Source organism: Mycobacterium yunnanensis (assembly GCF_025823185.1).
GTDB classification, from domain to species: Bacteria; Actinomycetota; Actinomycetes; order Mycobacteriales; family Mycobacteriaceae; genus Mycobacterium; species Mycobacterium yunnanensis.
Genome location: NZ_JACKVK010000001.1, coordinates 1 through 57,111, shown reverse-complemented (window position 1 = coordinate 57,111; position 57,111 = coordinate 1). Strand labels below are relative to the sequence as shown.

At 67.2% G+C, this 57,111-nt stretch carries 55 protein-coding genes (1 of these 55 only partly in view); 16 read left to right on the top strand and 39 right to left on the bottom strand.

Translation table 11 applies throughout. The features are described from left to right. The 3 genes in view from dmpG to H7K45_RS00270 are tightly spaced (at most 13 nt apart) and all read right to left on the bottom strand, a layout consistent with a single transcriptional unit that may run on beyond the window. A protein-coding gene (gene dmpG / locus H7K45_RS00280; protein WP_263993702.1) for a 4-hydroxy-2-oxovalerate aldolase crosses the window boundary here: on the bottom strand, positions 1-69 show its 5' end (the start). 978 nt of this gene lie to the left of the window's left edge; only the first 69 of its 1,047 coding nucleotides appear in the window; its start codon is at positions 67-69; its stop codon lies beyond the left edge, outside the window. Then, entirely contained in the window at positions 66-983 is a 918-nt protein-coding gene (locus tag H7K45_RS00275; RefSeq protein ID WP_263993700.1) for an acetaldehyde dehydrogenase (acetylating), read from the bottom strand. Before H7K45_RS00275 ends, dmpG begins: the two co-directional genes overlap by 4 nt. 13 nt (positions 984-996) lie before the next feature. Continuing rightward, positions 997-1,782: a 2-keto-4-pentenoate hydratase gene (locus H7K45_RS00270; protein ID WP_263993699.1), complete on the bottom strand. Its 786-nt coding sequence runs from the start codon at positions 1,780-1,782 to the stop codon at positions 997-999. Between the two features lie 71 nt (positions 1,783-1,853). Between H7K45_RS00270 and kstD the strand changes: the two genes are divergently transcribed. The 3 genes from kstD (at position 1,854) to H7K45_RS00255 (ending at position 5,436) form a co-directional block, all read left to right on the top strand. Further along, positions 1,854-3,542 carry a 3-oxosteroid 1-dehydrogenase gene (kstD, locus tag H7K45_RS00265; protein ID WP_263993697.1) on the top strand — a complete coding sequence of 563 codons (1,689 nt, stop codon included), beginning with the start codon at positions 1,854-1,856 and terminating at the stop codon, positions 3,540-3,542. Between the two features lies 1 nt (position 3,543). Then, positions 3,544-4,419 carry an enoyl-CoA hydratase ChsH3 gene (gene chsH3, locus H7K45_RS00260; RefSeq protein WP_263993695.1) on the top strand — a complete coding sequence of 292 codons (876 nt, stop codon included), beginning with the start codon at positions 3,544-3,546 and terminating at the stop codon, positions 4,417-4,419. 69 nt (positions 4,420-4,488) lie between these two features. Next, positions 4,489-5,436 (top strand): MPT63 family protein, encoded by a 948-nt coding sequence (locus H7K45_RS00255; protein WP_263993693.1) that lies wholly within the window; start codon positions 4,489-4,491, stop codon positions 5,434-5,436. Between the two features lie 5 nt (positions 5,437-5,441). Here H7K45_RS00255 and H7K45_RS00250 read toward each other — a convergent pair whose 3' ends face one another. The 29 genes from H7K45_RS00250 to H7K45_RS00110 form a co-directional block, all read right to left on the bottom strand. After that, on the bottom strand, positions 5,442-7,028 hold the full coding sequence (locus tag H7K45_RS00250; RefSeq protein WP_263993692.1) for a serine/threonine-protein kinase: 1,587 nt from the start codon (positions 7,026-7,028) through the stop codon (positions 5,442-5,444). A gap of 66 nt (positions 7,029-7,094) precedes the next feature. Then, positions 7,095-7,802, bottom strand: coding sequence for a hypothetical protein (locus H7K45_RS00245; protein WP_263993691.1), 708 nt, complete (start codon positions 7,800-7,802; stop codon positions 7,095-7,097). 21 nt (positions 7,803-7,823) lie between these two features. After that, positions 7,824-8,909 carry a hypothetical protein gene (locus tag H7K45_RS00240; protein WP_263993690.1) on the bottom strand — a complete coding sequence of 362 codons (1,086 nt, stop codon included), beginning with the start codon at positions 8,907-8,909 and terminating at the stop codon, positions 7,824-7,826. 114 nt (positions 8,910-9,023) lie between these two features. Beyond that, positions 9,024-10,553 carry a hypothetical protein gene (locus H7K45_RS00235; protein WP_263993689.1) on the bottom strand — a complete coding sequence of 510 codons (1,530 nt, stop codon included), beginning with the start codon at positions 10,551-10,553 and terminating at the stop codon, positions 9,024-9,026. 441 nt (positions 10,554-10,994) lie between these two features. Next, a complete protein-coding gene (locus H7K45_RS00230) occupies positions 10,995-11,117 on the bottom strand; it encodes a hypothetical protein (RefSeq protein WP_263993688.1) in 123 nt (40 codons plus the stop codon). 59 nt (positions 11,118-11,176) lie between these two features. Next, positions 11,177-12,025, bottom strand: a complete 849-nt coding sequence (locus H7K45_RS00225; protein ID WP_263993687.1) for a GNAT family protein — start codon at positions 12,023-12,025, stop codon at positions 11,177-11,179. Then, the gene (locus H7K45_RS00220) at positions 12,022-13,440 is read right to left on the bottom strand and encodes a KamA family radical SAM protein (protein WP_263993686.1); all 1,419 of its coding nucleotides are present in this window, start codon (positions 13,438-13,440) and stop codon (positions 12,022-12,024) included. The genes H7K45_RS00225 and H7K45_RS00220 overlap by 4 nt, the downstream gene beginning before the upstream one ends. After that, positions 13,437-14,825 carry a flavin monoamine oxidase family protein gene (locus tag H7K45_RS00215; RefSeq protein ID WP_263993685.1) on the bottom strand — a complete coding sequence of 463 codons (1,389 nt, stop codon included), beginning with the start codon at positions 14,823-14,825 and terminating at the stop codon, positions 13,437-13,439. The genes H7K45_RS00220 and H7K45_RS00215 overlap by 4 nt, the downstream gene beginning before the upstream one ends. Beyond that, positions 14,822-15,043 carry an acyl carrier protein gene (locus H7K45_RS00210; RefSeq protein ID WP_263993683.1) on the bottom strand — a complete coding sequence of 74 codons (222 nt, stop codon included), beginning with the start codon at positions 15,041-15,043 and terminating at the stop codon, positions 14,822-14,824. The genes H7K45_RS00215 and H7K45_RS00210 overlap by 4 nt, the downstream gene beginning before the upstream one ends. Beyond that, positions 15,040-16,602 carry an AMP-binding protein gene (locus H7K45_RS00205; protein ID WP_263993681.1) on the bottom strand — a complete coding sequence of 521 codons (1,563 nt, stop codon included), beginning with the start codon at positions 16,600-16,602 and terminating at the stop codon, positions 15,040-15,042. The genes H7K45_RS00210 and H7K45_RS00205 overlap by 4 nt, the downstream gene beginning before the upstream one ends. Beyond that, positions 16,599-17,405, bottom strand: a complete 807-nt coding sequence (locus H7K45_RS00200; RefSeq protein WP_263993678.1) for a glycoside hydrolase family 16 protein — start codon at positions 17,403-17,405, stop codon at positions 16,599-16,601. The genes H7K45_RS00205 and H7K45_RS00200 overlap by 4 nt, the downstream gene beginning before the upstream one ends. A gap of 57 nt (positions 17,406-17,462) precedes the next feature. Further along, positions 17,463-19,559 (bottom strand): hypothetical protein, encoded by a 2,097-nt coding sequence (locus tag H7K45_RS00195; protein WP_263993676.1) that lies wholly within the window; start codon positions 19,557-19,559, stop codon positions 17,463-17,465. Between the two features lie 21 nt (positions 19,560-19,580). Next, the gene (locus tag H7K45_RS00190) at positions 19,581-21,137 is read right to left on the bottom strand and encodes a GMC family oxidoreductase (RefSeq protein ID WP_263993675.1); all 1,557 of its coding nucleotides are present in this window, start codon (positions 21,135-21,137) and stop codon (positions 19,581-19,583) included. Then, on the bottom strand, positions 21,130-22,140 hold the full coding sequence (locus tag H7K45_RS00185) for a glycosyltransferase (protein WP_263993673.1): 1,011 nt from the start codon (positions 22,138-22,140) through the stop codon (positions 21,130-21,132). Before H7K45_RS00185 ends, H7K45_RS00190 begins: the two co-directional genes overlap by 8 nt. Next, positions 22,137-22,967 (bottom strand): polysaccharide deacetylase family protein, encoded by an 831-nt coding sequence (locus tag H7K45_RS00180; RefSeq protein ID WP_263993672.1) that lies wholly within the window; start codon positions 22,965-22,967, stop codon positions 22,137-22,139. The genes H7K45_RS00185 and H7K45_RS00180 overlap by 4 nt, the downstream gene beginning before the upstream one ends. Beyond that, the gene (locus H7K45_RS00175; protein ID WP_263993671.1) at positions 22,964-24,295 is read right to left on the bottom strand and encodes a lipopolysaccharide biosynthesis protein; all 1,332 of its coding nucleotides are present in this window, start codon (positions 24,293-24,295) and stop codon (positions 22,964-22,966) included. The genes H7K45_RS00180 and H7K45_RS00175 overlap by 4 nt, the downstream gene beginning before the upstream one ends. Then, on the bottom strand, positions 24,292-25,647 hold the full coding sequence (locus tag H7K45_RS00170; RefSeq protein ID WP_263993670.1) for a glycosyltransferase family 2 protein: 1,356 nt from the start codon (positions 25,645-25,647) through the stop codon (positions 24,292-24,294). Before H7K45_RS00170 ends, H7K45_RS00175 begins: the two co-directional genes overlap by 4 nt. Continuing rightward, entirely contained in the window at positions 25,644-26,636 is a 993-nt protein-coding gene (locus H7K45_RS00165) for an NAD-dependent epimerase/dehydratase family protein (RefSeq protein ID WP_263994217.1), read from the bottom strand. The genes H7K45_RS00170 and H7K45_RS00165 overlap by 4 nt, the downstream gene beginning before the upstream one ends. 2 nt (positions 26,637-26,638) lie before the next feature. After that, positions 26,639-27,475, bottom strand: a complete 837-nt coding sequence (locus H7K45_RS00160; protein ID WP_263993669.1) for a glycosyltransferase family 2 protein — start codon at positions 27,473-27,475, stop codon at positions 26,639-26,641. A 102-nt stretch (positions 27,476-27,577) separates the two neighbouring features. Then, positions 27,578-29,365, bottom strand: coding sequence for a glutamine--fructose-6-phosphate transaminase (isomerizing) (gene glmS / locus H7K45_RS00155; protein WP_263993668.1), 1,788 nt, complete (start codon positions 29,363-29,365; stop codon positions 27,578-27,580). A 170-nt stretch (positions 29,366-29,535) separates the two neighbouring features. Next, entirely contained in the window at positions 29,536-30,288 is a 753-nt protein-coding gene (locus H7K45_RS00150; protein ID WP_263993667.1) for a LuxR C-terminal-related transcriptional regulator, read from the bottom strand. A 42-nt stretch (positions 30,289-30,330) separates the two neighbouring features. Beyond that, positions 30,331-31,431, bottom strand: coding sequence for a hypothetical protein (locus H7K45_RS00145; protein WP_263993666.1), 1,101 nt, complete (start codon positions 31,429-31,431; stop codon positions 30,331-30,333). A 172-nt stretch (positions 31,432-31,603) separates the two neighbouring features. After that, the gene (locus H7K45_RS00140) at positions 31,604-32,383 is read right to left on the bottom strand and encodes a response regulator transcription factor (RefSeq protein ID WP_263993665.1); all 780 of its coding nucleotides are present in this window, start codon (positions 32,381-32,383) and stop codon (positions 31,604-31,606) included. A gap of 237 nt (positions 32,384-32,620) precedes the next feature. After that, positions 32,621-33,790, bottom strand: coding sequence for a 17-hydroxy-3-oxo-4-pregnene-20-carboxyl-CoA lyase (ltp2, locus tag H7K45_RS00135; RefSeq protein WP_263993664.1), 1,170 nt, complete (start codon positions 33,788-33,790; stop codon positions 32,621-32,623). Continuing rightward, a complete protein-coding gene (locus tag H7K45_RS00130; protein WP_263993663.1) occupies positions 33,790-34,203 on the bottom strand; it encodes a MaoC family dehydratase in 414 nt (137 codons plus the stop codon). The genes ltp2 and H7K45_RS00130 overlap by 1 nt, the downstream gene beginning before the upstream one ends. After that, on the bottom strand, positions 34,185-35,162 hold the full coding sequence (locus H7K45_RS00125) for a bifunctional MaoC family dehydratase N-terminal/OB-fold nucleic acid binding domain-containing protein (RefSeq protein ID WP_263994216.1): 978 nt from the start codon (positions 35,160-35,162) through the stop codon (positions 34,185-34,187). Before H7K45_RS00125 ends, H7K45_RS00130 begins: the two co-directional genes overlap by 19 nt. A 127-nt stretch (positions 35,163-35,289) precedes the next feature. After that, complete coding sequence (gene fadE29 / locus H7K45_RS00120) at positions 35,290-36,453, bottom strand: acyl-CoA dehydrogenase FadE29 (protein ID WP_263994215.1); 1,164 nt, start codon at positions 36,451-36,453, stop codon at positions 35,290-35,292. Positions 36,454-36,457: 4 nt separating this feature from the next. Continuing rightward, the gene (locus tag H7K45_RS00115) at positions 36,458-37,486 is read right to left on the bottom strand and encodes an acyl-CoA dehydrogenase family protein (protein ID WP_263993662.1); all 1,029 of its coding nucleotides are present in this window, start codon (positions 37,484-37,486) and stop codon (positions 36,458-36,460) included. Positions 37,487-37,506: 20 nt separating this feature from the next. Further along, positions 37,507-38,748, bottom strand: coding sequence for a cytochrome P450 (locus H7K45_RS00110; protein WP_263993661.1), 1,242 nt, complete (start codon positions 38,746-38,748; stop codon positions 37,507-37,509). A 120-nt stretch (positions 38,749-38,868) separates the two neighbouring features. Between H7K45_RS00110 and H7K45_RS00105 the strand changes: the two genes are divergently transcribed. From H7K45_RS00105 to H7K45_RS00090, 4 genes are read left to right on the top strand one after another with little or no spacing between them, the layout of a single operon-like run. Continuing rightward, on the top strand, positions 38,869-40,032 hold the full coding sequence (locus H7K45_RS00105) for a steroid 3-ketoacyl-CoA thiolase (RefSeq protein ID WP_263993660.1): 1,164 nt from the start codon (positions 38,869-38,871) through the stop codon (positions 40,030-40,032). Beyond that, positions 40,032-40,400, top strand: a complete 369-nt coding sequence (locus tag H7K45_RS00100) for a DUF8021 domain-containing protein (protein WP_263993659.1) — start codon at positions 40,032-40,034, stop codon at positions 40,398-40,400. Before H7K45_RS00105 ends, H7K45_RS00100 begins: the two co-directional genes overlap by 1 nt. A gap of 10 nt (positions 40,401-40,410) precedes the next feature. After that, complete coding sequence (locus tag H7K45_RS00095) at positions 40,411-40,887, top strand: nitroreductase family deazaflavin-dependent oxidoreductase (protein WP_308206376.1); 477 nt, start codon at positions 40,411-40,413, stop codon at positions 40,885-40,887. Between the two features lie 39 nt (positions 40,888-40,926). Beyond that, positions 40,927-41,391 (top strand): nitroreductase family deazaflavin-dependent oxidoreductase, encoded by a 465-nt coding sequence (locus H7K45_RS00090; protein ID WP_263993658.1) that lies wholly within the window; start codon positions 40,927-40,929, stop codon positions 41,389-41,391. On the opposite strand, the gene H7K45_RS00085 is transcribed toward H7K45_RS00090, so the two are convergent. Together H7K45_RS00085 and H7K45_RS00080 are read right to left on the bottom strand one after the other, a co-directional pair. Next, positions 41,379-42,284 (bottom strand): SDR family oxidoreductase, encoded by a 906-nt coding sequence (locus tag H7K45_RS00085; protein WP_263993657.1) that lies wholly within the window; start codon positions 42,282-42,284, stop codon positions 41,379-41,381. The genes H7K45_RS00090 and H7K45_RS00085 overlap by 13 nt on opposite strands. Positions 42,285-42,301: 17 nt before the next feature. Next, positions 42,302-43,117 (bottom strand): SDR family oxidoreductase, encoded by an 816-nt coding sequence (locus H7K45_RS00080; RefSeq protein WP_263994213.1) that lies wholly within the window; start codon positions 43,115-43,117, stop codon positions 42,302-42,304. An 8-nt stretch (positions 43,118-43,125) separates the two neighbouring features. Here H7K45_RS00080 and echA20 point away from each other — a divergent pair, with 8 nt between their 5' ends. Genes echA20 through H7K45_RS00055 form a run of 5 tightly spaced genes read left to right on the top strand, consistent with a single transcriptional unit; the run spans position 43,126 to position 47,484 of the window. After that, on the top strand, positions 43,126-43,881 hold the full coding sequence (gene echA20, locus H7K45_RS00075) for a (7aS)-7a-methyl-1,5-dioxo-2,3,5,6,7,7a-hexahydro-1H-indene-carboxyl-CoA hydrolase (protein ID WP_263993656.1): 756 nt from the start codon (positions 43,126-43,128) through the stop codon (positions 43,879-43,881). After that, complete coding sequence (gene ipdA, locus H7K45_RS00070; protein ID WP_263993654.1) at positions 43,878-44,759, top strand: cholesterol ring-cleaving hydrolase subunit IpdA; 882 nt, start codon at positions 43,878-43,880, stop codon at positions 44,757-44,759. Before echA20 ends, ipdA begins: the two co-directional genes overlap by 4 nt. Beyond that, on the top strand, positions 44,756-45,505 hold the full coding sequence (ipdB, locus tag H7K45_RS00065) for a cholesterol ring-cleaving hydrolase subunit IpdB (protein ID WP_263993653.1): 750 nt from the start codon (positions 44,756-44,758) through the stop codon (positions 45,503-45,505). The genes ipdA and ipdB overlap by 4 nt, the downstream gene beginning before the upstream one ends. After that, entirely contained in the window at positions 45,502-46,563 is a 1,062-nt protein-coding gene (gene ipdC / locus H7K45_RS00060; RefSeq protein ID WP_263993651.1) for a (3aS,4S,5R,7aS)-5-hydroxy-7a-methyl-1-oxo-octahydro-1H-indene-4-carboxyl-CoA dehydrogenase, read from the top strand. Before ipdB ends, ipdC begins: the two co-directional genes overlap by 4 nt. Before the next feature lie 42 nt (positions 46,564-46,605). Then, positions 46,606-47,484: a hypothetical protein gene (locus tag H7K45_RS00055; protein WP_263993648.1), complete on the top strand. Its 879-nt coding sequence runs from the start codon at positions 46,606-46,608 to the stop codon at positions 47,482-47,484. A 19-nt stretch (positions 47,485-47,503) separates the two neighbouring features. Here the strand turns inward: H7K45_RS00055 and H7K45_RS00050 are convergent, their stop codons facing one another. The 5 genes from H7K45_RS00050 to ipdE1 form a co-directional block, all read right to left on the bottom strand. Further along, positions 47,504-48,412, bottom strand: a complete 909-nt coding sequence (locus H7K45_RS00050; RefSeq protein ID WP_263993647.1) for an endonuclease domain-containing protein — start codon at positions 48,410-48,412, stop codon at positions 47,504-47,506. A 136-nt stretch (positions 48,413-48,548) separates the two neighbouring features. Next, positions 48,549-49,697, bottom strand: a complete 1,149-nt coding sequence (fadA6, locus tag H7K45_RS00045; RefSeq protein WP_263993645.1) for a steroid 3-ketoacyl-CoA thiolase FadA6 — start codon at positions 49,695-49,697, stop codon at positions 48,549-48,551. 3 nt (positions 49,698-49,700) lie between these two features. After that, positions 49,701-50,294: a TetR family transcriptional regulator KstR2 gene (gene kstR2, locus H7K45_RS00040; RefSeq protein WP_263993644.1), complete on the bottom strand. Its 594-nt coding sequence runs from the start codon at positions 50,292-50,294 to the stop codon at positions 49,701-49,703. Beyond that, positions 50,291-51,079, bottom strand: a complete 789-nt coding sequence (gene ipdF, locus H7K45_RS00035) for a (5R,7aS)-5-hydroxy-7a-methyl-1-oxo-2,3,5,6,7,7a-hexahydro-1H-indene-carboxyl-CoA reductase (RefSeq protein ID WP_263993643.1) — start codon at positions 51,077-51,079, stop codon at positions 50,291-50,293. Before ipdF ends, kstR2 begins: the two co-directional genes overlap by 4 nt. Beyond that, positions 51,079-52,227, bottom strand: a complete 1,149-nt coding sequence (ipdE1, locus tag H7K45_RS00030) for an acyl-CoA dehydrogenase IpdE1 (protein ID WP_263993642.1) — start codon at positions 52,225-52,227, stop codon at positions 51,079-51,081. Before ipdE1 ends, ipdF begins: the two co-directional genes overlap by 1 nt. 47 nt (positions 52,228-52,274) lie before the next feature. On the opposite strand from ipdE1, the gene fadD3 reads away from it, so the two are divergent. Genes fadD3 through ipdE2 form a run of 4 tightly spaced genes read left to right on the top strand, consistent with a single transcriptional unit; the run spans position 52,275 to position 56,846 of the window. Beyond that, the gene (fadD3, locus tag H7K45_RS00025; protein ID WP_263993641.1) at positions 52,275-53,813 is read left to right on the top strand and encodes a 3-((3aS,4S,7aS)-7a-methyl-1,5-dioxo-octahydro-1H-inden-4-yl)propanoate--CoA ligase FadD3; all 1,539 of its coding nucleotides are present in this window, start codon (positions 52,275-52,277) and stop codon (positions 53,811-53,813) included. Continuing rightward, entirely contained in the window at positions 53,813-54,943 is a 1,131-nt protein-coding gene (locus H7K45_RS00020) for an acyl-CoA dehydrogenase family protein (protein WP_263993640.1), read from the top strand. The genes fadD3 and H7K45_RS00020 overlap by 1 nt, the downstream gene beginning before the upstream one ends. Then, positions 54,940-55,908: an acyl-CoA dehydrogenase family protein gene (locus H7K45_RS00015; protein ID WP_263993639.1), complete on the top strand. Its 969-nt coding sequence runs from the start codon at positions 54,940-54,942 to the stop codon at positions 55,906-55,908. The genes H7K45_RS00020 and H7K45_RS00015 overlap by 4 nt, the downstream gene beginning before the upstream one ends. After that, positions 55,905-56,846 carry an acyl-CoA dehydrogenase IpdE2 gene (gene ipdE2 / locus H7K45_RS00010; RefSeq protein WP_263993638.1) on the top strand — a complete coding sequence of 314 codons (942 nt, stop codon included), beginning with the start codon at positions 55,905-55,907 and terminating at the stop codon, positions 56,844-56,846. The genes H7K45_RS00015 and ipdE2 overlap by 4 nt, the downstream gene beginning before the upstream one ends. Positions 56,847-57,111: the final 265 nt, after the last annotated feature.

Genomic DNA, 57,111 nt, shown 5'->3' with positions numbered 1-57,111 from the left:
GCGCAGCGACGTGTCGGTCATCCGCACATCCCACGACGCGTCGAAGTAGACGTCCTCGCTGATGCTCATGCGTGGCCCCCTGTGGTCGCGGCCAGAACTTCTTGGGCGATCTCCTCGCCGACCTTCGTCGCCGCGGCGGTCATGATGTCCAAGTTCCCGGCATACGGCGGCAGATAGTCACCAGCCCCCTCCACCTCCACGAACACCGTCACCAACGCTTGTCCACCCGAGTGCATCGAGGGCGGGTCGAACTGCGGCTCGTTGAGCAACCGGTACCCCGGCACATAGGACTGCACCTGAGCGGCGACGTCGGTGATCGACGCGGTGATCGCATCCTGATCGGCATCCTCCGGGATGGCACAGAAGATGGTGTCGCGCATGATCATCGGCGGTTCGGCCGGGTTGAGGATGATGATCGCCTTGCCCCGAGTGGCGCCGCCGATGACCTCGATGCCCCTGCTGGTGGTCTTGGTGAACTCGTCGATGTTGGCCCGGGTCCCCGGCCCCGCCGACGCACTCGACACCGACGCCACGATCTCGGCATACGGCACCTCCACGACACGGGAGACCGCATGCACCATCGGGATGGTGGCCTGCCCACCACAGGTGACCATGTTCACGTTCGGCGAGTCCAGATGCTCGCGCAGATTCGCCGGGGGGATCACCCCCGGGCCGACCGCCGCCGGGGTGAGGTCGATAGCCCGGATACCGGCCGCCTCGTACTTCGGGGCGGCGTCACGGTGCACGTAGGCACTGGTCGCCTCGAACACCAGATCCGGCTTCTCCGACTGCGCCAACAACCAGTCCACCCCCTCGGCGGAGGTCTCCAACCCCAACTTCCGCGCCCGCGCCAGGCCTTCGCTGTCGGGGTCGATGCCGATCATCCACCGCGGCTCCAACCACTGCGACCGCAGCAGCTTGTACAGCAGGTCGGTACTGATGTTGCCCGACCCCACGATCGCGACCGTTGCCTTGTTTCCCATGACGACGAACTCCTCACTCGAAGGACAAACGGACTGAACCCAGCCCCAGGAAGTCGGCGACGAAGTCGTCACCGGGGCGGGCGTCGATCGCCCGCGTACACGAACCGGGTAACACGACGTCCCCCGCCCGCAACCGCACCCCAAACGAGTCGACCTTGCGGGCCAACCACGCCACCGCGGTCACCGGATTGCCCAACACCGCATCACTGCGGCCTTCGGCGACCACCTCGCCGTTGCGCGTCAACACCGCGTCCACGTTGCGGATGTCGAGATCCTTCGGCGACACCCGGTCGGTGCCCAACACCCACCCCGCCGAGGACGCGTTGTCGGCGATCGTGTCACCCAACTTGATCTTCCAGTCGGTGATCCGGGTGTCGATCAACTCGATCGACGGCGCGAACGCCGCCGTCGCGGCCAACACGTCGTCCTCGGTGCACCCCGCACCCGGCAGGTCGTCGGCCAAGATGAAGCCGACCTCGACCTCGACCCGCGGATACAGGAACGTCCCCGCCGGGACCGGACGTTCCTCGAAGACCTCCATGTCGTCGAGCAGATGTCCATAATCGGGCTCGTCGACGCCCATCATCTGCTGCATCGCCTCCGACGACAGCCCCACCTTGTGTCCGACGACCCGCGCACCGGCGGCCACCCGCGCCCGGATGTTCAGCAGCTGAATCTCATAGGCGTCCACCACGTCCAGGTCGGGGAACCGATCGGTCAACGGCGTCAACGGCACCTTGCTGCGCTCAGCCTCAGCCAACTCCTCGGCCAACTCCGCACGCACTGCAGACGACAACATCGGTGAAGTCCCCTCGTTTCGTCGACCGGCACAGTTGTGGGTCGGCCGGGCAATTCTATAACGTGTTCTACATGACTCAAAAGGAGTACGACGTCGTCGTGGTCGGAAGCGGCGCCGCCGGCATGGTGGCCGCACTCACCGCCGCCCACCAGGGACTCTCGACGATAGTCGTCGAGAAGGCTCCGCACTATGGAGGTTCGACCGCCCGATCGGGTGGTGGCGTCTGGATTCCGAACAACGAGGTCCTGAAGCGGGACGGCGTGAAGGACACCGCGGAGGCGGCCCGCACCTACCTGCACACCATCATCGGCGACGCGGTCGAACCTCAGAAGATCGACACCTACCTGGACCGCGGGCCCGAGATGCTGTCGTTCGTGCTGAAGCATTCGCCGTTGAAGCTGTGCTGGGTGCCCGGCTACTCCGACTACTACCCCGAGGCCGCAGGCGGGAAGCCGACCGGCCGCTCGGTCGAGCCCAAGCCATTCGACGCGAAGAAACTCGGACCGGACGAGGCGGGCCTCGAGCCGCCGTACGGCAAGGTTCCGATGAACATGGTCGTCATGCAGCAGGACTACGTGCGGCTCAACCAGCTCAAGCGCCATCCGCGTGGCGTGCTCAGGAGCCTGAAGATCGGCGTTCGCGCGACGTGGGCCAAGGTGACCGGCAAGAACCTCGTCGGCATGGGGCGCGCCCTGATCGCCCCGATGCGCATCGGACTCCAAAGAGCAGGCGTGCCAGTCCAACTCAACACTGCCCTCACCGATCTCTACGTCGAGAACGGTGTCGTGCGCGGGATCTACGTGGTCGACACACGCGACGCCGCTGACGTCGAACCCCGACTGATCAAGGCGCGTCGAGGCGTCATCCTCGGCAGCGGTGGCTTCGAGCACAACGAGCAGATGCGGGTGAAGTACCAGCGCGCACCGATCACCACCGAATGGACCGTCGGCGCGGTCGCCAACACCGGCGACGGCATCATCGCCGCCGAAAAGCTCGGTGCTGCACTGGAATTGATGGAGGACGCCTGGTGGGGCCCGACCGTCCCGCTGGTGGGGGCGCCGTGGTTCGCGCTGTCCGAGCGCAACTCCCCCGGCTCGATCATCGTCAACACCAGCGGCAAACGCTTCATGAACGAGTCGATGCCCTACGTCGAAGCCTGCCACTGGATGTACGGCGGCGAGTTCGGCCAGGGCGAGGGCCCCGGCGAGAACGTGCCGTCCTGGCTCGTGTTCGACCAGCAGTACCGCGATCGCTACATCTTCGCCGGACTGCAACCGGGCCAACGTATTCCGAAGCGCTGGTTGGAGTCCGGCGTCGTCGTCAAGGCCGACACCATCGAGGAGCTGGCCGAGCGAACCGGGCTGCCGCTCGGTGAATTCAAGGACACCGTCGAGCGGTTCAACGGTTTCGCCCGCACCGGCGTCGACGAGGACTTCCACCGCGGCGAGAGCGCGTATGACCGCTACTACGGCGACCCGACCAACAAGCCCAACCCGAACCTCGGCGAGATCAGCCACGGCCCGTTCTACGCAGCCAAGCTGGTGCCCGGCGACCTCGGCACCAAGGGTGGTGTGCGCACCGACGTCAACGGTCGGGCCTTGCGCGACGACGGTTCGGTGATCGAGGGTCTCTACGCCGCAGGCAACGTCAGCTCGCCGGTGATGGGCCACACCTATCCGGGACCCGGCGGTACCATCGGGCCGGCCATGACGTTCGGCTATCTCGCCGCACTGCACCTGGCCACCTCCGAGAGGGCCTGACGTGCCGATAGACGTGGACGAGGCGATTGGCGCCGAACTGCCGCCGGTCGACTTCACCTGGAGCAGCAGCGACGTTCAGCTCTATCACCTCGGTCTCGGCGCAGGCGCCGACCCGATGGACGCTCGCGAGCTTCGCTACCTCGCAGACGACACGCCCCAGGTGCTGCCGACGTTCGGGTGCGTGGCGCAGACGTTCCATGCGACCGAGGCGCCAACGGTCAGGTTCCCGGGGGTCGACGTCGAGCTGTCGAAGGTGTTGCACGCCAGCGAGACCGTCACGGTTCCTGGGCCCATTCCACCGTCCGGGAAGGGACGGGCGACCACCCGCATCACCGACGTGTGGGACAAGGGCAAGGCCGCGGTGATCTGGTCGGAGACGACGGTGACCACGCCCGGTGGCGATCCGTTGTGGACGCAGAAGCGGTCCATCTTCGCCCGCGGCGAGGGCGGCTTCGGCGGGGAGCGTGGGGCGTCGACCTCGACGGAACCGCCCGACCGCGCCCCCGACGTGGAGCTGTCGATTCCGACACTGCCCCAGCAGGCCCTGCTGTACCGGCTCTGCGGCGACCGCAACCCGTTGCACTCCGACCCCGACTTCGCCGCGGCTGCGGGCTTTCCGAAACCAATCCTGCACGGGCTGTGCACCTTCGGCATTGGCGCCAAGGCGCTCGTCGACCACTTTCTCGACGGCGACGCATCCCGGGTCGGTTCGTACGGCGCCCGTTTCGCGGGCGTCCTGTTTCCGGGCGAGACCCTCGGTGCGCGCGTGTGGCAGGAGGACGGTCGGCTGCTCGCGGTCTTCGTGGCGCCCGGGCGTGAGGACGCCGTGGTGCTGTCCGGGGTGGAATTGGTGCCCGGAACGTCCCCGCTGACCTGATAGCTTCAGACGAACGACTGTTTCCGTAGGGGGGACGTCGCAGTTTGGACTTACGGGGAGGCACGTCACGTGAAGATCACCTGGGCCTTGGCATCGGCTGCCGCGGTCGGATCCATCGGGTTCATCGGAGTCATCGGCGCGCCGATCGCCGCCGCCGACGAGCTGACCACCACCACGATCGGAAACGAAGCCCGGTTGACCAACGGAGACGTGGTCCAGGGCTGGACGATCAGCAACCTCAAGCCCAGCACCGACACCATTCCCTACCCGGTTGCCGGCACGCTGTGGGAGGCCACGGCAACGGATCAGGCCATCGAGGGCAACGTCACCCCGATCGTCTCGAATCTCAACGCGCGCGCCAAGAGTGGCGAGACCTACCGCGTGCTGTTCGGCGTTGCGACCCCACAGGGCGTCAACCCGGCGACGATTCCCCAAGGCGAGAAGACCAGCGGCAAGGTCTACTTCGACGTCGTCGGCGACACCCCCGACAGCGTCGTCTACAACGCCGGCGGGCAAGACCTGCTGGTGTGGGTGCAGCCGCCGCCGCAGCTGCCGGCCCAGCGCAACGGGGGCAGCTACTCGTCGTCGTCGCCCGCCGCCACCGCTGCGCCGACCACGCCGGCCACGCCGGGAGCTGTCCCTGGCGCGCCGGTCGGCGCCGAGGCAGTGCCCGCGCCGGGTGCCGTCCAACCGGCAGGAAGCTCGGGTACCCCCATTCCCGCTGGCAGCCAAGGGACTCCGCTCGCACCGGGCAGCCAGGGCACGCCGGTCCCGGGTGCCACCCCGGTCACCCCGGCTCCCGCCGCGGCCGAGGGTGCGCCGCTGCCCGCCAGCGTTCAGGGTGGCCCGGCGCCCACCGGAAGTCAGGGCACGCCGCTGCCCGCGGGCGCATCGTCGCCCGCGCCATTGGCACCGGTGACCCCGGGTGCCCCGGCACCCACCGCAGCCGGGACGCCAGCACCCGCGTTGGCACCCACCGCGCCCACGACGACCCTGATCGCTCCGCCGCCGGCCTGATCGGATCAGGAGTGGCTCGACCACCACACGTAGAGCTGGTCGAGGTTGGGTCCGCTCTGCACGCCGTCGACCGACGCCAGCATCAGCTTGGCTTCGTCGGTCCAGGCAAGAGTCGGCACGTCATCGCGATACCCGCACACCAGCGTGCCGCTGACGAGCTGCGGGGTGGCGTTGCGCCGCCAGGCTCCTGGTGACTGAATGTTGCCGGGGCAGTTGACTACCCGCATGCCACCGACGACCGCGCCGAATGCCGTCTGCAATCCCGTCGCGTCGGCGAACGACGTGTACGTCGACGTCGGCGGTCCACCGGCGTCGGCGTTCTGCATGCACGCGAACTTCGCCAGGGCAGCAGGCGGCACGTCCACCGCCGTGCACGCCGCAGAGGGATAGCCCGGGGGCAGCGCACCGCGGAGGCGTTGTTGGGCAGCGGCGTCGACCGACGTGGTCGTCGTCGACGCCGACTGCGCGGCAGAAGAGGACTCGCCGCCACCGGAGGACGGCCACAACGCCCACACCGCCAGCGCGACGACAGCCACCCCCGCTACTGCGGCCGCGGCCACCGGCGCGACGGGAAACTGCTTGCGCCTTCCTCTGGGCGCCCTGGGGTCCACCGTCAACGGCTCGGTGTAGAGGTTGGCGAAGGTGTCCCCCGCGGGCGCAGGACCGTAGTTCGGGGGCGCGACCGCCGACCGCGGCCCCATTGCCTCGATCTTCTCGCTCAACGCGCGCGCGAAATCCGAGCAACGGGCAAAACGGCTTTCGGGACGTTTCGACAGTGCCACCGTCAACACGGGATCCAACGCGGTGAGTTCGGGGCGCCTGGACCCCAGGGTCGGCGGCTTGGAATTCAGGTGGTCGTGGATCACCTCGGCGGGGTCCATGCTGGGAAACAGCGGCTCGCCGGTCAGCAGTTGGTACGCCGTCGCCGCGAGGGCATACTGGTCGGCCCGCGGACCGACCTCGTCCCCGGACAATTGCTCCGGTGCGCAGTAGGCAACGGTGCCGATCGCCGATGCGGTCACGTCGTCGGCCTCGTCGACGTCGCGCGCAATACCGAAGTCGGTCAACAGGATTCGCTGCTCGCCGTCGTCGTCGAGATGAGTGAGCATGATGTTGGCCGGCTTGACGTCTCGATGCAGCAGGCCGCGCTTGTGGGCACTGTCGAGCGCGCTGGCGACGGCCGTGACGATCCGGGCGACGTCGTCGGCCGGCATGCCGGCGGGATGGCGTTCGGCAATCAGCCGCGAGGCGTCCAGACCGTCGACGTAGTCCATCGAAATCCACAACTGGCCGTCGGCTTCGCCACGGTCGTGCACGCCGACGATGTTGGGATGCCACAGCGTCGAGGCAAGATCGGCCTCACGGTTGAACCGGGCGCGGTATTCGGTGTCCGCCGACCAGGTCGACGGCAGCAGCTTGAGCGCGTCACGGCGTGGAAGTCGCGGGTGCTGGGCGAGATAGACCCGACCCATTCCGCCGGAGCCCAGCAGGCCGAGGATCTCGTAGCCCGCGAAGGTCTGACCGGGGCTCAACTCGTCGTCCGGCAGAGGCGGCGGGAGAGAAGGCCACTCGTCGGGTGGCGGCGAACTCATTCCCGTACCTCCGAGTCGCTCAGTCTGACTACCTCGTGCGTCGGTACTGAGCGTAGTGCTCGGCGGTCACATGTTGCGTTCGAGGCCTTCTCCACGCTGCGGCGGGGCGACGGGCGCCGGACCGGTCGCGTGGGGTGCGGGACCGGCGACGGCGTGGTCGAGCGGCGGCCGCGCCGCCCGCGCCTCGCGTTCACGCTCGCGCTCGTCGTGCTCTGCGCGTTCTCTCTCCTCCTGAGATCGATCGCGGTCGGAAGCCGCGTCGTCACGGGACTGTTGCGGCGCCGCGGCACCCGTGCCGCCGGCACCCTGGCCAGCCGCCGGTTGCCCGCCCGCCGGTTGGGCCCCCGCTGGTTGAGCAGAGCCGCCCTGCGGGCCGGTCGCGCCGCCACCGCCCTGGGCAGACCCCATGGCTTGCTGAATCATCTGGCCGAATTGGCCTGCCTGCTGGCCGAGTTGCTGGGCCGGTCCGCCCGCCTGCTGGGCCATCTGACCGAGCTGCCCCAACATCTGCCCGAACTGACCCAACGATTGACCGCCCTGGTCGTCGGCGTTGTCATAGGCGCTCTGCGCCGAGCCCACCTTGCCGGCGAACATGGTCTCCTTGGCCTGCAAGGCGGTGACACTCGTCGCCATCGACGCCGCCAGCGTCGGCAGCACGCCTGCGATCGTCATGCTCATCGCGTCGTCACCGGGTGGCAGCATAGGGATCTCGGGCAGCTGGACACTGGCCGGATTCCAATTCAGGGAGTCCGGCGTCTGCATTGGACCCGACATCAGAACACCGCTCCCGCGCGCTCACCAGTCATCGTCGACCTCTTCCTCGCCGTAGTCCAGAGGGGGTGGAGCCGTGAGTGACGAGCCGGTGCCGCCGCTTTCGCCGCGCTGCTGGCCCATCATGCCCATGCCGCCGCCCATTCCGCCGGCACCGGCGCCAACCGGCGCCAGGCCCGCGACCCCTACCCCGCTTGCGCCCGCCGGGCGCACCGCGACGTCGCCGGAACTGCCGACGAGGCTGGCCAGCGCCGGAGACTGCGGGGACAGTCCACCCGACCCGGGCAGACCGGCCGCCTTCACCATTCCGCCGCCGGCACCAGCGCCGCCGCCACCGGCCAGGGGATGATTGGAGAACGCCGAGAAGGGCGACACCGAGCCGGCGCCGGAACTGCCCTTGCCCCCCGCGGACATCAGTTGCTGCAGGGGCTGCATGATCTGCTGCAGCGGTTGCATCAACTGCTGTGGTGCCTGGGTCAACATGCCGCCGATCTGCTGCGGCAACTGCATCGCCATTTGACCCATCTGCATCATCATCTGCATGGCCTGCTGCGAGCCCTTGTCCGCAGCCTGGGACGCCTGCGCGGTGCCGGGAGGGGCACCCGGGTTGGGGATGTTGGGCGGCACGCCGAGGCCCGAGGCCAATTCCGCCGAGTTCGCGTTGACCATGGCGATGTTCTGCGACAGACCCATCTTGATGCGACTCTGCACCAACTCCTGGGCGTTGCCGAACGGCATCGCCGACAACGCCTCGCATTCCTGCTGCACCTCTTGGGCGGTGGTGTTGACCAGCATCTTGGTCTTCGCGACGGTGGCCTCCATGGTGCGCAGCTTCAGGGCGATCGCCGCGGCCTGGGCGGCGTTGGCCTCGTGGCCGGCGACGATCGTCGTCGCCTCACCCCCGGCGGCGAGCGAACCCGCGCCCGTCCACTGGTCGGCCATCTGCATCATCTGACCCTGTTGCTGGGGCACCACCGAACCGGTGATCTTGGCTGCCAGCGCCTCGTACTGCGCCGCGGCGGCCGCCAGCGACTCCTCGTCGACGTTCGGCCAGCCAGGCCCCGTCACCGTCTGTGACCCGAACGGGCTGCTGTCGGGTGGCACACCCACGACTTCGGCTCCCTCCCCCGCGTGTAGCTACGTAGGTCGAGATTACCGTCGAGCCACGTAGCACGCGCACACCTCTTCGAGGGATGGGCCCAGATTGCCCGGCCGGTGCGACGACTACGCGTCGCCGCCTCCGGCGCTGCCCGAGCTGCCGCCCGTTCCGCCGGGGCCACCCGCACCTCCGGCTCCACCGGCACCACCGGCGTTGGACGTCCCACCGGACGCAGTGCCGCCGTTTCCACCCGTACCGCCGTGGCCGCCCAGCCCATGCGCGTCACCGCCCCTGCCGCCGGAACCGCCGGTGTTGGTCGCCGGGCCGGATGCGTCACCTCCGTCGCCGCCGGTGCCGCCGCTTCCGCCGTCCCCGCCACGACCGCCCGATCCGCCCTGCGACGGCCCTGCCGTGGAGTTGGTCTTTCCGCCCGCCCCGCCGGCGCCACCGGCGCCAATCGTCGAACTGCCGCCCGTGCCACCACCGCCGCCGGTCGCGGTCGAACCGGTGCCATCGGAGGTTGCGACACCGCCACCACCGCCGTCACCTCCGGAACCGAGGCTCGCGCCACCACCGGCGCCGCCGACACCACCGGTCGAATTGCCGTTGTCGGAGTGGGAGAAGCCGCCGGTGCCGCCGCCACCACCGCCACCCAAGAGCCCGCCAGCACCACCGGCACCGCCGGCGCCACCGGTCGAATCGGCGCCCCCGGTGTCGTCGGCGGGAAGCGCGTTGTTGCTGTCACCGCCGGCTCCGCCCGCACCTCCGGAACCCGCCAGGACGGCACTCCCGCCGCGTCCGCCGGTACCGCCGGTGCCGGACCCGGTGTCGGAGCTTCCGTAGCCGGCGTCACCGCCGCTGCCGGCATTTCCGACCACAGTTCGACCGCCGTTTCCGCCGTTTCCACCGGTCGCGGTCCCGCTCTGGCTGAAGGCTCCGCCACCGGCACCGCCCGCGCCGCCACTGCCGCTGGATGCCCCGCCACCACTGCCGCCGGCGCCGCCGGTCGCATCGCCGTTGAGCGCTTGCGCCGCTCCGCCGATTCCACCGCTGCCCGCGCTGCCAATGACGAGGCCGCCCGCGCCGCCGTCACCGCCGGCAGCACCGACGGCGTTCGTCGCGCTCGCGGTGCGGACCAACTGAATGTCGCTGCCGCCCTGGCCACCCTGGCCGCCTAGGCCGATCAGGCCTCCCCGTCCGCCGTTGCCGCCTGCGGTGGCCGCAGACACCAGACTTCCGTCGGCGCCGTGGACCGCGTCCACGCCGTCGCCGCCCGCGCCGCCGTTGCCGAAGATGAGCCCTGCGCTGCCACCGACACCACCGAGCGCGCCCGCACCACCATTGCCCCACAGCAATCCAGCGTTGCCGCCGTTACAGGGCGCCGTGCACGTCGCCGCATCGGCGTCGATGCCGTCGCCGATGAGCCAACCGCCCGGTCCGATGAGCGGCCGGAACGGCGTCACCGCCGCTGCAGCCAACGCAGTGGGCGTCGGCGATCCGGACGTGCCGATGAGTGCACAGCCCGAGATGGGCGAGCAATCGAAGGCCCCTGGGCTGAGCGTGAACTCGGTCGACGCCAGCCGAACCTCCACGACGCTCGACCGTGGCGCCGGCGCACCCGGGGGAGCTGCGAGCAGGAGGCCCACTCCTACCATGGCCGCCCCCGTGGCTCCCGTCGTGACATATTGGCGAACCGACATCCGCTGTGCGGACGAGTCTTGAATGGACAAGGTGAAACCTCCTTGATGCGGAGCCCGTCGACGCCCGGCAGGCAGGGCCCTCGCGAGGAGGGCTGGGAACCAATGGCCTTGCGTGCGACGCATTCTCGCGAAAGCGAGGCAAACCCGGCCATGCCCAACTATCGGCGTCCGTGCCGGGTGGGCGCATGAATCATCGGAGCGAACTTCTTCGAACAATCGGGTCTAGTTCCCGACGACGCCCCGCGAGGCAATGGTGCACCGCACGCCGCCCTCCGCGTTCCGAGGACCGCGGCAGGCGGTTCCCGACGACGGGAAACGCACCGTCGGGGCCTGGCCCGTGGTGCCATCGAACTAGTTCGACCGGCGATACCGTCTGGACCCTTGATGCCATGGGAGCTAGTCACTGCTTTGCGGGATGACCGATCGCAGCTTGACGGCGAGGGCCACGTTGACGGCCAGCAGACAGACCACGAGCGCGGCATATGCCGCCGAGACGGCGAGAACCGCGTCGACGAGCAAGCTCCGAAGGTCGGTCCAACGAATGGCGCGCCGAGAAGATCTCGATGGTTTGGACCGATTTACCATGGTACGCAGACGAGTTCGCTGTAGAGGTCGTCAATCTGCGCGGGCTCCAGGGTGGCGCTCCGGTACATCTTCGGCCAACTCGCCAGCTTGAACGACAGTGCCGGCGCGCAACCGATCACGCGCCGCTCGGCAAGGGTTGCGACCAGCCCGTGCCGCAACAGCAGATGACGCGTGATGGGCAGCAGGGAACGCCGAAACAGGCCCTGGTCTCCCACGTGGAGAATCATCGCGAACAGAGGCACACCCTTGAACCGGTATTCCCGGTACATCACGTAGCAGGACTCGATGCCGCGCTGGACCAACAGATGGCGCGCGGCCAGCGCTTGGGCGTGGTCTCTGTAGAGGACGAGCTCCGAGCCCACGAGGGTCCGTTCGATGACGTTCGGATCGGCGCTGACCCTCGTTCGGCCGAAGGCTCGGGGCCAGGGCAGGTTGGGGACGAGCGAGGCCGACGTGTCCAGGGGCCGAAACTTGAAGAACTCGAGTATCTCTCGCGGTCCGTCGTCCGGGGACAGCACCGTGACGCTATAGCCGTCCTGCGCCAACAACGCCTTCAACAGCAAGATGCTTCGCGATCGGTAACGCGGCAGAACGCACCACGAGCCCATGTTGCAGAGCCGTTCGACGCGACCGCCGAGCAGCCGGTCCGAGTAGACCGCCAACAAAGTCCCGACGATCCGCCCGCCGTCTCGCAGCATGAACCCGCGATTGGGCGCCGTCACCTCCCACGGCACCGCTGCGAGTGACCGGCTCCAAGACACTCGGCCATCGTGATTGGCGCTGAGGAAGTCGGACACCGCGTCGACGTCGGCCTCGGTGATGGGAACGACGTCGACGGTCATACCGCGCGCCGCGGGGAACGACCGCACTGCCGTCGCCACCACGCCTGTCCCGCCGTGGGCAGACCGTCGATGGGGTCGTAGAACGGGTAGACGCCGTTGAACGCGTCGACGTCGGACCCGTCGAGCCCCGTGCGGTAGTTCTTGCTCCAGTAGGAGATTCCGCGGGTGCGGTCGTAGCGCGACACCTGATGCACCCAGCGCTTGCCGACATACGGTACGTCGCAGACGATTCGGGGCGTGGCGTAGCCAGGCAGATAACCCATGATCGACAACTGCAGTTCCTGCGCCTCCCACAGGGCAATTCGCCAGTGTTCGGCGTTCGGAATCATGTCGCACATGTAGAAGTAGTACGGCAGGATGTTGGCCTCGCCCTGCAGCGCGAAGCAGAGGTCCAGCAGATCGTCGGCGGTGGCGTTCACTCCCTGCAGCAAGACCCCTTGGTTGCGAACGTCCCGCAATCCCGCATCCAGCAGCGCGCGGGACGCCTCCGCGACGAGCGGGGTGACCGACTGCACGTGGTTGACGTGGGTGTGCAGGGCCAGATTGACCCGGCGCGAGGCCGCCAGCCGCGCGATGCGGCCGACCCCGTCGACGACCTCAGGCTGCAGCCAGTGTTGGGGCAGTGCCGCGAGCGCCTTCGACGCCAGCCGTATGTCGCGAATGGTGTCGATGTCGAGTAGCTGCAGGAGGAACGACTCGAGCCGTGGCCACGGGACGTTTGCGACGTCACCGCCGGAGACCACGACGTCACGAACCGTCGGTGTGGCGCGTAGATAGTCGAGCATTCGGTCCTGGCGATCAGCCGGGCGCAGGGTGAGTCGGGCCTTCGCGACCGATGGCGTGGAGTTGCCCACCAAGTCCATCCGAGTGCAATGCCCACAGTACTGCGGGCAGGTCGACAGCAGTTCGGCGAGAACCTTGGTTGGGTAGCGGTGAGTCAGACCCTCGACGACCCACATGTCGCTCTCGTGCAGCGAATCCCGTTCGGCGAACGGATGAGATCCCCACTCCGGCTCGCGGTCACTCATCACCGGCAGCATGTATCGCCGAATGGGATCGGCATAGAACGCCTCGGTGACCTGCTGCCGACCGGAGACGGCATGGGGCGCCATGGTGTTCAACATCTGCGGCGGCAACAGCATCGACATCGTGGCCCGCTGTAGCTGGTCTGCGACCAGGTCGTCGAAGAACGCGTCGTCGAGCAACGATCCCGTCACCGCACGGAGCTGGTCGACGTTCTTGATGGAATGCGATCGTTGCCACTGCGCATTGCGCCACTCGGCCTCCGTGACCCTCGCCCACCCGGGGTATCGCGTCCAATCGGGCTCCGCCAGCTCCGTTCGCCGGTAGGTGTAGGGCTGGTCCACGGCCGCGGTGAAGCCAGCCGTGCTGCCGAGATCTTCCAGTGTGGTCACTGCGCTACCGCCTTTCGCGGATCGGCGCCGACGTCGGCGCCTCGAATCAATTCGTTGGCAACCCGTCGGCCCGACCGGATGGCACCCTCCATCAGGCCGAAGAACTCGAGGCTGGTTTCGGTGCCTGCCCAGTGGACCCGGCCGTGCGGCTCGGTCAACGTCGGCCCGAGGCGTATCCAGTCGCCCGGTCCGAACAGGGCGGCGTAGCAACCCTTGCTGTGTCGATCCTCGAACCAGTCGGTGAACGAGCACTTGGTGGGTGCGGGTAAGTCGGGAAACAGCCTGCGCGCGTGGGCAAGAGCCGCATCTGCCTTCGCCGACAGTGGGAGCCGACTAAAGGGCTCAGCGGCCGCACCCGTCACGAATCCCGTCAGGATGCCCGCGGAACGATCGGCAGGCGAATCGTCCACCGTCGAGAGCAGCGGACCGTCCGTGCTGACCGACCAGCCGGACAGGCCGTGGTCGCGCCACATCGGCGAGGGATAGCCCAGGTGCACCTTCACGGCACACCCGCGGCCGGTGGCCGGCGTCGCACGCGGCGCGGTGAGGCCGGGTGTGAATTCGATCTGCTGGGCCAGCCGTGGTGGGAGCGCGACCACCACGTAGTCGGCGCGGTGCTCCGACGACGTGCCGTCGGCTGCGGAGATGGCGTGGACGACGACGTCGTGGCCCGACTGGTCGACGGCTCGGACCTCGCGCGCCAACTGGATCCGGTCGGCGAGCCGCCGGGCGAGGGCCTCACACAGTTGGTGCGCCCCGCCATCGATTCGCCACTCCTGGGCGCCACCCTTGAAGGCGTTGAGGAAGCGGATCCCGCCGCCGGACCGGAGATAGAACGCCATGTGCAGGACCGAGATCAGCTCGGGATCGGCTGCCATCATCTCACCGATGAACATCGGGAAGAAGGCTCGCGCGTCGGGGTGCCGGATTTCCTGGGCCACCCACTGCGCGACCGTCAGCCCGTCTAGGTAGTCGGCCCTGGCGCTCCTCCACGGCGCGTCCGGGCACACTTCCGCGACGAGGCCTTCGAGCCGGTCGAAGAGGTCACCGAGCGCGACGGCGTCCAGGGGCGGGACGCGGCTTCCCGACGTCGTCCGCGCGCCCGACAGCAGAAAGGTGCTGTCTCCCAACATCTCCGTCGACGCCAGCCGAAGGCCGTTCTCCCGCAGCATGCCGAGTACCTCGGTATGCCGCGCACCGAGATAGGCCGCACCTCCGTCCGCGACGACCGTCGGCGACATCGGCACACCATGTACTCGGCCACCCACCCGGTCCCTGGCCTCGAGGACCGTCACCTCGGCACCCGCCGTCGCCAGTTCGACGGCGGCGGTCAGTCCGGCCAGGCCCGCACCGACGACGACCACCCTCGTGTCTCCGGTGGTCATGGGGCGACCGCGACGAGCTTCGAGGCAAGTCCCTCGGGGGTGGGTTGGTCGACGAATTCCTCGTAGTCCAACTCCGTGCCGTAGTCACGTGCGATCGCACTGAGTACCCTCGTCGCCAACAGGGAGTCGCCACCCAGTTCGAAGAAGTCCGAGTGCGATTGCACCCGGGGCGTCTCGAGGACCCTCGAGAAGATCTCGATGATGTGGTCGGGATTCATGGGCGTGCTCCTTCGTTCTCTTCGGTGGTAGCGGCGCGCTGCGTCGCCGCTCGGTCGACCTTGCCGCTGGACGTGTACTGCAGAGCCGGCACGAACGTCACTCGAGCTGGGACGAACTGGTGCGGTAGTCGTGCGCGCAAGGAGCCCTTCAACTCCGCCGGGGTGACGCCTGCGGTCGCGACGACGTACGCGTGGAGCGACATCTGACCAAGCCGGCGTTCACCCATCACCACCGCTGCCGCCACCGCCGGGTGTGCGGTCAACTCTGCTTCGACCTCGGCCGGATCCACCCGCACACCAAGGACTTTGACTTGGTCGTCGCGTCGGCCGCGCGGATGCAGCAGCCCTCCGTCGCCACGGGTCACGATGTCGCCGGTGTGAAACCAACGGGTGGGGCCGGTGCCGTGGTCTGCAACCTCGAAGTCCGTTGCTGTGCGGTCGGTAAGACCCAGGTAACCGGTGGCGAGGCACGCGCCCGACACCAGCAGCTCACCGTCCCCGGTGACGTGGTCGACCACGTGTGGCAGCGCACGCCCGAGCGGTGCGTCGCCTGTGGCACAGTCGACGTCGGCATGGGGACCGGCCAGCTCGACGGCGTGCGTGATCATGGTCGTCTCGGTACAGCCGTAGGTGTTGAGCAAACGAACGTGGGCAGTGGCCATCTCCCGCCACTGCCGTAGCCGGGTGGGGTCCACCCGTTCACCACCGATCACCACCAGTCGAACGCAGTTCGGAAGCTCGATGCCGTGCTCGTACAGGTAGAGGACGAGTTCGTGCCAGAACGCGGTCGGGAGGTCCACCACGGTGACGCGCCGGTGGGAGAGCATTCGAACGAAGCGTGGGAACGACCTGGTGTGGGCCTCGTCGTCGAAGACCAGGGTTGCGCCGGACGTCAGCGCGGGCAGTATCTCCTCCAGACACGTATCCCAACCGAGAGAGGCGAACTGCAGCACACGATCCTCGGGCCGGAGTGCGAAAACGCTCCGCAAGGCCCGCACCGTCGTCGTCAGCGACTGGCGGGAGACGACCACCGCTTTCGGGGTCCCCGTCGACCCGGAGGTGCACAGTACGTACGCCGCGTCACCGGGGCGCGGAACGTTCAGGGTGCGTTCGGGGCATGCGGCGACGAGATCACCACCAACCACTTCGACCGGTAGGTTCGTCGCGCCCCGAGGGTCACCGGCGATGGCGTGTAGCCGATCCAGGCCGAGCACGGCCGCGAGGGCATTCTTGCGCGCCGCCGGCAACGTGGCGTCGATCGGACAGTAGGTCGCACCAGCCTGCAGCACGCCTAGGAGGTGCTCGACCACCGCGGGCGTGTGCGAGACCAGTACGCCGACGAGATCGGCTGCGTCAGAACCCGTTCGGTGGAGTCGATAGTGCGCCGCGGCGACCTCCACGCGCGCCGCGAGGTCACCATAGGTGACGGCGGCACCGTCGTGGACGACGGCGCAGTCTCGTCGCCGGTCCCCGACGGCGGCGACGAAGTCCGCCACGACGTCGTCGACGGCGTCGTCTGCCGGGACGGGTAGGCCGGCGTTCGCCAGATCGGCGCTCATCGGTAGAACCTCACCCAGTCGACCGTCATCTGCTTTGGCAGGACACCCGGTCCGACGGGACCAGGCCAGGCCCCACCCACGGCGAGGTTGAGAACGGCGAAGTAGGGCGTGTCGTAGATCCATTGCTGACCGGGGGGAAGGTCGGCCGGCGTGATGGTCGCCAGGGCGTTCTCGTCGATGCCGAACACCAGTCGGCCGGGTTCCTTGTCGAGCCAATAGGTGTGGAAGTCGTCTGCCAGACCGCCGACCCGCGAGGTCAGCTGCAACTGAGAATGTGAGGCGTTGCTACGCTGCCCCTCCACACGCGGACCGATGGCCGTGAAGTAGGCCGTGGAGGCGTCGTTGAGCAACTCCACGATGTCGATCTCACCGCTGGCGGGCCAGCCGACCTCGGGCATCGACTGTCCGAGCAACCAGAATGCCGGTTGAAGTCCCTGCCCGGCAGGCATCTTGATGCGTGCGGCAACCACGCCTTCGGTGACGTCCACCTTGCCCTGTGTGTTCAGTCGGGCCGACGTGACGTGACCGTCGTCGTCGCGAGCGGTGATCACCAGGTGTCCGTCACCGTCCTGTCGGATGTTGGCGGGGCTCGCGGTATAGGCCTGGGCCTCGCCGGCACCCCATCCGACTCCACCGGTCTCGATGTTCCACATCGCGGGGTCGGGCGCCGAGTTCGACGGGCCGTCGAAGTCGTCAGCCGCGTACAGCTGGTGCGACGCGGTGAGCGACGAGAACGATCCGACCGGCATGCCACCCGGCTCGGCGTGGCACGTACCGCCGCCACACGCCACGGTCGACACCACGAGCGCCACTGCGACTGGCGACCTGAGTCCTCTCAACGTCTTCGTCACTGTTTCGGCCTAAGCTTCGGGGTAGCGGTAGACGACGGTGTCCTCGTCGCCGACGACCTGGGACCATCCGGGTCGCGAGGCCATCTGAGTGACGAGGCCCTGCAGCACACCGGGTTTGAAGACGCCGAGCCATGCGTCGTACTCGTCGAGCTGTCTCGGAATCACCACGTACAGCGGAACTCGACTGTTGCGCACGTGCTCCTCGATTTCCTCCATCACGCCGGCGGTGGGAACGTCCTTGAGGAACGACGCTCGAAGGTCGTCCAGCGGTATGTCGTATTGCGAGTCGAACAACGCGTACTTCACGTAGGCGGCGCTGGGCCGTTGCGGCCAACCCACTAGCGGCGCCCACACCGTGATGCCGCGCTCGTGCTCATTCGTCGTCAACAGCCAGCGCGACTGCTCGAGTTGCTGGCGGGTCACGGTGGAGAAGGACCAATTGCTGTAGTAACCCTGCATTCCCGCCATCGCGAAGAACACGAGCACCAGCCAAGCGAGGGTCCCGCGCAGGGGGTGCGACTGGGCGAGTGCCCTCGCGAGGAACGGCGCGATGAGAACCGTGCAACCCGCCAGCGAGTAGAGGAAGATCCGCATCGTCGCCTCACCGCCGTAGCTCTGCGAGAAGATCAGCATCATCGGTGAGAATGCGACGATCGCGGCGGCCCAGGGCCGTGCGCCGCGCCGCCAGAGGACGAAGACGCACATCGCGGCAGACGCCCAGAAGGTCATGGCCAGTCCCCTGTCGACGTAGACGGTGAACTGGTAGCCGGACGACTCGAGCCGCTCACTCTGGGTGGGACCCTCCGTATTCGCGACCGGGTCGAACGAGAACAAGCCATAGCGCTCCACGGAGTCGAGTCGGGGGATCACGTATACGGCCCACACCACGAGGTAGTACGCGAGCAACCAGCGCGGCCGAATTCGCCGGATCACCGACAGGGCGACGACGACCGAGATGATCCACACCGGGGTGAGCTGATGCGTCCACACCATCGCGACGAATAGGACGACCGACAGGTGTCCGGCCATCGGATACCGGTTCGAACACGTGAGCAGGGCGAGGATGGCGAAGGCCAGTACCACGCAGAGGGCCTGCGGCGAATAGTAGTCTTGCGCAACCCAGTTCACCAGTTGCACCAGCAGCGCCCCGACGAGCGCAGCCTGTTTGCTCCGGGTCACCGTCAACACGAGCGCACCGGTGACGACCGAGATCAAGGCGTCGACTGCCGGTGCAAACCAGTGCGCCACGTCCACCGGATCCACGCTGGCGACCGCGCTGAACCACGCCATGGTGGTGAAGAACCCCGGCCAGCGCACGTAGATGTCGGTCCAATACGGCGCGAGGGCTTGATCGGTGACGATGTAGTCGACGACCCCGATGTGCTTGTAGGTCCAGGTGTATGCCGGTACGTCGGTGATCAGCGTCGACGTCAGTCGGCCGACCCCGATCGAGATCACTATGGCAAGTGCGGCGAGCACCGGTCGACGCGTGGCGACGGCCGCCGCGAATGCCGACACCGCGGCAACCATCGCAAAGATGAGGAGGCCGCCGCCCGGTGTGAGCAGCAGACCGTAGTCACCGCCCGGGTTCGATCTCAACGGTCCGAGCGCGATTGCCCACACCGTCACCGAGAGAGCCAGCATGGCGATCGCGAAGCGGGGGTTACCCCGTTGCGGTGTGGGATATCTCAGTACCACGCGTGCGAGGTTTCCGTCGGTGCTCCAGAGCCGGACCAACCCGCTCGTCGTCACCACGGTGGCCAGACACAGGCAGGCAAGTTTGGGATACCACGCCCCCCAGCGCGCCATCAGTGTCGTCATGCCGACGACCGACGCCACACTCAGCCCGACGGCCCCGGCCACCGACGCGCCGGTCGGCAGCTCCACCCAACACATGATGGCGCTTCCGCCACCCCACGCCAGAAGGACGACCAGGGCCAGTGACTGGATCGCCGGAGCCCCCGGGATCGTCGCCACGATTCCCGCCGCGCCGGCGACGAGACAGGACACCGCAAGTCTTCGGGCCTGCCACTCGGCCGAGATCCCCCGTAGGTCCTGGGGACTGAGGGATTCCGCGGCGCCTGCCAGCTCGGGTACGCCCGTCACGAGGGTCTCGCGGATCTGCCGTCAGAGGACATGTCGGCTCTCCGTCACGATGCGGTGCGCGTTGGCCATCACGGTCAGCGTGAACGTGGTGGCCGGCACCGACGGCAAGACCGATCCGTCGATGAAGTGGACGTCGCGGAGATCTCCGATGCGCCCCAACAGGTCCGAGCCGTTCCCGTGCGGGAAGGTCGAACCGAAGTGATAGCTCTTGCCAGGTCCAGATTGGCGAACCATCGGCAGCAGCGGGTGCAGGTCGAGACTCGGGCCGGCGGCGGCCAACCGACGCAGCACCGAACGAAGCATCGCCGGGTGCCGATCGGCCACCACCCGCACACGTACGTCGGGCAATGAATCGCGGTGACGTCGCGTCAGTGCCACGGACATCTTGGGTGACTCCCAGGACGGCAGGTAGCCTAGGGCGGCCGTCAGCCGGCCCAGAACTGCGCCTGTGACGCCATCTGGAAGCCATCCCGGGAGTGCCGCCGCCACCGCCGGGTTATAGGGATAACAGTGGATCTGCGAGGTCGTGTACGCCTCGTCGTCGAAGGTGAGCAGCATGTTGAACTGATTGAGCGTGAGGTCGTCGCGACCGCGCGGATCACCCGTGGTGTGGCGCGACAGGAACGGAACCAGGAATTGCATCGACTCCTGCAGGCCGACCTGATCCGGAGGCGAGGTCAACGAGTTGAGCGCGATGCGCGTACTGCCGAGACCACCGGCGGCCACGAAGACACGGTCCGCGTCGAACCTCGTGCTTCGTCCGTCGACCAGATCGATCCCGCGGACCGACGGCGCGCCGCCCAAGGGTTGCTCGACTTCGGTGACCAGGATCCTGGACACGTGCCGGACACGCCCCGACGCAACCAGACGGTCGACCGTGTGGCGCGACGAGTAGACGAGCGAATAAGGGCATCCGGTCATGCACAGCCCGCACTGTCTGCATGACCCGGCGGCGACGGCCAACCGCGCCTTGCCTACCAACAATCCCTTGGCTCTCAGCGCATCACGACGTCGCCGATAACGCTCGAGCACGTCGGTCGTGCGCCGCGACGCCGTGCGCAGTGGGGCTCGGGCGTGAAGAAGGGGGAAGTACTCGGCGTAGTCGTCCTCTTCGGCGGCCAGCGGCACCTCCTTCAGGACGGCCCGGTAATGGGGTTCGATGGCGTCCCAGCCGAAGGGCCACCGGTCGAAGGTGGCGCGTGAGAAGGGCATGATCTGGGCACCCCAGACGGTCGAGAACCCTCCGACGGCGGCCGACACCGACGCATCGTTCCCACGCTCTGGCATGGTGAGGCCCAGCTGCTGGCCACGGTCGACGAACATGTGGTTCGAGCCGTAGGCACGCTTCTCCGGAAGCGTAGATCGCGCGATCCGGGACGGCTGGGCACTCACCAGTTCGCGGTCTGCTGCATGCCATTGCGCAGGTTCCATCGCGCTCATCCGGTCCATCGCGGCGGTGGCGTCGGCGGACAGTCGCTCGCCGAGGTCGACGACCGTGATGTGCTGGGCTGGGTCCTCGGCCAGGGCAAGGATGGCCGCGGCCGCGGCCGGTCCCGTCCCTACGATGAGGTTATGCATCGCCGGCGGCGGCGAGGTGGGTCGCCTGGTCGAGGTCGTAGGCGGTCAAACCCGTTGTTGGGCATTCGAACTTGATCCCGCGCGCGAGGCGCACCCTGCCCGACAGGTATCCGGCGCTTGCGATCGCCGTTCCGACGAGGGCGACCAGCCATTGACGCAGCGGCTGTGCGCGTCCCGACGACGCGGCCAGAACAGCCGGGCCGCCCTTGAGCACCAGTCTTCCGACGAAACGGGCCTCCGCGCCGATGTTTCCGGCAGGTCCCATGTCGGCGAACGCAGAGACCTTCCCGCGGTTGACGAAGTAGCAGCGACGCCAGAAATACGTCCACGTGAGGCGCTCGGCGGAGACGTAGTGACGCACCTGGGCCCGCGGTTCATAGAGAACGGACGCGGCACCGTGCGCGTCCGCGACCCGGTGCGAGAGGTCCATGTCATCGTGGTCGTCGGCGCGGAAACCGCCGATGGCGAGCATCTCCTTGCGACGCACCGACATGTTGGCGCCAATCAGATGCCGCAGGGGCGCAAGGACGCTCGGCAGCATGTCGTAGTGGCAGCCGAAGATCCAGTCGAAGTCGGGGGGGAACCATTCGGGGCGTGGGATTTCATAGACCGGCCGAGGCGCACCGCCCACCGCGACCGCCTCGGGATGCGAGTCGTACACGGCCAGCAGCCGCTCCAGCCAATCCACGTCCGCCGCGGCGTCGTCGTCGAGGAACGCGACGACCTCGGCGCTGGCCAGGAGCAGTCCGGTGTTGCGGGCCGAACCAAGCCGACCGGCGAACCGGTTCGCAGATACGGCGATCGGAACCGACGACGTGCTCGAGCCCGATCCCCACCTCGCCTGGCATCTCGCCAGAAGCTCGTCGTTGTGGTCGACGACGACGATCAGACGCCCGGGTGGGACTCGTTGCTTCAGCACTGAGGTGACCGATTGGACCAGCAGGTCCCATCGCGCCTCGGTGTAGGTGCAAATTATGACGTCTGCGGTCGACTCGGAGCTCATCTGCCATCCTTCGTTCTCGCGGGCCGTGTACTGACCACGCCTCGGGTGAATCGCGGGCCGCGGCTGCGGCGAAACATTCGCCAGGCCTTGGTCTTCAGGGCTTCGGGGAAGGGCGCGACTCGAGCACCTCGCCCGGCGAGCCAGGTCGTCAGCTCGGCGTGCGGTGTGCTGGCACGAACGGTGAGGCGGGCCAGGCAGAACGCGCGGTCGTCGGTTGAGCTGAGCGCGTCCATCACCCCGACCGCCGACCTGTAACCGGCAGCGCGGACTTCCTGCCGCAACCGCGCCGACTGAAATCCGTGTGGGTAAGCGAAACTGGGCACTTCGCGACCGAGGTGGTCCTCGAGAAGCTGCTTGCTGATTCGGATCTCGTGACGGGCGCGGGCCACGTGCATGGCGTCCAATTGCGGGTGGGTGTGGGTGTGCGCGCCGATCTCGACGCCACTCTCCGCGATCTCGGCCAGCTGCGACCACGCCAGCATCTTCGCCGGCGGCAGCACCCATCCCGATGCAACGTCGTCAGCGCCCTCCAGCGCGCCGGTGGCCACGTAGAGCGTGCTCGGAATGTGTCGGACCGCCAGTTGCTCGGCTGCGGCGGCGAAGTCGGCGAAGCCGTCGTCGACGGTGACGACCACCGGTTTGGCCGGCAGCGTCGCTCTCCCCTGAATGCCGTCGACCACGTCCGACACGGACATCGGGGTGAATCCGCCGTCCACGATGGCGTCGAGGTGCCGCACAAACGAATCGGGACTGACGGTGTACGGCGCTATCCAGTCCGCAGGGTCAGCCGAGATGGAGTGGTACAGGAGGATCGGAATGATGGTCATGGGCGCTCTCCCCCGGGGACGGTGACGGTCAACCACGAGTCCTTGCAGACGGCGAGCCCGCACGCGATCAGCGAGATGGTGATCAACCATGCGACGCTGGCGCCCGCGATGCCGATGACGGGTAACAGAAACCACGCCAGCGGGATGGTCAGGGCGGCCTGAGGAACCTGCGCCCACAGCACGATCTTCATCCGCCGCTGTGCCCGCGCCGAGCTGATTCCCGTCGTCACGACCAAGTGGGGCAGCGCAGAGAGCGCGAAGATCCGCAGAGTTCCGGCGGCCTCACGATAGGCGGAGCCAAAGATCTCCAGCAGATATGGCGCCGCGACGAGGATCGTCAGCACCACGGCGACGAGTACTTTCCCGGTGTGCACCAGGACGTGACGTGCCTGGCGCGCAAGGTCTGATTGGCTCGACGCCGATTCGACGACCAGTGAGATCCCCATGTTCAGGCTGATCTGGAGAATCGACGTACCAATGAGCCACGCCATCGAGAAGTACGCGTTCTGCGTCGCACCCAGAGCAGCGAGCACCAGCATCGGCATCGTGGTGACGGCGGCCACCGAGCAGATCGCCCCGACGTAGTCCAGGGTGACGAACCGGATGACTTGACGCAGCGGCGGGAGGACGACGGATTCTGCCGTTGCCGTTGGTCGTCGACGGGGGATGGCTCGCAGGAACAGGAACACGTTGATCGCGACCACGACGGCGGCTGCGGACAGCGCCCACGCCGTCAGAATGCCGTGCGTCGGCATCGACACCGAGAAGGCCACCACGAGGCCCAACTTGCCGAGCGCGAAGAGGAAGTTCGTCAGCGGCACCAAGGCCGTTCGGCGCAAGCCTGCGAGGACGCCCTCCTGGATGACGAAGATGGTCGACGCAACGGTGGCGACGACGAAGATCGCCTGCGCGGTCGTCCCGTCGAAGAAGGTCGTCGACGGCGACACGACGTGGACGAGGCTCACCGTGCAGACACCGACTACCAGCGCGACGAATCCGGCGACGGTCAGGACCGATCCGACTAAGACCTTGGTGTGACGTCCGGCAGCCGGCACGAAGCGGACGACTGCACTCGACAGATTCAACTGCGAGATCGAGACCAGCAGCAACATCAGCGAGACGGCCGCCGAGTTGCTTCCGACCACCGCCGCGTCGTATTCCCAGGCCGCCGTCGTCCAGAAGCAGAGTCCGGTCACCGCGACGAGGCCCGAACTGAGGGTCAGGAGATGGCCGTTGCGCAGCAGCGGGTTGCTCAGCGCCGACGCCAGGTGGCGGACCGGGGGCGAGTCGAGAAGTTGCGCCGATGCTCGGGGCGCGTCGATGTTCAACTGCCGCAACGTTCGTCGATTCGGCGGGCACGCCAGCGACTCATGGCGTAGGCCGCCGGCCCGACGACGAGACCGCGCCTCTCGACGTTCACGAGCTCCGTGGGCCAGGGGTGGGGTTGCGATTCGACCGACGTCGTCCGCGGAAGGAAGGCCTTGGCGAAGGCGCGTGGGAAGCAACGAATCAGCTCGACGATCATTCGCGGCTCGAAGACGAGCGAGCTGGCCAGGTAGGCCCCCATGCCGACCCCGCAACCGCGGGCCATGTTTCGCAGCGCGGCCATGTCGCGGTAGTGCCGATGCCACACGATCGCGCCGGGCTGATAGACGAGTCGGTGTCCGGCTACGACGGTGCGGAAGAATCCCGACATGTCGTCTCCGCCCCGCGCACGCGTGCCGACACCGAGGGCTGCGTCGAATCCACCCATCGCCCGGAGTATCTCGGCATCGAAGGCCATGTTGGCCCCGGACCCCAGCTGTCCCGCGGCGAACGGGAAGAGCGGGTCGTCGGGTCGGTGACCGCTGGTGTCGTAGATCTTGAGGTCGAACCCCTTGCCGTATCCGCCGCGGTGCTCGAGGAGCAACTGGGCAGGCGTCTCCAACTGTTCGGGGAGGATGAGGCCCGTCACGCAGCCGACGTCGTCGGTCTCGGCGAATCCCTGTGCAATGGCCGTCATCCAGTGCCGGTCTACGAGGACGTCGTCATCGACGAATGCGATGATCCGGCCCTGTGCCACGGCAAGTCCCCGATTGTGTGCCGAGGCAAGTCCCCGGCGGTACTCGCGCACGTATCGGACCGATTCGAACCGCTCTGCGATCATCGTCGCGGTGTCGTCACCGCTCGGATCGTTGTCGACCACCACGATCTCGAAACGGCGGTACGTGCTGGCCAGCAGCGAGTTCAGGCAGACGCTCAGGCTCTCGGGCCTGTCTCGCGTCGCGACGACCACGGAGATCAGCGGCGGCGAGGACAGCACGGCGTCGCGGGCGCGTTCGCAACCGGGAGGCGTGGGTGTCGTCGACCCGACCAGGTCGTCGAGCGTGCTCGCGTCCGGAAGTCCGTCGGCGGCAAGGTGCGTGTCGATGCGCGGCCGCAGCGAGGCCCAGATACCGGCGGCGTGCACCTGACGCGACGGACCGGCGCTGCCGTCCAGGAAGAGCACCCCGAGTGGATGGCCGTGCAAGCGCACCAGCGCCATGACCCTCGGTGAGTCGTGCCATTCACCCTCGGGTGTCAAATCCTCGCCGGGCGCGCTCAACTCGATCTCCATGCGTGGGATCGGAAGGTCGGACACGTCGATCTCGTGGACGGAGTCGATGACGCGCACCGCGTCGGCGACCGACTGAGGTCTCACTGCAGCCCCCCGACGACGGCCAGCGGGTTGGATACGAGCGCGGACCGCAGCCACGCGATCGTGCGGGCGACGCCTTCCTCCAGACCGGTTGCCGGCAGCCACCCCAACTCGCGCCCGGCCTTGCCGGCCTCCAACGCAATCGCCTGCAGCTCACCGGTACGGGCGGGCGCAAAACTCGGACCGGCGACGTCGTCGAAGTGCGACGCCATCAGCCGGTACAGCTCCCCGACGCTGGTCTGCCTGCCGGTGCCGACGTTGTAGAGCGCGGAGACCTCCGGGCCCGACGTCCCAGCCATCACGAAGGCGTCGACGACGTCGTCGACGAAGACGTAGTCGCGCGTCGAGGTGCCGTCGCCGTAGATCGTCACGTCGCGCCCAGCCACCATGGAACTGCCGAACCGCGCGATGACGCCGGCTTCACCCCGAAGACTCTGACGTGGCCCGTACACGTTCGACAACGCCAGGCAGATCGGCGCAAGACCGTACATGTCGGCATACGCCCGCAGGTAGCTCTCGCCCGCGAACTTGCTGACCGCGTAGGGCGATGATGGATGCGCCTGTGCCGCTTCGCTTACCGGTAGGGAGGCCGGTGCACCGTACCGGGAACCGCCAGACGCGGCGTACACGATTCGTCGAACGCCGGCCTCGCGACTGGCCTCGCAGAGGTTGACGGTCCCGAGCACGTTGCTACGGGCGTCGAACAGCGGGTCGCGGACGGACACTCGGACGTCGATCTGAGCCGCGAGGTGATAGATGACGTCGGGACTGGCACCGAGCGCGATTCCCCTCAGCTCCGGATCCGTGACGTCGAGGTGATGAAACCGGAACCGCTCCGGACTGGACCGTTGAATTCGCCGGGCCGCCTGAAGATTGTCCAGGTGCCCCGTGCTGAGATCGTCGACGCCGACGACATCGTGGCCGTCCGCGAGGAGACGGTCGACGAGATTCGATCCGATGAATCCGGCTGCGCCGGTGACCAGGCTTCGCACCATCAGTTTCCGCCGATCAACGTGGCCGGCTGGGAGGCCAAAACGATCTCGGATGCAAGGGCGGGTGGCCGCGGCTCGCGACGCCGACCGGCAATCACGGTGTCTAGAACCCGCCACCCGTCGCGTATTGCGCGTAGGTTCGACTTCCCGGCACGCCTAGGCATTTCGAGGCTCGGGACTTCAGCAATCCGCAAACCGGCCTGCATCGCCCGCACCGTCATCTCTGCCTCGATCTCGAATCCGGTTGCCGTCAGGTCGAGATGGTTCAAATAGCGGCGGTGGAAGGCGCAGAAGCCGTAGCAGAGATCGGTCAGCTCACCGCCGTAGAGGGCGTTGAACACCGCCAAGAGGAAGCGGTTGCCCATCCGGCGGAACGGGGTGATGTCCAGGGATCCGCCACCACCCATGAACCGCGACCCCTTGACGAAGTCGTAGCCGTTGGTGAGGAAGTGGACGTAGTGCCGAATTTCCTGCGGCGCCATGCTTCCATCCGCGTCCATCATGACGATGAGATCGCACGTCGAGGCCAGGAACCCCGTCCGCAGAGCACTGCCCTTTCCGATGCCCTCCTGAGCCACCACACGGATGTCGGGCCGGTAGCTGTACGCCGTGATGAGCGTTGCATCGGTGGAATCACCGTCTACGAGGATGATTTCGTCGACGTCGTCGGCAATCTGTTCGAGCACCCACGCGATGTTGCGGGCCTCGTTGCGCACCGGGATCACCAAACTCACGGTCGGCACGCCGACCTTGGCTCTCGACCCACCGACCCGCGGTACCACGTATTCGGTGTTCTCAGGCAGCGGGGTAGCCGTCAGATACGCAGTCTCCGTCAGCATTTCGTTGCCATTTACTCGTAGATCAGTCATGAATACTCCAGCCTCTTCGGAACACCTCACGGTGTCTTTGTGGTCGATTGGGGGCCATCTGGGGGCGTCGCTTCACTCCACGGTCACCGACTTGGCGAGATTGCGGGGCTTGTCGACGTCGTGCCCAAGGGCGATGGCGAGACTTCTGGCAAGAATCTGAAGCGGTATGACACTTTCGATGGGCCCCCAGGGTGCAGCGGGACCGTCCACGACGGGAATCGAACTGCCGAGCGGCCCCACGCTGACGATGAGTCCGCCGCGTGCCCGAACCTCAGAGACGTTCGTCGCGAGCTTGGGCGATCCGTCGTCGACGACGACGACCGGCGTTCCACGGGTGATCAACGCAAGCGGACCGTGTTTCAGTTCGCCGGCCGGATAGTGCTCTGCCCAGCGGTAACTCAACTCCTTGAGCTTCAAGGCACCCTCGGCCGCGTAGGGAAGGCCGACACCGCGTGCGATGAAGACGAAGCCGCTGGCATCCACCAGTTCATCCGCCAGTGCGGGCACGATGCACTCGGCCACCGATCCCGCCCCCGCAAGTCGATCCGGAAGGCGCCTGAGGTCGTCGACCAACGTGTCGGCCGCCGTCCGGGACAGTCGGCCGGCCGCGACCAACGCCGAGATCATCACTGCGACACCAGCCACGATTTGGCACGTGAAGGTCTTCGTCGCCGCGACGCCGATCTCCGGGCCCGCCGAGCAGGTCATCACGGCATCCGCGCGACGGGCCAGAGTGGAGTGCGGGTTGTTCACGAGTGCGAGCAGCGGCGAGCCACCGGCCGCATCGTCGACGATGGCGTTCAGCACGTCGGCGGTCTCTCCGGACTGGCTGATCGCCAGCATGAGCGTGCCCGGCTCGAAGACGGATCCCCCGGCCTCGCTGGCCACCGTGCTGGTCACCGGCAGACCACCGAGGAGCCGCACCACGTTGCCGATCACGTGGCCGGCATTCAGGGAGGTACCGCAGCCGACTACTCGTACGCGATCGAAGCATTGGAGGCCGAGATCGGACCACAGCGCGCCGGTGGAGATTCGGTCGCCGACCTCGTCGAGCACTCTGGCGACGCATTCCGACTGCTCTTCGATCTCCTTGGACATGAAGTCCGCATGGCCCATACGTCCGGAATCACCAGCGCGCCAAATGAACCGAGCCAAGGCAGGCGTCACGACGGTCTTGTCGGGATCGTGCCAGCCGTTGACGCCCGTCAATTCGACGACGTCGCCGTCCTCGAGCACCTGAAATTCGTCTACCCAGTCCGCAAGGGCGGTGATGTCGCTGGCAGCGAACTCGCCGACGTTCGTATGCGCCACGACCAAGGGTGAGCGGCTCGCCGCCACGACGAGCCGACCCGTCGATTCCTCGAGAACTGCGATGGCCCACGGCCCTTCGAGCGCGACCACCGCACCCTTGACAGCAGCCAGCAGATCCTCCGTCAAGGCCAGTCGTTGCTCCACCAGGTGACAGATCACCTCGCTGTCCACCCCGGTCGCGAAACGGTGGCCCGAGCTCGCGAGATCGCGCCTCAGCGCTTCCGCGTTCTCGATCACGCCGTTGTGCACCACACTGATTCGACCCGTGCAGTCGACGTGCGGGTGCGCGTTGACCTCGGTGGCCTGCCCATGCGTCGCCCATCGGGTGTGTCCAATGCCCACACCGCCGAACGCCGCACCGTCCCAATCGTCCACGGCGCGTTCAAGCGCGTCGATCCGATGGATCGTCCGCATCCGCACCACGTCACCACCGGCCGTCCGCACGGCTATGCCCACCGAGTCGTATCCGCGGTATTCGAGGCGACGCAAGCCGGTGAGAAGATAGGCAGCGGAGGGTGAATGCGTCTTGCACGCGATGATGCCGCACATGCTCAGCTCCCCGATCCGTCGTCGAGCCTGCGCGCAGCGGCATCGCGCTGCGCGTCGGCGGGGTCACGAGCTACGTCGGAGAACACGCCTCAACTATCGGGGTGCGCAACGCTTCCGTACATGGACCATCGGAGCGAATCTCGACCGACGGTGGAACTAGTCCGCCGTGTTCACTCGAGGCGTCGACGGTTGGCGCGCGAGAGCGCAGCGGCGTCGGCGCGACTCGAGACGCCAAGCTTCTTCAGCAGGTTGTGCACGTGATTCTTCACGGTGTGAACGGCAATCGAGAGTTCAACTGCGATATCGTGATTCGACAGGCCGCCTTCCAGCATCCGAAGGATCTGGGCCTCGCGGTCAGTGAGAACTAGTTCCCGCGTCGCGGTTCTGCGCTGAGACGCCATTGCCGCCAACCTATGGAGCAACGTCGTGGCGAAGGCCGGTGAGAACGACATCATGCCGGCAGCAACTCGGCGGATCAGAATCAGCAGATCGGCGAAGGATTCACGACGAGTGTGATAGCCGACCACCCCCGCCTCGGCGCACTCCACTATGTGGGTCTCGTCGTCGTCGGGCAGACCGACGACGATCACCTTCGCACCTGGACTCAACGCGGTCGCGGTCCGCAGCATCGTCATGGCATGTCGCGTCTCGACCGTCAGAAGTACGATCTGTGGTTGCACTGCCTCGAAGACGAGCCCGAGCGAGTGCATGTCCCACGCCCCGCCGACGGCGGCCGCGCCGTTCATTCTCAGCGCGTTCGCCAGGATCGTGCGGTGGAGTGCATTGTCGTCGACGATCGCGATGCGCAAACCGTCCAGCGCCTGGCGAGAGCCGGAGTGGTCCTCACGTCCGTCCAAGTCCGGGCGAACGTGCTCGTCCCTCAACGTCACGATCCGCGGTACGACGTCCGCGATGAGCCGCAACCGCGGCGCCTCATGGCCGGACGGAGTCTTGGGAGTTGAAAATCACTCGCCGGCACCGGAACTCCCGCCCGGGTCACCCGCGCCGCTCGATCCCCCGGCGGACCCGCCTTCCCCGGCTGACCCGCTACTCGACGATCCCGAGCCCGCACCGCGGCTCGGGACGTCGCCCGACCCGGCCGTCCCCGCGCTTGGCGGATCGGACTTGGGGGGATCGGATTCGGTCGGATTGGCCTTGGGTGGGTCCGGCTGAGGGTCGGTCTCCGGGCGCGATTCGGACGGGGAGGGAGCCGGCGTCTGGTCGATGCTGCTGACGGCCGTGACCGGTGCCGCGGCGTCCGTTGTGGGCGAGGGGGTTTCGGTGGGTAGTAGATCCGGCGTCTGCGTCGGCGCGACGACGTCGCTGTCCGGCGGAGGCGAAGGGCTCGGTGGCGGCGGCGCGGTGGACGTATCGGCCACCATTCGAGTCGACACCAAGGGGTCGGTCAGGGGTGAGGGTGCCAGGGCGAGTGTCACGTCCGTCGGGCCGGGTGGGAGTGCCGCGGACGTAGGCGGCCGATCGGACGGGGCAACCAGGTGCGAAAGCACGTTGCGGAGCACATCGAGCAGATAGTGATCAGGCAGTATTCCGTTGCCGTTCAGGAGTGCCAGCACGATCGCCAGGGAATTCATCACGTCCCCGTCAGAACCGGTGAGCCCGTCGCCGTCGTGGTCGGGAACGCGATTCACGAGCGGGTGGACGGGGCCCATGGCACTCAGGAACTCGAAGGACGCGACGACGTTCCTGATGCCGAACTCAGTGACGAGTCCCATCAGTGCATCCGTCGACACCTCCGGGTGAAGATCGGTGAACCCGACCAGCCGCACCAGATCGGGCAACGTGACGTATGCGAAGTCCAGCGTGGCCGTCAGCGCCATCGGTCCGGTAGTGGTCGACGCGTCGGTCGGCATCCGGTGGCCGGGTGTGAGCGCGTCGACGGGTCCACGACCACCCTGCACTGGGTGGACGGAGATGCTCAGGGCAACTCCACCGGCCAGGATCGCCGCGCCGATGGCTCGGTGCGCCCCGTGGCCGTCGTCACGATCATGCTCGCCGCGCGACCGCCCCGACGGCGTGGCTCTGATCCGGTTCTGTTGCAGGGTCATTGGGGGACCCACTCGACGGCGCATCGGGTCTGCCCGCGGGCAACCGATTGGCGGCCGCCCACGGTGTCAGCGCAACGACCGTGCAGCGCAGCACATCTCACTGATCCAGAATCGACCCCTCGGACCCGCTAGTACATGGACCGTTGGAATCATCTTCAGACGAACTTGGTGCCTAGGCCCTCAGACCCATGTCGTCCTGCCGCATGGCCCGAGAAGCCGCCACCGCCTGAGCGCGAGTGCTGACCCCCAGCTTGCCCAGCACGCTGTGGACGTGGTTCTTGACCGTGTGCAGGGCTATGCACAACTGGTTGGCGATCTCTCGATTCGACAGGCCAATTTCGAGCAGCCCCAGGATCTCCATCTCTCGCGCGGTCAGAACTAGCTCACTCGTGTCGGGCTTGCGCGCCGACGCCAACACCGACAAACGGCGCAGCAAGACCGCGGCGACCTTCGGAGAACACACGGATTCCCCTCCGAGGACCTCGCGGATGAGCAGAAGCAGATCTGCGAACGACTCGTCGCGGAGGTGGTATCCCGTGACACCTGCCTCCGCCGAGGCGACGATCGTCGACTCGTCGCCCTCCCATACGCCCACGGCGATCACCTTCACCCCCGGCTGCGCCTCGATCATCGCGTGCAGTAGCGACGCGCTGTTCTTGGTCGACATGCTCAAGAGCACGACGTCGGGTGTGCACGCGTCGAACGCCGTCAGCAGCGACGGCATGTCCCACGCAGCGTGCATCGACGACGCGCCGTTCGCGGACAGCGCGTCCGAAAGATTCTCGCGGTACAAGGTGCAGTCGTCGACGATGAGGATCGTTGCGGCGAGTCGAGGACCCGCGCTTCCCGACTCCAGTGCCCACAGGTTCGTCCCCGGCCCGACGCTAGTCAAGACGTGTTCGGCGCCTGCCTCGGCGGCAACCCAGTGGCCGAGTGTGCCATTCTTTGCCAAACTGGCTGTTCCCCGCACGTTGTTTTCAATCATGCCAGCCCCCCGCTTCGATCCAGCGAGCAAAACGCTGTGAGTACCCGCTTCGGGCGATACTTTAACGCACGGGCAGAGGAATGTCGTCAAATATTTTCAACGCATGACTATTTGCTGAAACCGCACACGAGCGCGTGCCAGATGTGCGATCTTGATCGACGGTGTGTCGCATGATCGGCCGAGCCGTCGACTACCGTGCGCCAGCTAACCCAAGATCAAACCCGACGTCGGCACCCCCGTGCCCGCGGTGACCAGCACGTGTTCGACGTCTGGAACGGGGTTGACCGAGGTACCCCGCAACTGTCGCACGCCTTCGGCGATGCCGTTCATGCCATGGATGTATGCCTCGCCGAGCTGCCCGCCGTGGGTGTTGATCGGCAGCCGGCCCCCAACTTCGATGGCGCCGTCGGCGATGAAGTCCTTGGCCTCGCCCCACCCGCAGAACCCCAGCTCCTCGAGTTGGATGAGGGTGAACGGAGTGAAGTGGTCGTAGAGGATGGCGGTCTGGATGTCGGTCGGCGTCAGACCGGACTGCGCCCACATCTGCTTGCCGACCAACCCCATCTCGGGCAGACCGTCGAGTTCCGGACGGTAGTAACTCACCATCGAATACTGGTCCGGGCTGGCGCCCTGGGCGGCAGCTTCGATGACTGCGGGCCTGTTCTTCAGATCCTTGGCCCGTTCGGCAGAGACGATCACCAGTGCGACGCCGCCGTCGGTCTCCTGGCAGCAGTCGAGCAGGCGCAGCGGCTCGGCGATGAATCGCGAAGCCTGATGCTCTTCGAGGGTGATGGGCTTCTCGTAGAAGTATGCCTTCGGGTTCTTGGCGGCGTGCTTGCGGTCGGCGACGGAAATGGCCCCGAAGTCACGGCTGGTCGCACCGGACAGATGCATGTAGCGCTTGGCGATCATTGCGACTTGCGCTGCAGGAGTGGACAACCCGTGCGGGTATGAGAAGGAGTTGTCGACGCCGGTCGAGTCGGCGTTCTCCACCAGGCGCATCTGCACCTGGCCAAATCGCATACCGGACCGCTCGTTGAACGCGCGGTAGGCCACCACGCAATCGGCGATCCCCGTCGCGACGGCCATCGCCGCCTGCTGCACGGTCGCACATGCCGCTCCGCCGCCGTGATGAATCTTGGAGAAGAACTTCAGATCCCCGATACCCGTGGCGCGGGCGACGGCGACCTCGGTGTTGGAGTCCATCGTGAACGTCGTCATGCCGTCGACGTCGGCTGGCGTCAGACCCGCGTCGTCGAGTGCGTCGAGGACGGCCTCGGCCGCAAGTCGCAACTCGCTGCGGCCGGAGTTCTTGGAGAAGTCAGTGGCACCGATCCCGACGATGGCGGCCTTGCCGGACAGTTCGCCGGGCATCAGGAAGCACCGTTCACGAACGTCGCGGTAGCCACGACGTGATCGCCGAGGCTGTTGGCCCCGACGATCGCGCACGTGACCAGGTCGCCGTCGACCGCGGTGACCTCTCCGGAGAACGTGACCGTGTCGTAGGCGTACCAGGGCACCCCCAGCCGCAACTTGATCGACGTGATGCGCGCGTTGGGACCCGCCCAATCGGTGACGAAGCGTTCCACCAGACCGGTGTCGGTAAGGATGTTGACGAAGATGTCCTTGGACCCCTTGGCCTGCGCCTTGTCCCGGTCGTGGTGCACGTCCTGGTAGTCCCGCGTGGCGATGGCCGTCGAGACGATGAACGTGGGGTCGCCGTACAGCTTGAGTTCGGGGAGTTTCGTTCCCACTTCCACGACGGCGCTCACGTGACGGGCTCCCATGCGTAGTTGGTCCAGGCCGGTCCAACGTCGTTGGCCGGAAAGTCGATGAACATGGCACGCACGGGCATTCCGACCTCGACGCGGTCGGAGTCGACGTTGCGCAGCTCGCCGAGCATCCGGACGCCCTCGTCGAGTTCGACGAGCGCGATGACGAACGGCGGGGTGCGACCCGGCACCTTCGGCGCGTGGTGCACGACGAAGCTGAACACCGTGCCGGTACCACTGGCGACGACGTAGTCGGTGGTCTGTTCACGGTCGAGCCACAGCGCTGGCACGGGCGGGTGCTGCAGCGTGCCGTCGGACCGCTTCTGGATGCGCAGTTCGTGCGAGTTCACGCCGTCCCAGAAGAACTTGGTGTCCTTCGACGAGGCGGGGCGCATGGCGTTGTCCGGGTCGAGGTCCTCGGGCACCGTTGGCGCAGAGTCGGATTCCCCCGGTGCGTCCTTCTGCGCAGGGATGAACTTCATGATTCGCCACATCATTTCGGCCACGGCCTCATCGCCCACCGACCACGTGATGGTTTGCGTGATGAAGAACGCCTCGCCCAGCGCGGTCCTCTTGGGTCCGACCACGTCGGTGAGCTCGGCCACCACGCTCACCTCCTCGCCGGGGCGCAGGTAGCGGTGGTAGGTCTGCTCGCAGTTCGTCGCCACGACGCCGACATACCCTGCGTCGTCGAACAATTGGAGGATCTTGCCCAGTGGGTCGTCGTCGGGGCGCACTCCGCCGAGACCCATCATCGTCCACACCTGGATCATCGCCGGCGGGGCGACGACGCCGGGATGGCCGGCGGACAGGGCCGCGGCCTCGTCGTGGTAGATCGGGTTGGCGTCGCCGAGCGCGTCGGTCCAGTGGTCGACCATCGGCTGGTTGACCGGGTGGCGACCTACCCGTGGCGCGCTCTTGCCCTCGGCCTTGACTCGCTCCGCTGCGGCCCGGATGTCGTCGACGGCCCCCACTACGACCCTCTGTTCTTCGCGCAAGCGCTCATCACGACCCTCTGTTCTTCGCGCAAGCGCTCATCACGACCCTCTGTTCTTCGCGCAAGCGCTCATCACGACCCTCTGTTCTTCGCGCAAGCGCTCATCACCGTGGCACCCGCGGGACGTTCAGCCCCGAAGCCGCGATCATCTCCCGCATCACCTCGTTGACACCGCCACCAAAGGTGATGACCAGGTTGCGCTTGGTCTGGCTGTCCAGCCATTCGAGCAGCTCGTAGGTCGCCGATTCGGCGGGGTTGCCGTACTTGCCGACGATCTCCTCCGCGAGCCGGCCCACCTTCTGAATGCGTTCGGTGCCAAAGACCTTCGTGGCGGCGGCGTCGGCCACGTTGATCTCCTCACCCCCGGCGGCGACCTGCCAGTTGAGCAACTCGTTGACGCGCCAGATTGCCTTGATCTCGCCCAGCAGCCGGCGGACGTCGTCGTGCTCGACCGGCGTGACACCGTTGCCGCCCGGCTTGGACGCCCAGGCGTGCACCTTGTCGTAGATCGCGGCCACCTTGCCCGCGGGTCCTAGCATGACGCGCTCGTGGTTGAGCTGCGTGGTGATCAGCCGCCAGCCGGCGTTCTCCTCGCCCACCAGCATCTCCGCGGGCACGCGCACGTCGTTGTAGTACGTCGCGTTCGTGTGATGCGCGCCGTCGGACAGGATGATCGGGGTCCACGAATAGCCCGGGTCCGACGTGTCGACGATGAGGATCGAAATGCCCTTGTGCTTCACAGCTTCCGGGTCGGTGCGCACCGCGAGCCAGACGTAGTCCGCATCGTGTCCGCCGGTCGTCCAGATCTTCTGACCGTTGACCACGTATTCGTCGCCGTGACGCACCGCGCTCGTCCGCAGCGACGCGAGGTCCGTGCCCGCCTCAGGCTCGGAGTATCCGATGGCGAAATGCACGTCACCGGAGAGGATGCCGGGAAGGAACTTCTTCTTCTGCAGGTCGGTGCCGTACTTCTGCAGCGTCGGGCCGACGGTCTGCAACGTCACCGCCGGCAGCGGCACGTCCGCCCGCGCCGCCTCGTTGACGAAGATCTGCTGCTCGATGGGCCCGAATCCGTGGCCGCCGAATTCCTTTGGCCAGCCGACGCCCAGCTTGCCGTCGGAACCCATTCGCTTGATCACGGCGCGGTAGGCCTTGCCGTGTCGATCGGTCTCCATCTCGGCCGCCTCGTCGGCGGAGATGAGATTGGTGAAGTACTGGCGCATCTCGGCCTGTAGCTGACGCTGCTCGGGGGTCAGTTCGATGTACATGTCGTCATTTCCCGTCGCTTCGCTCGCCAAGGCCCGCTCCCACGAGTTCGAGCCGATGAGACGGACCACCCAGCAGGCGGGCGAGGTCCTTGATCGTCGAGTAGTAGCGGTTCATGGGGTAGGTGATGTCCATGCCCATGCCGCCGTGCAGGTGGTGGCAGGTCTGCATCACCGGGGGCGCCTGCGAGGCCAGCCAGTATCCGAGGACGTCGAGGTCGTCGGCCGCGTCGCGTCCCTCCGACAGCCGCCAGATCACCGACGTCGAGGCCAACGACAGTGTGCGCGAAGCGATGTAGATCTCGGATAGTTGTGCCGCCACGGTCTGGAAGGTCGACAGCGGTCGGCCGAATTGCTCGCGCGTGGCGACGTAGTCGGCGGTGAGCCGCAGCGCACCGGCCACCAAGCCGGCCGCGAAGGCTCCGATCGAGGCCAGCACCAACTCGTTCACCCGATGCACTGTGCCGTCGAGTACGTCAGACTCCGACACCGCGACGTCGTCGAACGTGACCGCGTACTCGTCGGATCCGTTGGCAGTCGGCGTCTTGGTCAGCGTCACTCCGTCGGCCGCGCTCGACACCACGACGACGCCGCTGTCGGTGGTGACCACGATCCAATCAGCCTGTGCGGCATGGGGAACGCCGATCTTCGTGCCGGAGAGCTTGCCGCCGGCGAAGTTGGTCGACGGTCGCTCCGGCAGGGCGGATCCGGGCTCGTTGAGGGCCGCGGAGAGCACTCCGCCCTTCGCCACGCCGGCGAGGTACCGGTCCTGCTGCGCGTCCGAGGCCAGCGCCAGCAGCGGGACGAGGCCGTAGCCCAGCGTCGCCAGCGCGGGGCTGACGGTGCCGTGCCGTCCGATCTCGGTCAGCGCGGTGGTGATCTCGGGTAGTCCCAGTCCGTCACCACCGAGTCGGTCCGGTACGCCGAAGCCGATGACCCCACCCGCGACCAGAGCGTCCCAGGTGTTGTCCCGCTCGAGTGCCGACGTCACCACGTCGGCAACGGCCCGTTGTCCTTCGTCGGGGGTGAAGTCCACCCGAATCCTCCTTGATTCGTCTAGCTCGCGGCGCCGGTGTAGTCGACCTGCCAGTGCTTGATTCCGTTGAGCCATCCCGACCGTAGCCGCTCGGGCTCGCCGACGGGCTTGAGATCGGGCATGTGATCGGCGACCGCGTTGAAGATGAGGTTGATCGTCATTCGCGCCAGGTTGGCGCCGATGCAGAAGTGCGCGCCCGTGCCGCCGAATCCGACGTGCGGGTTGGGGTCGCGCAAGATGTCGAACCTGTGCGGGTCCGTGAAGACGTCCTCGTCGAAGTTCGCCGAGCGATAGGACATCACCAGTCGCTGACCCTTCTTGATCGACACCCCCGCCAGCTCGGTGTCCTCGAGTGCGGTTCGCTGGAATGCCGAAACCGGTGTGGCCCAACGGATGATCTCGTCGGCGGTGGTGGACGGTCGTTCCCTCTTGTAGAGCTCCCACTGATCCGGGTTGTTCGCCAAGGCGATCATGCCGTGGGTGATGGAGTTACGCGTCGTCTCGTTGCCCGCGACCGCGAGCATGATGACGAAGAAGCCGAACTCGTCGTCGGAGAGCTTCTCCCCCTCGACGTCGGCCTGGATCAGCGTGGTCACGATGTCGTCGGTGGGGTTCTTGCCCCGCTCGTCGGCCATGGCCATCGCGTACATGATGAGTTCCATCGACGACTGCGCCGGGTCGACGTCGGCGAACTCGGGATCCTCGCCGCCGGTCATCTCGTTCGACCAGCGGAACAGCTTGTCGCGATCGTCCTGCGGCACACCGAGGAGGCCGGCGATCGCCTGCAGTGGCAGCTCGCAACTCACCTGCTCGACGAAGTCGCCCGTGCCCTCGGCCGCGGCGGACTTGGCGATGTTCTGGGCCCGCTGGCTCAGCTCCTCCTCGAGTCGGCCGATCGCGCGCGGGGTGAAACCGCGGGAGATGATCTTGCGGAGCCGGGTGTGGTGCGGTGCGTCCATGTTGAGCATCACGGCGCGCTGCATCTCGACCGCCTCGCGCGTCATCTCCTTGGGCCACGTCGGGATCGCGCCGTTCTGCCAGCTGGAGAAGACGTCGCTGCGGCGGGACACCTCCTTGACGTCGGCGTGCTTGGTGACCAGCCAGTAGCCGTTGTCCTCGAAGCCTCCGGCGCCACCGGGAATGTCCACCCAGTGGATCGGCTCGGACGTGCGCAACTCGGCGAGTTCGTCGACGGGAAGACCGGCCAGGTTGACGTCCGGATCGAGGAAGTCGAAGTCGGCGGGGAAATTGAGGGGGGCCATAGAGGTGCTCTCCTAAATGCAACGTGTTCTAGTGCCAGTAAAACATGCCTTAGTCGCAGATCAAAGGCGCAGGCGCATCGCAGCTTGTCAGAGTAATGAAACGTGTTCTAGCCTGACGGAATGGGCAACCCCGTCATCGTCGAAGCCACCCGCAGCCCCATCGGCAAGCGCAACGGTTGGCTGTCCGGACTGCACGCCACCGAGCTGTTGGGCCTCACTCAGAAGGCCCTCGTCGAGAAGGCCGGGATCGACCCCGGCATCGTCGAACAGGTCATCGGAGGCTGTGTCACGCAGTTCGGTGAGCAGTCCAACAACATCACCCGGGTGGGCTGGCTGGTCGCCGGACTGCCCGAGCACGTGGGGGCGATGACGGTCGACTGCCAGTGCGGAAGCGGCCAGCAGGCCAACGGTTTGGTCGCCGGCCTGATCGCCGCGGGCGCCATCGACGTCGGGATCGCCTGCGGTATCGAGGCGATGAGCCGGGTGGGCCTCGGTGCGAATGCCGGGCCCGATCGCAGCATCATCCGCCCCGCGTCCTGGGACGTCGACCTGCCCGACCAGTTCACCGCGGCCGAGCGAATCGCCAAGCGCCGCGGCATCACCCGCGAGGATCTCGACGCCTTCGGGCTCGCCTCCCAGCAGAAGGCCAAGCAAGCCTGGGCGGAGGGTCGCTTCGACCGCGAGATCAGCCCCATCGAGGCGCCCGTGCTCGACGAGAACAAGCGCCCGACCGAGGAGCGCGCCTTCGTCACCCGCGACCAGGGCCTGCGCGAGACCACCCTCGAGGGTCTGTCGCAGCTGAAGCCGGTCATGGAAGGTGCCCTGCACACGGCGGGCACGTCGTCGCAGATCTCCGACGGCGCGGCCGCCGTGCTGTGGATGGACGAAGACCGCGCCAAGGCGCTCGGCCTGACGCCCCGCGCCAGGATCGTCAGCCAGGCGCTCGTCGGCTCCGAGCCGTACTACCACCTCGACGGTCCCGTGCAGTCTACGGCGAAGGTACTCGAGAAGGCCGGGATGAAGATGGGCGACATCGACATCACCGAGATCAACGAGGCGTTCGCGTCAGTGGTCCTGTCCTGGGCTCAGGTGCACGAGCCGGACATGGACACCGTCAACGTGAGCGGCGGGGCGATAGCCCTCGGGCACCCCGTCGGTAGCACCGGCAGCCGTCTGATCACCACGGCGTTGCACGAGTTGGAGCGCACCGACAAGAGCACCGCGCTGATCACGATGTGCGCAGGCGGGGCACTGTCCACCGGCACCATCATCGAGCGGATCTAGTGGAACCCGACCCCCACCGCGTGGCGGCCGCGCAGGCCTACATCAGCGCGCTCGCCAACCACCGGGCCGACGACGTCCCGTTCGCGCGGGACTGCACACGCGTCGAGGTGGGGCTCAAGACGGGATTCTCGGGAGATCACCTGCGCCGCAGCCTGAACCGCGGTCCGCAGTACCGCATCATCGAGACCACCACCGCGCCGGAGTTCACCGTCGTCGGCGACGCACTGCGAGCCAAGTTCGACGTCATCACCAAGCCGTCGCTGGCCGGCAGGCGGGTGTGCGCCCACGTCGACGAGACCTTCCACTTCACCAGCGACGACGAGATCCAACACATCCGGGCCGACATCCGGCCGTTCATCAAGCGATAGCGTACGACCCGTGGCCAATCCCTCCCGCCCCCTCAACGACAAGCAAATCGAAGGCCTCAACTCGGCCAAGGTGGGCACCGCGATCAAGTGGATGTCCAAGGCGCAGACCTTCGTCTTCAAGAAGACCAAGGGGAAGATCGGCAACAAGTTCCTCAAGGGCACCGAAGTCGGAATCCTCACGACGATCGGTCGCAAGTCGGGCGAACCCCGTGACAGCCCTCTGCTCTTCCTGCAGGAGGGCGAGCGCGTCGTGTTGGTCGCCTCGCAGGGCGGCCGAGCCACCAACCCGATGTGGTACCTGAATCTGAAGGCCAATCCGAAGGTGACGTTCCAGACCAAGCGCGGCACCTACGCACTCACCGCGCGCGAGGCCACCGACGCGGAGCGAGACGACTACTGGCCCAAGCTCGACGCCATGTACCCGGACTTCGCCAACTACCGGTCCTACACCGACCGCAAGATCCCCATCGTCATCTGCGACCCGTAGGCACGTTTGCGCGAAGGCCGTCCTGGCTAACTAGAGGCCATGATCGACGTGTCCGAGAAGATTCGGAACTCGGGGGCCCTGGCGCTGGCGCTGAAGTACTTCTCTCGCGCGCACATCGCGGTGTATCAGGGCACCAACGGCAAGCTCGGCGCGAAGCTGCTGTGGTTCCCCGCCGCCCTGATCACCACCACCGGCCGCAAGACGGGTCAGCCGAGGACCACCGCAACGCTCTGCCTACGCGACGGCGAGAAGGTCGTGCTGCCGGCGTCGTTCGGCGGCCGCGACGGCAATCCGGCGTGGTACCTGAACCTCAAGGCCAACCCGGCCGTCCAGGTGCAGGTCCGTGACGAGCATCTGGCGATGACCGCCCGCGACGCGACCGAGGAGGAACGCCGTCGCTACTGGCCGGTGCTGATCAAGATGTACCCGCCGTACAAGGGATATCGCGACGCCACCGACCGGGTGATCCCGCTGGTGGTGTGCGAACCCGATCAGGCGCCGTAGACCGGCACCGGCGGCCGAGCCTTGGCCAACAGGTCGGTGACGACGGGGGCCAGTTCGGCTGGATCCCAGCGCGCGCCCTTGTCGACCTGCGGACCGTGCGCCCATCCCTCGGCCACCCGGATGATGCCGCCTTCGACTTCGAATACCTTGCCCGTGACGTCGCGGGATTCGCTGCTGCCCAACCACACCACCAACGGCGACACGTTCTCCGGCGCCATGGCGTCGAAGGCGGCGTTCTGGGTCGACATCATTTCGGCGAAGACGGTTTCGGTCATCCTGGTGCGGGCCGAGGGCGCGATGGCATTGACCGTGACGCCGTAACGGCCCATCTCGGCCGAGGCCACCAGGGTCAGCGCCGCGATGCCGGCCTTCGCCGCGCTGTAGTTGGCCTGACCCACGCTGCCCTGAAGACCGGCACCCGAGCTGGTGTTGATGATGCGGGCGTCGACGGTGTCCCCCGCCTTGGACTTGGAACGCCAATACGCGGCGGCGTGCTTCATCGTCGCGAAGTGCCCCTTGAGGTGCACGGCGGTGACGGCGTCGAACTCCTCCTCACTGGTGTTGGCGAACATCCGGTCCCGGACGATGCCGGCGTTGTTCACCAGCACGTCGAGCCCGCCGAACGCGTCGACTGCGGTCTGGACGAGTCCTTCGGCCTGCGACCAGTCGGCGACGTTCGCGCCACTGGTGACGGCTTCGCCTCCGGCGGCGGTGATTTCGTCGACCACAGTCTGGGCGGCGCTGCCACCGCCTGCGGGCGATCCGTCGAGGCCGACCCCGATGTCGTTGACGACGACGCGGGCACCCTCCGCCGCGAAGGCCAACGCGTGGGCCCGCCCGATCCCGCCGCCGGATCCCGTCACGATGACCACTCGGCCGTCAAGCAAGCCCATGTACGTCGTCTCCTCGATTATGTGATGGCATTGGTCGTGGCAAGGTAGTGCGGTGGTTCGCCGCCACCGTGGACCTCCAGTGAGGCGCCGCTGATGTAGGAGGCGGCATCGCTGGCCAGGAACGCGGCCGCCCAACCGACGTCGGCAGGGGTGGCAAGGCGCCCCAGCGGCACGTTGGCCGAGATGGCCGCGATCGACTCGGCGTCACCGTAGAACAGGTCGGCCTGCTCGGTCTGCACCATGCCGACCACGAGCGAGTTCACGCGCACCTTGGGCGCCCACTCGACGGCCAGTGTGGCGGTGAGGCTTTCGACACCGGCCTTGGCTGCGCCGTAGGCCGCGGTGCCTGGCGTCGGCCGACGCGCGCTGACACTCGAGACGTTGACGATGCAGCCCCCGCTCGACTGCTTCTGCATGTGTTCGTTGGCATGCTGCGAGACCGACAGCGGCGCAAGCAGATTCAATTCGACGATCTTCCTGCTGAACCTGGCCGACGCTTCGGCGGCGAGCACGTAAGGCGAACCACCCGCATTGTTGACCACGACGTCGAGACGGCCGTGGCGTTCGACGATCCCGTCGACGAGCGCCTTGACCGCATCGTCGTCGCGAACGTCGCATGGGACGAACTCGTGGGGCGAGCCGTCGACCGGTCGGCGGGCGCACGTGACGACCGTGGCCCCCTGATCTGCTAATACACCACTAATGCCGGCGCCAACCCCTCGCACGCCGCCAGTCACCAGCACGACGCGGTTGGCGAGTCCCAGATTGATTCCAGCCGCGTCGGTCACTGTGCTAGCGTACCAAGCAAGTGCTTGCTTAGGTAGCCGCCCCAGGAGTTGGTATGACGATCACCACCAAGACCGTTGAGCCGGGCATCGTCTCGGTCACCGTCGACTATCCACCCGTGAACGCCATCCCCTCGCGCGGCTGGTTCGAGTTGGGTGATGCGATCACCGCCGCGGGGCGCGACCGGAACACCCACGTGGTGATCCTGCGTGCCGAGGGTCGTGGGTTCAACGCGGGCGTCGACATCAAGGAGATGCAGAACACCGAGGGCTTCACCGCGCTCATCGACGCCAATCGTGGCTGCTTTCACGCCTTTAGAGCGGTCTACGAGTGCGAGGTGCCCGTCGTGGCCGCCGTCAACGGATTCTGCGTCGGCGGTGGCATCGGACTGGTCGGCAACTCCGACGTCATCGTCGCATCCGACGACGCGAAGTTCGGCCTTCCGGAGGTCGAACGCGGCGCACTCGGTGCGGCCACGCACCTTTCGCGACTGGTGCCCCAACACATGATGCGCCGGCTGTTCTTCACCGCCGCGACGGTCGACGCGCAGACACTGCACCAGTTCGGCTCCGTCCACGAGGTGGTGCCGCGCGCCGACCTCGACGAGGCGGCGCTACGCGTCGCCCGCGACATCGCCGCCAAGGACACCCGCGTGATCCGCGCCGCGAAGGAAGCCCTGAATTTGATCGACTCGCAACCGCCCAACGCCAGATATCGGATGGAACAGGGCTTTACGTTCGAGCTGAACCTCGCCGGCGTGGCCGACGAGCATCGGGACGCCTTCGCGGGAACGTCGAAGGGGAACTCGTGACCGACAAGAGAACATCCTTGGACGAGGCCGTCTCCTCGATCGAGAGCGGCATGACCATCGGCATCGGCGGCTGGGGTTCGCGTCGCAAGCCCATGGCGCTCGTTCGCGCACTGTTGCGCACCGACGTCACCAATCTCACCGTCGTCACCTACGGAGGCCCCGACCTCGGCCTGCTGTGTTCGGCGAACAAGGTCAAGCGCGTCTACTACGGCTTCGTGTCGCTGGACTCGCCACCCTTCTACGACCCGTGGTTCGCCAAGGCCAGGACCACCGGTGCGATCGAGGCCCGCGAGATGGACGAGGGCATGCTGCGCTGCGGCTTGCAGGCTGCCGCACAACGACTTCCGTTCCTTCCCATCCGCGCCGGTCTCGGCAGCGACGTCCGCACGTTCTGGGGCGACGAGCTCACGACGGTGCGTTCGCCCTACCCCACGGGAGACTCCTACGAGGAATTGATCGCCATGCCGGCGCTGAACCTCGACGTCGCTCTGGTGCATCTCAACCTTGGCGACGCGCACGGCAACGCCGCCTACACCGGGATCGACCCCTACTTCGACGACCTGTTCCTGATGTCGGCCACGAAGAGGCTGATGAGCGTCGAGCGGGTGGTCTCGACCGAGGAATTGGTCAAGGCCGTTCCCGCGCAGGCGTTGTTGGTCAACCGCATGATGGTCGACGACGTCGTGGAGGCCCCCAACGGGGCGCACTTCACCACCAACGAGCCGGACTACCGCCGCGACGAGAAGTTCCAGCGACACTACGCCGAGGCTGCCGGCTCCGACGAGACGTGGGCTCGGTTCGTCGCCACCTACCTCTCGGGTAGTGAGGACGACTACCAGGCCGCGGTGCGGACGTTCGCAGAGGAGGCCTCGAAATGACCGACGCAACCCTGGCCGAGGTGTGCGCCGTCGCCTGCGCCGAATTGTTCCGCGACGCAGGTGAAATCATGGTCAGCCCGATGGCGAACATGGTGTCGGTCGGCGCCCGTCTCGCGCGGCTCACCTTCTCCCCCGACATCCTGTTGACCGACGGCGAGGCCCGCATCCTGGCCGACACGCCCGCGCTCGGCGCTGCCGGGGCCATCGAGGGCTGGATGCCGTTCGGGCGGGTGTTCGAGACCCTCACCTGGGGCAGGCGCCACGTCGTGATGGGCGCCAATCAGGTCGACCGCTACGGCAACCAGAACCTCTCGGCGTTCGGCCCGATTCAGCACCCCAAGCGCCAGATGTTCGGTGTGCGTGGGGCTCCGGGCAACACCGTCAACCATGCCACCAGTTACTGGGTCGGGGCGCATTCGCCGCGGGTGTTCTGCGATTCGGTCGACATCGTGTCCGGCATCGGGTGGGACAAGGTCGACACCGACAACCCCGCCTTCCGGTTCGCCTGCGTGTACCGGGTGGTGAGCAACCTCGGCGTCTTCGACTTCGGGGGTCCGGACCATCAGATGCGTGCGCTGTCACTGCATCCTGGCGTGGAACCCGATCAGGTCGCCGAGAACACGTCGTTCGAGGTGCACGGTCTCGACGACGCCGGGGAGTCCCGCCTCCCCACGGATGAGGAGCTCCGACTCATTCGCGAGGTGATCGACCCGAAGTCGTTGCGCGATCGCGAGATCCGATCATGAGCCACTTGCAGACGCGGCTCACCGAGCTGCTGGGCATCGAACATCCCGTCGTCCAAACCGGCATGGGGTGGGTGGCCGGTGCCCGGCTCGTCGCGGCGACGTCGAACGCCGGCGGCCTCGGCATCCTCGCCTCGGCGACGATGACCCTCGACGAATTGGCGGCCGCCGTGACGAAGGTCAAGGCCGCCACCGACAAACCCTTCGGCATCAACATGCGTGCCGACGCGGGCGACGCCGGAGACCGCGTCGACCTCCTGATCCGCGAAGGAGTCAGCGTCGCCTCCTTCGCCCTAGCCCCGAAGCCGGAACTGATCGCCAAGCTCAAAGAGGCCGGCGTGGTGGTCATCCCGTCCGTCGGCGCGGCCAAGCACGCGAAGAAGGTGGCCGGTTGGGGTGCCGACGCCGTCATCGTCCAGGGTGGCGAGGGCGGCGGCCACACCGGACCGGTCGCCACCACGCTGCTGTTGCCGTCGGTGCTGGACGCGGTGGACATCCCCGTGGTCGCCGCGGGTGGCTTCTTCGACGGTCGCGGCCTGGCCGCCGCGCTGTCCTACGGTGCAGCAGGCGTGGCGATGGGCACGCGCTTCCTGCTGACGACGGATTCGACCGTGCCCGACGAGGTCAAGCGTCGCTACCTCGACTCCGCCTTCGACGCCACCGTCGTCTCCAAGCGGGTGGACGGCATGCCGCACCGGGTGTTGCGGACCGGACTGGTCGAGAAGCTCGAAAGCGGTTCGCCGGTGCGCGGTTTCACCGCAGCCGTGCTCAACGCCCAGAAGTTCAAGGACATGTCCGGCATGACGTGGCGTTCGATCGTCAAGGATGGCCTCGCCATGCGCCGCGGCAAGGAGCTGACCTGGTCGCAGATCGTCATGGCGGCCAACACGCCGATGTTGCTGAAGGCGGGTCTAGTGGACGGCAACACCGATGCCGGCGTGCTGGCGTCCGGGCAGGTGGCCGGGATCCTCGACGATTTGCCGTCGTGCGCCGAACTGGTTCCGACGATCGTCGACGAGGCGGTCGAGCACCTCAGGGCGGCCTCCGCTTACATTCGTTGAGTCGCGGCGCGCACAGCTGCCGGGGGTAGCGTCGCGACCGCCATGAACGAAGACCTCACCCAATCCGACACGGGGCTGCGCCGCCAACGGCTGCAGGAGCGCTACCGGCAGCTGGCCGAGGCCCGTCGCCTGCGGCCCGTCACCGCGGTCGTCGCCCGCTTCACCGAGATCGAGGGCGGCACGCTGGGCGCCATGGTGTCGGTGCAACTGTTCACCACCGTCATCCCACTGATGATCATGGGCTTCAGCTACCTGCGGGGATTTGCCGACAACGCCAGCCCCGGCACGCTGATCATTCGCGAGCTGGGCCTCGTGCACCCGGTGTCCGACCACGTGCGAGCGGCGTTCGGGGACTCGGCAGCACTTCGTTCGAGCTGGACCTTCATCGGTGTCGCGGGCTTCCTGGTGTGGGGCGTCCCGATGGGCATCATGATCGCCGGTCTGTTCGCGAAGGCGTGGCGCCGAGAACAGTTTCCGCTCTCGGGTCGGCTGTGGCGCGGCGTGCTCTGGTTCGCGCTCTACCTCGTCATGATCGGATTCCGCGACCGCATCGCCTTCGGCGGCGACCATCACGCCGGCATGAGGGTCGTGCGCTTCCTGCTGTCGCTGATCCCGGTCTGGCTCTTCTGGTCGGTGACCCCGGCGCTGCTGGTGCGCGACGGCGGGCGGGGACGGCAGTATCTCTTGCTCGCCGGACTGGCCGGGGTGGTCATCGACGGTGTGGTGCTGCCGTTGGGGTCACGCTGGTTCTTCCCGCCGGTTCTCGCTGGCTGGGAGGAGCTCGGACCGATCGGCGTGGCGATGGCGCTGCTCACGTGGTGCGGTGCGGTCGGCACCGGCTGGGTGCTGACCGCGTGCGTCGGGGCCGTGCTGTGGGAACGCAACGCCCCGTCGGCGACGGTGGTCGACTCGCAGGCCTAGAGCCGCTCGACTGTGAATCTCACGACGCCAACCGCTGGTGGTCCGCCACGAACTTCACAGTCGGGAGGGCGAAACCGCGCTCGCGCAGCGCACCCTCGACGCGGGCGACATAGGTGGGCCTGCGGTAGCGCAGCAAGTCTCGGCTGACCCGGATGACGAGCCACCCCAGCTCGGCCAGCGCGAAGTGCCGGTCGATGTCGCGTTGGCGTACGGCCGGATCCGTCCAATGCTGCGCACCGTCGTACTCGACGGCGACCTTCGCGTCCTCGTATGCCATGTCGAGGCGCGCGACGAATTCACCGGCGTCACCGAAGACCCGCAGCTGCGTTCGTGGCGGCGGGAGGCCGGCGTCGACGAGCGCCAATCGCGCGACCGTCTCCTGCGGTGACTCGGCACCGCCGTCGACCAATTCGAGGACGCTGCGCAGCCGCCGCAGGCCACGAACACCGGGGTGATCGGCGGCGACGGCGCCGACCTCGATCACCGTCAGCCCGGTGACATGGGCGAGGGCATCGATTCGCTGCACCGCACTCACCCGCGAGGCGGTGTGCCGGCCGACGTCGAATGCGGTTCGGGCTGCGGTGGTCACCCGCATCGATCCGAGCGCGAACGTCTCTCCGGCAGCCAGCCGTTCGGTTCGCACGACCAGCCGCGAGGGTGTCTTCCTGTTGTCGTAGATCAGCTCCGCAGGCGCGCGGCCGTCCACCCACCTGACGCCGAGCAGAGCGGCGGCCGACTGGCCCGCCACGACTCCGCGGCGCTTCGACCACAGCCACGCCGCCTCCGCCCGCTGGCGCGCCGACGGCTCGACACCGCGAGGCACGAAGACACCGGGATAGAGCTGCTCGTAGTCCCGCCGGATCGCCCGGTCGCCGACGACGGCGCTCGATCTGGCTTCGGTGCCGATGAAGGGCCATGGCGCTGTCATGACCGCATCATCGGGCCCGGCACCGACGGCGACGACGGCCCTTGGGCGGGTTGTCCACAGGCAGCACACGGCGCGAGTGGGAATCTGACGGCGAGAAACGGGCTCTGCACGCCGCGAGGTTCACACTCGGCGACGCCTAGAGACGCTCGATGATCGTCACGTTGGCGGTGCCGCCGCCCTCGCACATCGTCTGCAGGCCGTAGCGACCGCCCGTGCGCTCCAACGTGTTCAGCATCGTGGCGAAGAGCTTCGCGCCCGTCGCACCAAGCGGATGCCCGAGCGCGATTGCGCCACCGCTGGGGTTGACCTTCGCCGGGTCGGCACCGGTCTCCTTCAGCCACGCCATCACCACGGGGGCGAACGCCTCGTTGATCTCGACGGTGTCGACGTCGTCGATGGACAGACCGGTCTTCTCCAGCGCGTAGTGCGTTGCCGGGATCGGGCCGGTCAGCATGTACACCGGGTCGGCGCCGCGGGCGCTCACGTGGTGGATACGGGCTCGCGGCGTCAGACCGTGGTCCTTCACGGCTTGTTCGGAGGCGATCAGCACCGCGCTGGCACCGTCGGAGATCTGGCTGGCCATCGCGGCGGTCAACCGGCCGCCGTCGACGAGGGTCTTGAGCCCGGCCATCTTCTCCAGCGATGTCTCGCGCGGACCCTCGTCGGTGACGAAGCCGTCCACCGGGATGATCTCGTTCTCGAAGTACCCAGCCCGAATGGCCTCGATCGCCCTCTGGTGGCTGGTCAGCGCGTACTGCTCCATCTCCTCACGCGACAGATTCCACTTCTCGGCGATCATCTCCGAGCCACGAAACTGCGAGATCTCCTGGTCGCCATAGCGATGCAACCAGCTCTTGGACTCGTTGGTCGGCGAGGTGAAGCCGAACTGCTCGCCGACGATCATCGCGGAGCTGATCGGAATCTGGCTCATGTTCTGCATGCCGCCCGCGACGATCAGATCGGCCGTGCCGGACATGATCGCTTGAGCCCCAAAGGAAATGGCCTGCTGGCTGGAGCCACACTGGCGGTCTACCGTGACGCCGGGCACTTCCTCGGGGAAACCCGCGGCCAACCACGACAGCCGGGCGATGTTGCCGGCCTGCCCGCCGACGGCGTCCACGCAACCGGCGATGACGTCGGTGACGGCACCGGGGTCGACGTCGTTGCGGTCGAACAGGCCGCGCCACGCGGCGGCGCCGAGGTCGACGGGATGAACGCCGGAGAGCCCGCCGTTGCGCTTGCCGACCGCGGTGCGCACGGCGTCGACGATGTATGCCTGACCCATTGCTCAATCTCCTTCGTTGGTGATGCCGCCGAGCACGATGGCGAGGTACTGCCTGCCCACCTGCTCGGCGGTGAGTGGCCCACCCGGCTGATACCAGCGGACCGACACCCAGGTGGTGTCTCGAATGAAGCGGTAGATCAGGTCGACGTCGAGGTCGGCGCTGAAGCAGCCCTCGGCGACACCCTGTTTGAGGATGTTGATCCACATGGTGCGCTGTTCGCGATTGCGTTCCTCGACGAAGCCGAACTGCGGCAGCGCCGACAGACGCTGCGCCTCATCCTGGTAGATGACGACCTGAGCGTGCCGGTGCTCGATGGCCTCGAAGGACGCCATGAAGAGTCCCTCGACCCGCTTGAGGGGATCGGTCTCGCTGTCGAGGATTTCCTCGTACCGGCCGAAGAGCCAGTCGAGGAAGTCGCGCAGGACCTCCTCGACCATCTGTTCCTTGGACTTGAAGTGGTGATAGAGGCTGCCCGAGAGGATGCCTGCGGAATCCGCGATGTCGCGCACGGTGGTGGCCCGCAGACCACGGTCGGCGAACATCGCCGCGGCAAGCAACAGGAGCTCGTCGCGGCGACTTGGCGCTGGGCTGGTCATGCGCGCTGGCTCGACACCGAGACGACCTCGCCGGTCAGGTAACTGGAGTAATCGCTCGCCAGGAAGGCCATGGTGGCCGCCACTTCCCAGGGTTCGGCAGCTCGGCCGAACGCCTCGTCGGACGCCAGTTGGTCGAGAAGCTCCGTGCTGCTGGTCTTCTCGAGGAATTTGTGTCGGGCGATACTGGGCGACACGGCGTTCACGCGCACCCCGTACTCCGCGGCTTCGATTGCGCTACAACGGGTCAGCGCCATAACCCCGGCCTTCGCCGCGGCGTAGTGAGACTGCGAATGCTGGGCGCGCCAGCCCAGCACGCTCGCATTGTTGACGATGACACCGCCGTGGTCGACGCCGCGGAAGTAGCGCAGTGCCGCCCGGGTCGCGCGCATGACCGAGGTCAGCGTCACGTTCAGCACCCGGTCCCATTCGTCGTCGGTCATGTCGACCACGGGGGTCTGCCCGCCGAGGCCGGCGTTGTTGACCAAGACGTCGAGCCGGCCCATCGTGGCGACCGTGTCGGTGATCAGCGCGTCCACCGCCGGGGTCGACGTGACGTCGCAGACCACGGCCTCGACCCGGCCCAGGCCGAGTGCGGCCAAGTCGTCCTTGGTCTCGCCGAGTCGACGTTCGTGGAAGTCCGACACGACGACGTCGGCACCCTCGGCCAGCGCCCGTCGCGCGGCCGCCGATCCGATGCCGGTACCCGCGGCGGCCGTGACCAGGACGACCTTGCCCGTCAGCAGGCCGTGGCCGTCGATCTCCTTGGGTGCAATCGAAAGGTCCACTAGTACTTAGCCTCCCGCGGTAGGCCAAGCACCCGCTCGGCGATGATGTTGCGCTGGATCTCGTTGGACCCGCCGTAGATGGTGTCCGAGCGGGAGAACAAGAACAGCCGCTGCCACTCGTCGAACTGGCCGCCGTCGAGCAACAAGCCGGCCTTGCCTTGGACGTCCATCGCGATCTCACCGAGCTCGCGATGCCAGTTGGCCCACAACAGCTTCGACACCGAATCTTGCCCGGGGCGCTCGACGTCCATGGTCGCCATCGCATACGAGCGCATGGCCTTCAACCCGAGCCAAGACCGGGTCAGTCTCTCCCGGATCACCGGGTCGTCGACGGCGCCGGACTTCTTCGCCAGATCCACGATTCCGGACAGCTCTCGGGCGTAACGGATCTGCTGCCCGAGCGTGGACACCCCGCGCTCGAAGGTCAGCGTGCCCATGGCGACCCGCCAGCCGTCACCCGGCTCGCCGACCACCATGTCGGCGTCGGTGCGGGCGTCGTCGAAGAAGACCTCGTTGAACTCCGAGTCACCGGTGAGCTGGATGATGGGACGGATCTCGACGCCGGGTTGGTCGAGTGGGACCAGCAGGTAGGACAGGCCGGCGTGCCGCTTGGAGCCCTTCTCGCTGCGGGCGATGACGAAGCACCACTGCGCCCAGTGGGCCAGCGACGTCCACACCTTCTGCCCGTTGAGCACCCAGTGGTCACCGTCCAGCTCCGCGGTGGTCGCCACGTTGGCGAGATCGCTGCCCGCACCCGGCTCCGAGTAACCCTGACTCCACAGCTCGGTGACGTCGAGGATCTTGGGCAGGAAGCGCTGCTGCTGCTCGGGGGTGCCGTAAGCGATGAGCGTCGGACCCACCAGTTCCTCACCGAGGTGGTTGACCTTGTCGGGCGCGTTGGCGAGGGCGTACTCCTCGTAGAACGCGACGCGGTGCGCGACCGTCAAGCCGCGGCCACCGTGTTCTTCCGGCCATCCGAGACACGTCAGCCCGGCCGCGGCCAAATGCTGGTTCCACGCGCGCCGTTCATCGAAGGCCTCGTGTTCGCGGCCGGGCCCGCCAAGGCCCTTGAGCGCGGCGAATTCGCCGACGAGGTTGTCGGCGAGCCACTGCCGGACCTCGGCCCTGAACTCCTGGACCTCTATCACCCCTGTAGGCTAACCTACCAAGCACTTGCTTTGTTAGAGGAGTCTCGATGGAGAGCCAGCCGCGGACCGTTCCCGGCGTTCTGGACCGGATTGCGGCCGACTTCTCCGACCACGAAGCCTTGGTCACCGACGATCGGACGCTGACCTACTCGGAACTGCGAGCCGAGGTCAGACGCGCCGCGGCGGCCATGGTCGACCTCGGCGTCGGCGCAGGCGACCGGGTGGCCATCTGGTCCCCCAACACATGGCATTGGGTGGTCGCGTGCCTTGCCACGCAGTACGTCGGCGCCGTCGTCGTCCCCCTCAACACGCGCTACACGGCCAGCGAGGCCACCGACATCCTGGCTCGGACCGCAGCCCCGTTGCTGATCGGCATGGGCCGATTCCTCGGGGCCGACAAGACCGCCGAACTCGACCGTACGACGCTGCCCTCCCTGCGGCACGTCGTGCGGGTGCCGATCGAATTGGACGACGGGACATGGGACGAATTCGTCTCTCGCGGAGTGGATTTCGACGTGGTGGATGCACGGTCCGCCGCGGTGCGTCCCGACGACGTCTCGGACATCCTGTTCACCTCGGGTACCACCGGGCGCAGCAAGGGCGTCCTGAGTGCGCACCGGCAGTCACTAGAGGCACCTGCGGCGTGGGCCGCGTGCGGTCTGCTCACCAGCGCCGATCGCTACCTCTGCATCAACCCGTTCTTCCACAACTTTGGCTTCAAGGCAGGCATTCTCGCGTGCCTGCAAACCGGTGCGACGCTGATCCCGCAGCTGACGTTCGACCCGGAGCACGCCATGCGGGCGGTTCAGGACCAGCGGATCACCGTGCTCCCCGGCCCACCGACCATCTATCAGACCCTCCTCGACCATCCACGGCGCGGTGACTACGACCTGTCGTCGCTGCGATTCGCCGTCACCGGTGCCGCCGTGGTCCCCGTCGTGCTCATCGAGCGCATGCAGGACGAGCTCGACATCGACATCGTCCTGACGGCCTACGGACTCACGGAAGCAACGGGTTTCGGCACGATGTGCCGCGCCGACGACGACGCCGTCACCGTCGCCACCACCTGCGGCCGCCCGATCGCGGACTTCGAGCTGAGGATCGACGGAGCCGACGAGGGCTCCGACGAGGGTGAAGTGCTGTTGCGGGGCCCGAACGTCATGCTCGGCTACCTGGACGACCCGGAGGCCACCGCCGCGGCCGTCGACGCCGACGGCTGGTTGCACACCGGTGACGTCGGAAGGCTCGATGCGGCAGGAAATCTGAGCATCACCGACCGCCTAAAGGACATGTACATCTGCGGCGGTTTCAACGTCTATCCAGCCGAGGTGGAGCAGGTGCTCGCCCGCCTCGACGGCGTGGCCGACAGCGCCGTCATCGGAGTCCCCGACGAACGCCTCGGCGAGGTAGGCAGAGCATTCGTCGTGGCCAAGGCCGATCGACACCTCGACGAGCAGACCGTGATCGCCCACGCCCGCCAACACCTGGCCAACTTCAAGACCCCGCGCTCGGTGGTCTTCGTCGACCTGCTGCCACGCAACCCTGGAGGAAAAGTGGTCAAACCGCTGCTGCGAGAGATGCTCTGATGGACCTCATCGTCGACGACGAAACCGAGGACTTCCGCGCCGAGGTTCGCGAGTTCCTGGCCGCCAACACCGAACATTTTCCGCGCGTGTCCTACGACCTCGCCGAGGGATTCGAACAACATCGCCACTGGGACAAGGTGCTGTTCGACGCCGGTCTGTCGGTGATCGCGTGGCCCAAGGAGTTCGGCGGCCGCGACGCGACCCTGCTGCAGTGGATCGTCTACGAGGAGGAATACTTCCGGGCGGGCGCACCGGGTCGTGCCAGCGCCAACGGCACCTCCATGTTGGGCCCGACCCTCTTCGCACACGGCACCGAGGAGCAGCGCCGGCGAGTGCTGCCCAAGATGGCCAGCGGCGAGGAGATTTGGGCGCAGGCGTGGTCGGAGCCCGAGTCGGGCAGCGACCTGGCATCGCTGCGGTCGACGGCCACCAAGACCGACGGCGGCTGGCTGCTCAACGGACAGAAGATCTGGAGCTCCCGCGCCCCGTTCGGCGACAGGGCCTTTGGCCTGTTTCGATCCGACCCGACGTCGCAACGCCACAAGGGCCTGACCTACCTGATGTTCGACCTGCACGCCGACGGCGTGACCGTGCGACCCATCGCCCAGCTCGGCGGGGCCACCGGGTTCGGTGAGATCTTCCTCGACGACGTGTTCGTCCCCGACGACGACGTCATCGGCGAGGTGGGTGGCGGGTGGACCGCGGCCATGAGCACCTCGAGCAACGAACGCGGTATGTCGCTGCGCAGTCCGGCCCGATTCCTGGCACCTGCCGAACGTCTGGTCGAAGCATGGACGGTCAACCGCGACCCCGTCTTCGCCGACCGGGTGGCCGACGCCTGGATCAAAGCGCAGGCCTACCGACTGCACACGTTCGGCACCGTCACCCGACTGGCTGCGGGCGGAGAACTGGGCGCGGAATCCTCGGTCACGAAGGTGTTCTGGTCCGATCTCGACGTCGCACTGCATCAGAGCGCGTTGGACCTCCGTGGACCGGACGCCGAGCTCGTCGACGACTGGACCGACGGCCTGCTGTTCGCCCTCGGTGGGCCGATCTACGCGGGTACCAACGAAATTCAGCGCAACATCATCGCCGAGCGGCTGCTCGGCCTGCCCAGGGAGCCGAAGTGAGATTCGAGCTGGACGACCAGCAGCGTGACTTCGCGGCAAGTATCGACGGCGCACTCACCGCAGCCGACGTACCCGGCGCCATCCGCGCATGGTCGACCGGCGACACCGGACCGGGTCGCAAGGTGTGGTCGACGCTGGCCGATCTGGGTGTCACGGCGCTGATGGTGGCCGAGGAGTTCGACGGCATCGGCGCCCATCCCGTCGACCTGGTGGTGGCCCTGGAACGGCTGGGGCGTTGGGGCGTTCCCGGCCCCGTGACCGAGTCGATCGCCGTTGCACCGCTCCTGCTCTCCGGTGACGAGCGGAGTTCGTCGCTGGCTTCCGGTGAGCTGATGGCCACCGTGGCGATGCCGCCGCTGGTCCCCCGCGCGGTCGACGCCGACGTCGCCGGTCTCGTACTGGTGGCCGCCGACGGCGAGGTGTACGGCGCCGACACCGGAGCCCGGCACGACTCGGTGGACCCGTCCCGCCACCTGTTCGACGTGACCGCAACGGGTCGACCGTGGGCCGCCGACACGGAGAAGGCCGTCGACTTCGGCGTGCTGGCCACCGCCGCCCAGCTGATCGGTGCGGGCCAGGCCATGTTGGACGGCTCGGTCGACTATGCCAAGCAGCGCAGCCAGTTTGGTCGAGTGATCGGTTCGTATCAGGCGATCAAGCACGCCCTCGCCGACGTCCACATCGCCGTCGAATTGGCCCGTCCACTGGTCTACGGCGCCGCGCTGTCGCTGGCCGACGACTCACCCGATGCCGCGCGTGACGTCAGCGCGGCCAAGGCGGCAGCCGCCGACGCCGCCCTGCTGGCGGCACGCACGGCGCTGCAGACCCACGGCGCCATCGGATACACCCAGGAGCACGACCTCTCCCTGCTGATCCTGAGGGTCCAGGCACTGCACTCCGCGTGGGGCGACCCGACGTGGCACCGCCGCCGCGTACTCGACGCACTGGTCGGAAGTCCGTCATGAGCGACGAACGGGAGATGCTCCGCGACACGGTCGCGTCGATCGTGGCCAAGCACGCCGACTCCGAAAGCGTCCGGCGGGCAATGGAATCCGAGCGGGGGTATGACGAATCCCTGTGGACGCTGCTGTGCGAGCAGGTCGGCGCGGCCGCGTTGGTCGTCCCTGAGGACCTCGGCGGGGCCGGTGGCGAACTCGGTGACGCGGCCGTGGTCGTCGAAACGCTGGGCCGAGGTCTGGTCCCGACTCCCCTGCTGGGCACCACTCTCGCGGAGCTTGCACTGCTGGCTGCCGACGAACCCGATGCCGATGCGCTGGAGGCACTGGCCGCGGGGACCTCGATCGGTACGGTCGTCTTCGATCCGGGGTACGTCCTCAACGGCGACGTCGCCGACGTGGTGCTGGCGTGCGAGGCCGGCCGGATCGACCGCTGGGCGAGTTTCACCGCCGAGCCACTCGTCACCATGGATCCCACCCGGCGGCTTGGTCGCGTCGAGGTGGGCAAGTCGGTGAGTGTGGGGACGGATCCGGGTCTCGCCGACATCGCGGCAATCCTGTTGGCAGCCGAGCAGATTGGCGCCGCCGACCGCTGCCTCGAACTGACGGTCGCCTACACCAAGGAGCGGGTGCAGTTCGGTCGGCCCATCGGCAGCTTCCAGGCACTCAAGCATCGGATGGCCGATCTGTACGTCTCGGTGCAGTCGGCGCGCGCCCTGGTGGACGATGCGGTTGCCGACCCGTCGCCGACGTCGGCGGCGCTGGCCCGGGTCGCGGCCACCGAGGCGTTCCAGGCCGTGGCGAGCGAGTCGATTCAGATGCACGGTGGCGTGGGGATCACGTGGGAGTACGACGCGCAGTTGTACTTCAAGCGGGCGCACGGCAGCGCACAGTTGCTTGGTCCGCCGAGGGACTTCCTGCGGCGGCTCGAGGCGGAGGTGTTGTAGCGCCGGCTCTTGTCGGCTGTCATGTCTCAGGACATGGGTGACAGTTCTGCATCAGGACATTGGTGACGTTTCGGGTGGTCTTGGTGGTGACACTTCTGCACCGAGGCTGCGGGGGTGGCTGTCAATGAACCCATCGATCCTCGTGTCCGGCTGGCGATCTCGCAGTGGCCCGATGACGCGCCGCGGGGTGCGGTCTCGACGTTCTGCGCCGAGCACGGCATCTCAAGAAAGTCGTTCTACGCGTTACGTAAGCGCGCGATGGACG

Bases quoted from the DNA above. Each gene is read 5' to 3' on its own strand.
- H7K45_RS00145 (WP_263993666.1), bottom strand. From the start codon at position 31,431: ATGACCCTGCAACAGAACCGGATCAGAGCCACGCCGTCGGGGCGGTCG.
- H7K45_RS00085 (WP_263993657.1), bottom strand. From the start codon at position 42,284: ATGGGCTTGCTTGACGGCCGAGTGGTCATCGTGACGGGATCCGGCGGC.
- H7K45_RS00245 (WP_263993691.1), bottom strand. From the start codon at position 7,802: ATGTCGGGTCCAATGCAGACGCCGGACTCCCTGAATTGGAATCCGGCC.
- H7K45_RS00185 (WP_263993673.1), bottom strand. From the start codon at position 22,140: ATGAGCTCCGAGTCGACCGCAGACGTCATAATTTGCACCTACACCGAG.
- H7K45_RS00055 (WP_263993648.1), top strand. From the start codon at position 46,606: ATGAACGAAGACCTCACCCAATCCGACACGGGGCTGCGCCGCCAACGG.
- H7K45_RS00225 (WP_263993687.1), bottom strand. From the start codon at position 12,025: ATGACCGTCGACGTCGTTCCCATCACCGAGGCCGACGTCGACGCGGTG.
- ipdE2 (WP_263993638.1), top strand. From the start codon at position 55,905: ATGAGCGACGAACGGGAGATGCTCCGCGACACGGTCGCGTCGATCGTG.
- glmS (WP_263993668.1), bottom strand. From the start codon at position 29,365: ATGTGCGGCATCATCGCGTGCAAGACGCATTCACCCTCCGCTGCCTAT.
- H7K45_RS00130 (WP_263993663.1), bottom strand. From the start codon at position 34,203: ATGGGAGCCCGTCACGTGAGCGCCGTCGTGGAAGTGGGAACGAAACTC.
- fadD3 (WP_263993641.1), top strand. From the start codon at position 52,275: ATGGAGAGCCAGCCGCGGACCGTTCCCGGCGTTCTGGACCGGATTGCG.
- H7K45_RS00160 (WP_263993669.1), bottom strand. From the start codon at position 27,475: ATGCTGACGGAGACTGCGTATCTGACGGCTACCCCGCTGCCTGAGAAC.
- ltp2 (WP_263993664.1), bottom strand. From the start codon at position 33,790: ATGCCCGGCGAACTGTCCGGCAAGGCCGCCATCGTCGGGATCGGTGCC.
- ipdB (WP_263993653.1), top strand. From the start codon at position 44,756: ATGACCGACGCAACCCTGGCCGAGGTGTGCGCCGTCGCCTGCGCCGAA.
- H7K45_RS00190 (WP_263993675.1), bottom strand. From the start codon at position 21,137: ATGCATAACCTCATCGTAGGGACGGGACCGGCCGCGGCCGCGGCCATC.
- H7K45_RS00275 (WP_263993700.1), bottom strand. From the start codon at position 983: ATGGGAAACAAGGCAACGGTCGCGATCGTGGGGTCGGGCAACATCAGT.
- H7K45_RS00180 (WP_263993672.1), bottom strand. From the start codon at position 22,967: ATGACCATCATTCCGATCCTCCTGTACCACTCCATCTCGGCTGACCCT.
- H7K45_RS00250 (WP_263993692.1), bottom strand. From the start codon at position 7,028: ATGAGTTCGCCGCCACCCGACGAGTGGCCTTCTCTCCCGCCGCCTCTG.
- kstR2 (WP_263993644.1), bottom strand. From the start codon at position 50,294: ATGACCAGCCCAGCGCCAAGTCGCCGCGACGAGCTCCTGTTGCTTGCC.
- H7K45_RS00210 (WP_263993683.1), bottom strand. From the start codon at position 15,043: ATGAATCCCGACCACATCATCGAGATCTTCTCGAGGGTCCTCGAGACG.
- H7K45_RS00235 (WP_263993689.1), bottom strand. From the start codon at position 10,553: ATGGTAGGAGTGGGCCTCCTGCTCGCAGCTCCCCCGGGTGCGCCGGCG.
- H7K45_RS00090 (WP_263993658.1), top strand. From the start codon at position 40,927: ATGATCGACGTGTCCGAGAAGATTCGGAACTCGGGGGCCCTGGCGCTG.
- ipdC (WP_263993651.1), top strand. From the start codon at position 45,502: ATGAGCCACTTGCAGACGCGGCTCACCGAGCTGCTGGGCATCGAACAT.
- H7K45_RS00205 (WP_263993681.1), bottom strand. From the start codon at position 16,602: ATGAGCGCCGATCTGGCGAACGCCGGCCTACCCGTCCCGGCAGACGAC.
- H7K45_RS00020 (WP_263993640.1), top strand. From the start codon at position 53,813: ATGGACCTCATCGTCGACGACGAAACCGAGGACTTCCGCGCCGAGGTT.
- H7K45_RS00270 (WP_263993699.1), bottom strand. From the start codon at position 1,782: ATGTTGTCGTCTGCAGTGCGTGCGGAGTTGGCCGAGGAGTTGGCTGAG.
- kstD (WP_263993697.1), top strand. From the start codon at position 1,854: ATGACTCAAAAGGAGTACGACGTCGTCGTGGTCGGAAGCGGCGCCGCC.
- H7K45_RS00105 (WP_263993660.1), top strand. From the start codon at position 38,869: ATGGGCAACCCCGTCATCGTCGAAGCCACCCGCAGCCCCATCGGCAAG.
- fadA6 (WP_263993645.1), bottom strand. From the start codon at position 49,697: ATGGGTCAGGCATACATCGTCGACGCCGTGCGCACCGCGGTCGGCAAG.
- H7K45_RS00050 (WP_263993647.1), bottom strand. From the start codon at position 48,412: ATGACAGCGCCATGGCCCTTCATCGGCACCGAAGCCAGATCGAGCGCC.
- H7K45_RS00215 (WP_263993685.1), bottom strand. From the start codon at position 14,825: ATGACCACCGGAGACACGAGGGTGGTCGTCGTCGGTGCGGGCCTGGCC.
- echA20 (WP_263993656.1), top strand. From the start codon at position 43,126: ATGACGATCACCACCAAGACCGTTGAGCCGGGCATCGTCTCGGTCACC.
- fadE29 (WP_263994215.1), bottom strand. From the start codon at position 36,453: ATGTACATCGAACTGACCCCCGAGCAGCGTCAGCTACAGGCCGAGATG.
- H7K45_RS00110 (WP_263993661.1), bottom strand. From the start codon at position 38,748: ATGGCCCCCCTCAATTTCCCCGCCGACTTCGACTTCCTCGATCCGGAC.